This window comes from Buttiauxella sp., from assembly GCF_035271705.1.
Classification (GTDB): domain Bacteria; phylum Pseudomonadota; class Gammaproteobacteria; order Enterobacterales; family Enterobacteriaceae; genus Buttiauxella.
This window is the reverse complement of record NZ_DATERI010000054.1, coordinates 1-50,591: the sequence shown is the minus strand read 5'-3', so window position 1 is coordinate 50,591 and position 50,591 is coordinate 1. Positions and strand designations below refer to the sequence as shown.

The 50,591-nt window shown below is 49.5% G+C and carries 52 protein-coding genes and 2 tRNA genes; 19 read left to right on the top strand and 35 right to left on the bottom strand.

Annotation, left to right across the window (positions count from 1 at the left end):
* The 15 genes from pnp to rlmE form a co-directional block, all read right to left on the bottom strand.
* Positions 1-1,434: polyribonucleotide nucleotidyltransferase (gene pnp / locus VJY99_RS04770; protein ID WP_324116805.1), on the bottom strand; the 1,434-nt coding region annotated here is incomplete at its 3' end.
* Between the two features lie 10 nt (positions 1,435-1,444).
* Positions 1,445-1,612 (bottom strand): hypothetical protein, encoded by a 168-nt coding sequence (locus VJY99_RS04765; protein ID WP_324116803.1) that lies wholly within the window; start codon positions 1,610-1,612, stop codon positions 1,445-1,447.
* A gap of 66 nt (positions 1,613-1,678) precedes the next feature.
* Positions 1,679-1,948: a 30S ribosomal protein S15 gene (rpsO, locus tag VJY99_RS04760; protein WP_008454776.1), complete on the bottom strand. Its 270-nt coding sequence runs from the start codon at positions 1,946-1,948 to the stop codon at positions 1,679-1,681.
* 153 nt (positions 1,949-2,101) lie between these two features.
* Complete coding sequence (gene truB, locus VJY99_RS04755; RefSeq protein ID WP_324116800.1) at positions 2,102-3,046, bottom strand: tRNA pseudouridine(55) synthase TruB; 945 nt, start codon at positions 3,044-3,046, stop codon at positions 2,102-2,104.
* Positions 3,046-3,450 carry a 30S ribosome-binding factor RbfA gene (gene rbfA / locus VJY99_RS04750; RefSeq protein ID WP_324116798.1) on the bottom strand — a complete coding sequence of 135 codons (405 nt, stop codon included), beginning with the start codon at positions 3,448-3,450 and terminating at the stop codon, positions 3,046-3,048. Before rbfA ends, truB begins: the two co-directional genes overlap by 1 nt.
* 68 nt (positions 3,451-3,518) lie before the next feature.
* Positions 3,519-6,200: a translation initiation factor IF-2 gene (infB, locus tag VJY99_RS04745; RefSeq protein ID WP_324116796.1), complete on the bottom strand. Its 2,682-nt coding sequence runs from the start codon at positions 6,198-6,200 to the stop codon at positions 3,519-3,521.
* A 24-nt stretch (positions 6,201-6,224) separates the two neighbouring features.
* The gene (gene nusA, locus VJY99_RS04740; protein ID WP_324116794.1) at positions 6,225-7,712 is read right to left on the bottom strand and encodes a transcription termination factor NusA; all 1,488 of its coding nucleotides are present in this window, start codon (positions 7,710-7,712) and stop codon (positions 6,225-6,227) included.
* Positions 7,713-7,739: 27 nt separating this feature from the next.
* Entirely contained in the window at positions 7,740-8,192 is a 453-nt protein-coding gene (gene rimP / locus VJY99_RS04735; RefSeq protein WP_324116792.1) for a ribosome maturation factor RimP, read from the bottom strand.
* Between the two features lie 210 nt (positions 8,193-8,402).
* Positions 8,403-8,479, bottom strand: a tRNA-Met gene (locus VJY99_RS04730).
* 59 nt (positions 8,480-8,538) lie between these two features.
* Positions 8,539-8,625: transfer RNA gene (locus VJY99_RS04725), tRNA-Leu, on the bottom strand.
* A 47-nt stretch (positions 8,626-8,672) separates the two neighbouring features.
* Entirely contained in the window at positions 8,673-9,002 is a 330-nt protein-coding gene (gene secG, locus VJY99_RS04720; RefSeq protein WP_034459692.1) for a preprotein translocase subunit SecG, read from the bottom strand.
* A 232-nt stretch (positions 9,003-9,234) separates the two neighbouring features.
* Entirely contained in the window at positions 9,235-10,572 is a 1,338-nt protein-coding gene (gene glmM / locus VJY99_RS04715; protein ID WP_324116789.1) for a phosphoglucosamine mutase, read from the bottom strand.
* Positions 10,565-11,413: a dihydropteroate synthase gene (folP, locus tag VJY99_RS04710; RefSeq protein ID WP_324116787.1), complete on the bottom strand. Its 849-nt coding sequence runs from the start codon at positions 11,411-11,413 to the stop codon at positions 10,565-10,567. The genes glmM and folP overlap by 8 nt, the downstream gene beginning before the upstream one ends.
* Positions 11,414-11,632: 219 nt before the next feature.
* The gene (gene ftsH / locus VJY99_RS04705) at positions 11,633-13,576 is read right to left on the bottom strand and encodes an ATP-dependent zinc metalloprotease FtsH (protein WP_324116785.1); all 1,944 of its coding nucleotides are present in this window, start codon (positions 13,574-13,576) and stop codon (positions 11,633-11,635) included.
* A 56-nt stretch (positions 13,577-13,632) separates the two neighbouring features.
* On the bottom strand, positions 13,633-14,262 hold the full coding sequence (gene rlmE / locus VJY99_RS04700; RefSeq protein ID WP_034498825.1) for a 23S rRNA (uridine(2552)-2'-O)-methyltransferase RlmE: 630 nt from the start codon (positions 14,260-14,262) through the stop codon (positions 13,633-13,635).
* Between the two features lie 125 nt (positions 14,263-14,387).
* On the opposite strand from rlmE, the gene yhbY reads away from it, so the two are divergent.
* On the top strand, positions 14,388-14,681 hold the full coding sequence (gene yhbY, locus VJY99_RS04695) for a ribosome assembly RNA-binding protein YhbY (RefSeq protein ID WP_034498826.1): 294 nt from the start codon (positions 14,388-14,390) through the stop codon (positions 14,679-14,681).
* A 106-nt stretch (positions 14,682-14,787) separates the two neighbouring features.
* On the opposite strand, the gene greA is transcribed toward yhbY, so the two are convergent.
* Positions 14,788-15,264, bottom strand: coding sequence for a transcription elongation factor GreA (greA, locus tag VJY99_RS04690; RefSeq protein WP_324116782.1), 477 nt, complete (start codon positions 15,262-15,264; stop codon positions 14,788-14,790).
* Between the two features lie 254 nt (positions 15,265-15,518).
* Here greA and dacB point away from each other — a divergent pair, with 254 nt between their 5' ends.
* Genes dacB through pmrB form a run of 3 tightly spaced genes read left to right on the top strand, consistent with a single transcriptional unit; the run spans position 15,519 to position 18,673 of the window.
* Positions 15,519-16,952, top strand: coding sequence for a serine-type D-Ala-D-Ala carboxypeptidase (gene dacB, locus VJY99_RS04685; RefSeq protein WP_324116780.1), 1,434 nt, complete (start codon positions 15,519-15,521; stop codon positions 16,950-16,952).
* 3 nt (positions 16,953-16,955) lie between these two features.
* Positions 16,956-17,618: a two-component system response regulator PmrA gene (gene pmrA, locus VJY99_RS04680; RefSeq protein ID WP_324116778.1), complete on the top strand. Its 663-nt coding sequence runs from the start codon at positions 16,956-16,958 to the stop codon at positions 17,616-17,618.
* Positions 17,615-18,673: a two-component system sensor histidine kinase PmrB gene (gene pmrB / locus VJY99_RS04675; protein ID WP_324116776.1), complete on the top strand. Its 1,059-nt coding sequence runs from the start codon at positions 17,615-17,617 to the stop codon at positions 18,671-18,673. Before pmrA ends, pmrB begins: the two co-directional genes overlap by 4 nt.
* A 50-nt stretch (positions 18,674-18,723) precedes the next feature.
* Here pmrB and cgtA read toward each other — a convergent pair whose 3' ends face one another.
* The 4 genes from cgtA to rplU form a co-directional block, all read right to left on the bottom strand.
* A complete protein-coding gene (gene cgtA, locus VJY99_RS04670; RefSeq protein WP_324116774.1) occupies positions 18,724-19,899 on the bottom strand; it encodes an Obg family GTPase CgtA in 1,176 nt (391 codons plus the stop codon).
* 16 nt (positions 19,900-19,915) lie between these two features.
* On the bottom strand, positions 19,916-20,881 hold the full coding sequence (locus VJY99_RS04665) for a DMT family transporter (RefSeq protein WP_324116773.1): 966 nt from the start codon (positions 20,879-20,881) through the stop codon (positions 19,916-19,918).
* A 97-nt stretch (positions 20,882-20,978) separates the two neighbouring features.
* On the bottom strand, positions 20,979-21,236 hold the full coding sequence (rpmA, locus tag VJY99_RS04660; RefSeq protein ID WP_024549632.1) for a 50S ribosomal protein L27: 258 nt from the start codon (positions 21,234-21,236) through the stop codon (positions 20,979-20,981).
* 18 nt (positions 21,237-21,254) lie between these two features.
* A complete protein-coding gene (rplU, locus tag VJY99_RS04655) occupies positions 21,255-21,566 on the bottom strand; it encodes a 50S ribosomal protein L21 (RefSeq protein ID WP_034459723.1) in 312 nt (103 codons plus the stop codon).
* 261 nt (positions 21,567-21,827) lie between these two features.
* Here rplU and ispB point away from each other — a divergent pair, with 261 nt between their 5' ends.
* Positions 21,828-22,799 (top strand): octaprenyl diphosphate synthase, encoded by a 972-nt coding sequence (gene ispB, locus VJY99_RS04650; RefSeq protein ID WP_324116768.1) that lies wholly within the window; start codon positions 21,828-21,830, stop codon positions 22,797-22,799.
* Positions 22,800-23,022: 223 nt separating this feature from the next.
* The gene (gene sfsB, locus VJY99_RS04645) at positions 23,023-23,286 is read left to right on the top strand and encodes a DNA-binding transcriptional regulator SfsB (protein WP_324116766.1); all 264 of its coding nucleotides are present in this window, start codon (positions 23,023-23,025) and stop codon (positions 23,284-23,286) included.
* 42 nt (positions 23,287-23,328) lie between these two features.
* On the opposite strand, the gene murA is transcribed toward sfsB, so the two are convergent.
* From murA to mlaF, 7 genes are all read right to left on the bottom strand, one after another.
* A complete protein-coding gene (gene murA / locus VJY99_RS04640; protein ID WP_324116764.1) occupies positions 23,329-24,597 on the bottom strand; it encodes a UDP-N-acetylglucosamine 1-carboxyvinyltransferase in 1,269 nt (422 codons plus the stop codon).
* 53 nt (positions 24,598-24,650) lie between these two features.
* Positions 24,651-24,905, bottom strand: a complete 255-nt coding sequence (gene ibaG, locus VJY99_RS04635; protein ID WP_034459734.1) for a BolA family iron metabolism protein IbaG — start codon at positions 24,903-24,905, stop codon at positions 24,651-24,653.
* 125 nt (positions 24,906-25,030) lie between these two features.
* The gene (gene mlaB, locus VJY99_RS04630; RefSeq protein ID WP_324116760.1) at positions 25,031-25,333 is read right to left on the bottom strand and encodes a lipid asymmetry maintenance protein MlaB; all 303 of its coding nucleotides are present in this window, start codon (positions 25,331-25,333) and stop codon (positions 25,031-25,033) included.
* Positions 25,333-25,962 (bottom strand): phospholipid-binding protein MlaC, encoded by a 630-nt coding sequence (gene mlaC, locus VJY99_RS04625; RefSeq protein WP_324116758.1) that lies wholly within the window; start codon positions 25,960-25,962, stop codon positions 25,333-25,335. The genes mlaB and mlaC overlap by 1 nt, the downstream gene beginning before the upstream one ends.
* A gap of 18 nt (positions 25,963-25,980) precedes the next feature.
* Positions 25,981-26,532 carry an outer membrane lipid asymmetry maintenance protein MlaD gene (gene mlaD / locus VJY99_RS04620; RefSeq protein ID WP_324116757.1) on the bottom strand — a complete coding sequence of 184 codons (552 nt, stop codon included), beginning with the start codon at positions 26,530-26,532 and terminating at the stop codon, positions 25,981-25,983.
* Between the two features lie 4 nt (positions 26,533-26,536).
* The gene (gene mlaE / locus VJY99_RS04615) at positions 26,537-27,319 is read right to left on the bottom strand and encodes a lipid asymmetry maintenance ABC transporter permease subunit MlaE (RefSeq protein WP_324116812.1); all 783 of its coding nucleotides are present in this window, start codon (positions 27,317-27,319) and stop codon (positions 26,537-26,539) included.
* Between the two features lie 7 nt (positions 27,320-27,326).
* Positions 27,327-28,142 carry a phospholipid ABC transporter ATP-binding protein MlaF gene (mlaF, locus tag VJY99_RS04610; RefSeq protein WP_324116756.1) on the bottom strand — a complete coding sequence of 272 codons (816 nt, stop codon included), beginning with the start codon at positions 28,140-28,142 and terminating at the stop codon, positions 27,327-27,329.
* Between the two features lie 231 nt (positions 28,143-28,373).
* On the opposite strand from mlaF, the gene VJY99_RS04605 reads away from it, so the two are divergent.
* The 11 genes from VJY99_RS04605 (at position 28,374) to npr (ending at position 36,523) form a co-directional block, all read left to right on the top strand.
* Complete coding sequence (locus VJY99_RS04605) at positions 28,374-29,351, top strand: calcium/sodium antiporter (protein ID WP_324116755.1); 978 nt, start codon at positions 28,374-28,376, stop codon at positions 29,349-29,351.
* A gap of 15 nt (positions 29,352-29,366) precedes the next feature.
* Positions 29,367-30,353, top strand: coding sequence for an arabinose-5-phosphate isomerase KdsD (gene kdsD, locus VJY99_RS04600; protein WP_324116753.1), 987 nt, complete (start codon positions 29,367-29,369; stop codon positions 30,351-30,353).
* A gap of 16 nt (positions 30,354-30,369) precedes the next feature.
* Positions 30,370-30,936, top strand: a complete 567-nt coding sequence (gene kdsC, locus VJY99_RS04595) for a 3-deoxy-manno-octulosonate-8-phosphatase KdsC (RefSeq protein ID WP_324116751.1) — start codon at positions 30,370-30,372, stop codon at positions 30,934-30,936.
* Entirely contained in the window at positions 30,933-31,508 is a 576-nt protein-coding gene (lptC, locus tag VJY99_RS04590; RefSeq protein WP_324116749.1) for an LPS export ABC transporter periplasmic protein LptC, read from the top strand. The genes kdsC and lptC overlap by 4 nt, the downstream gene beginning before the upstream one ends.
* Entirely contained in the window at positions 31,477-32,040 is a 564-nt protein-coding gene (gene lptA, locus VJY99_RS04585) for a lipopolysaccharide ABC transporter substrate-binding protein LptA (RefSeq protein WP_324116747.1), read from the top strand. The genes lptC and lptA overlap by 32 nt, the downstream gene beginning before the upstream one ends.
* Before the next feature lie 6 nt (positions 32,041-32,046).
* On the top strand, positions 32,047-32,772 hold the full coding sequence (gene lptB, locus VJY99_RS04580) for an LPS export ABC transporter ATP-binding protein (RefSeq protein ID WP_324116746.1): 726 nt from the start codon (positions 32,047-32,049) through the stop codon (positions 32,770-32,772).
* A 131-nt stretch (positions 32,773-32,903) separates the two neighbouring features.
* Positions 32,904-34,337 (top strand): RNA polymerase factor sigma-54, encoded by a 1,434-nt coding sequence (rpoN, locus tag VJY99_RS04575; protein WP_324116744.1) that lies wholly within the window; start codon positions 32,904-32,906, stop codon positions 34,335-34,337.
* Between the two features lie 22 nt (positions 34,338-34,359).
* The gene (hpf, locus tag VJY99_RS04570) at positions 34,360-34,647 is read left to right on the top strand and encodes a ribosome hibernation promoting factor (protein WP_324116742.1); all 288 of its coding nucleotides are present in this window, start codon (positions 34,360-34,362) and stop codon (positions 34,645-34,647) included.
* A 207-nt stretch (positions 34,648-34,854) separates the two neighbouring features.
* Positions 34,855-35,346: a PTS IIA-like nitrogen regulatory protein PtsN gene (gene ptsN, locus VJY99_RS04565; protein WP_324116740.1), complete on the top strand. Its 492-nt coding sequence runs from the start codon at positions 34,855-34,857 to the stop codon at positions 35,344-35,346.
* Between the two features lie 53 nt (positions 35,347-35,399).
* Positions 35,400-36,254 (top strand): RNase adapter RapZ, encoded by an 855-nt coding sequence (gene rapZ / locus VJY99_RS04560; RefSeq protein ID WP_324116738.1) that lies wholly within the window; start codon positions 35,400-35,402, stop codon positions 36,252-36,254.
* Positions 36,251-36,523 (top strand): PTS phosphocarrier protein NPr, encoded by a 273-nt coding sequence (gene npr, locus VJY99_RS04555; RefSeq protein WP_064543100.1) that lies wholly within the window; start codon positions 36,251-36,253, stop codon positions 36,521-36,523. Before rapZ ends, npr begins: the two co-directional genes overlap by 4 nt.
* Position 36,524: 1 nt before the next feature.
* Here npr and mtgA read toward each other — a convergent pair whose 3' ends face one another.
* From mtgA to VJY99_RS04535, 4 genes are all read right to left on the bottom strand, one after another.
* Positions 36,525-37,253, bottom strand: coding sequence for a monofunctional biosynthetic peptidoglycan transglycosylase (mtgA, locus tag VJY99_RS04550; RefSeq protein WP_324116735.1), 729 nt, complete (start codon positions 37,251-37,253; stop codon positions 36,525-36,527).
* The gene (gene elbB / locus VJY99_RS04545) at positions 37,250-37,903 is read right to left on the bottom strand and encodes an isoprenoid biosynthesis glyoxalase ElbB (protein ID WP_324116809.1); all 654 of its coding nucleotides are present in this window, start codon (positions 37,901-37,903) and stop codon (positions 37,250-37,252) included. Before elbB ends, mtgA begins: the two co-directional genes overlap by 4 nt.
* Before the next feature lie 235 nt (positions 37,904-38,138).
* Positions 38,139-40,487, bottom strand: coding sequence for an aerobic respiration two-component sensor histidine kinase ArcB (gene arcB, locus VJY99_RS04540; protein WP_324116733.1), 2,349 nt, complete (start codon positions 40,485-40,487; stop codon positions 38,139-38,141).
* Between the two features lie 50 nt (positions 40,488-40,537).
* The gene (locus VJY99_RS04535; RefSeq protein WP_324116731.1) at positions 40,538-41,470 is read right to left on the bottom strand and encodes a TIGR01212 family radical SAM protein; all 933 of its coding nucleotides are present in this window, start codon (positions 41,468-41,470) and stop codon (positions 40,538-40,540) included.
* Positions 41,471-42,152: 682 nt separating this feature from the next.
* Between VJY99_RS04535 and gltB the strand changes: the two genes are divergently transcribed.
* Positions 42,153-46,610, top strand: a complete 4,458-nt coding sequence (gene gltB, locus VJY99_RS04530) for a glutamate synthase large subunit (RefSeq protein WP_324116730.1) — start codon at positions 42,153-42,155, stop codon at positions 46,608-46,610.
* Positions 46,611-46,619: 9 nt separating this feature from the next.
* Positions 46,620-48,038, top strand: coding sequence for a glutamate synthase small subunit (locus VJY99_RS04525; protein ID WP_324116728.1), 1,419 nt, complete (start codon positions 46,620-46,622; stop codon positions 48,036-48,038).
* A 190-nt stretch (positions 48,039-48,228) separates the two neighbouring features.
* Here the strand turns inward: VJY99_RS04525 and sspB are convergent, their stop codons facing one another.
* From sspB to rplM, 4 genes are all read right to left on the bottom strand, one after another.
* Positions 48,229-48,726 (bottom strand): ClpXP protease specificity-enhancing factor, encoded by a 498-nt coding sequence (gene sspB / locus VJY99_RS04520; protein WP_324116726.1) that lies wholly within the window; start codon positions 48,724-48,726, stop codon positions 48,229-48,231.
* A gap of 3 nt (positions 48,727-48,729) precedes the next feature.
* Positions 48,730-49,371 carry a stringent starvation protein SspA gene (sspA, locus tag VJY99_RS04515; protein ID WP_324116724.1) on the bottom strand — a complete coding sequence of 214 codons (642 nt, stop codon included), beginning with the start codon at positions 49,369-49,371 and terminating at the stop codon, positions 48,730-48,732.
* Between the two features lie 321 nt (positions 49,372-49,692).
* A complete protein-coding gene (gene rpsI, locus VJY99_RS04510; RefSeq protein WP_324116723.1) occupies positions 49,693-50,085 on the bottom strand; it encodes a 30S ribosomal protein S9 in 393 nt (130 codons plus the stop codon).
* Positions 50,086-50,099: 14 nt separating this feature from the next.
* Entirely contained in the window at positions 50,100-50,528 is a 429-nt protein-coding gene (gene rplM, locus VJY99_RS04505; RefSeq protein ID WP_324116807.1) for a 50S ribosomal protein L13, read from the bottom strand.
* Between the last annotated feature and the right edge of the window lie 63 nt (positions 50,529-50,591).

Here is a 50,591-nt window from a genome sequence, read left to right as displayed (position 1 = left end):
CAGAACAACAAAGTTTTCGCCTTCTTTAACCAGACCCATCGCAATACCGGCTACAGCGGCTTTGATTGGCACGCCTGCATCCATCAGTGCCAGAGAAGCACCACATACGGAAGCCATGGAAGAAGAACCGTTAGATTCGGTAATTTCAGACACTACACGCACAGTGTACGGGAAGCGGTCAGCTTCTGGCATAACAGCCAGTACGCCACGCTTAGCCAGACGACCGTGACCAATCTCACGACGCTTCGGTGAACCGACCATGCCGGTTTCGCCTACGGAGTACGGAGGGAAGTTGTAGTGGAACAGGAAGTTGTCGGTACGTTCGCCCATCAACTCATCCAGATTCTGTGCATCACGAGCGGTACCCAGAGTGGCTGTAACCAGCGCCTGAGTTTCACCACGGGTGAACAGTGCAGAACCGTGAGTACGTGGCAGAACACCAGTTCGCACATCCAGACCACGGATCATGTCTTTTTCACGACCATCGATGCGCAGTTCACCCGCCAGGATGCGGCTACGAACAACGTTTTTCTCGATAGCGTGCAAGATGTCGCTGACTTCGCCAGCATCAATGGTGTCGTTTTCAGCTGACAGGGCAGCGTTAACGTCAGATTTGATGATGTCGACTTGTGCGTAACGTTCTTGCTTATCAGTAATACGGTAAGCATCGCTCAGGCGAGATTCAGCAAGTGCTGCAACACGCGCATTCAGCGCTTCGTTCACAGCTTCTGGCTGCCAGTCCCAACGTGGTTTGCCCGCTTCAGCAACCAGGGAGTTGATGTTCTGGATAACAATTTGCTGTTGTTCGTGGCCGAATACTACAGCACCCAGCATCTGGTCTTCGCTCAGCAGTTCAGCTTCGGATTCAACCATCAGCACAGCACCTTCGGTACCTGCAACAACCAGGTCCAGTTTGCTGGTTTTCAGTTCGTCAGCAGTCGGGTTCAGGACATACTGGTCATTGATATAACCAACACGTGCTGCACCAATTGGGCCATTGAATGGCATACCAGACAGGCTCAGAACTGCAGAAGCACCGATCATTGCAACGATATCTGGGTGAACCTGTGGGTTCACAGAAACTACAGTTGCGATAACCTGAACTTCGTTAACGAAGCCTTCCGGGAACAGTGGACGCACTGGGCGGTCAATCAGACGCGCGATCAGTGTTTCGCCTTCACTTGGACGGCCTTCACGACGGAAGAAGCTACCTGGGATACGACCAGCAGCGTAAGTACGCTCCTGATAGTTAACAGTCAGCGGGAAGAAGTCTTGACCTGATTTCGCTTTTTTCTGACCCACTACGGTCACGAATACAGCGGTGTCATCCATGCTTACCATTACTGCTGCGGTAGCCTGGCGAGCCATCATACCGGTCTCAATAGTGACCGTATGCTGACCGTATTGGAATTTACGGACAATCGGATTTAGCAAAATAATATCCTTAATATTCTTGGTAGCAGGTGATTGCACTTGCTCCGTTTAACCCGATCTCAATCGCATCCTCGCGACTAATGACAACCCTGACCCGCCCCTGCGGATAAAGCCTCTCATTAGCCGCGCGAACCTCTGCAATAAAGATCACACCCTGCAACAATACATTAGTTTCCATAGAATTGCTGCCATATGGTTGAAAAAAGGGGCCTTAAAAGGCCCCTTTTTCTGAAACTCGCAAGACTTAGCGACGCAGACCCAGACGCTCGATCAGGCCGGTGTAACGTGCTACATCTTTACGCTTCAGGTAGTCGAGCAGTTTACGACGCTGAGAAACCATACGCAGCAGACCACGACGGCTGTGGTGATCTTTTTTGTGCTCTGCAAAGTGACCTTGCAGGTGGTTAATCTGTGCAGTCAGCAGTGCAACCTGAACTTCGGTAGAACCGCTGTCGTTAGTACCACGACCAAACTCAGAAACGATTTTAGCTTTAGCTTCAACACTTAGAGACATTTTCAACTCCAAAATTATAGATAAAAAGAGAGAGTGCCGATCTCTAATTCAGCAACTCCAGTTCACATTCACACCACTGTAAAACAATGGTGGGAATGCTAAGCCGCGCCATTTTACCTGTAGCAACCTGTTATCGCAAGGCAACTACAAATGTCAGACGGGATACTCTACGACCAGACGACGGGGCGCTACACGTCCATCATCGTCAATTTCGGCCATACCGATAAATTTGCCGTCATCACCTTCGGTGACTCGGACGAGCCCTTCTGCTGGGCAACCAGACACTTGCACCGGTTGCCCATTCTTGAAGTAACCCGCAACAGCAGGTAGCAAATTCACGATTGGGAAATCCGAAGCAGGGCTGTCCATTGGCATCAGCAGTGGATCTAACAGCACAGATGGCTCAATACCTTGCTCTTGTGCTTGCTCAAGCAACGCATTCAATTGCTCAAGCGTCACCATGCGTTCAGCAGGATACTTGCTCACCGCCAGACGGCGCAGGAAAGTCACGTGGGCGCCACATCCGAGTTTCTCACCCAAATCATCGGTGATTGTTCGAATATATGTCCCTTTAGAGCAGTGAATTTCCAGTTCCAGTTCATTCCCTTCGTGGCGAATAAACAACAGTTCGTAGACGGTGATAGATCGTGCTTCACGCGGCACTTCAATACCCTGGCGCGCATACTCATAAAGCGGTTTGCCTTGATATTTCAGTGCGGAGTACATCGATGGGACTTGCTGAGTTTCGCCACGAAAACTCTCTAACGCCATTGCCAGTTCTTGTTCGGTAAAGGTGACCGGACGTTCCTGAACCACGGTGCCATCGGCATCAGAGGTATCAGTACGTTGCCCCAAGCGGGCAATAACACGGTAACGCTTATCTGAATCCAACAAGTAGCGCGAGAACTTCGTCGCTTCGCCGAGACAAATCGGCAGCATTCCCGTTGCAAGCGGGTCAAGCGCTCCGGTATGACCGGCACGGTTAGCGTTATAAATACGCTTAACTTTCTGCAATGCATCGTTAGAAGATAAGCCCTGAGGTTTATCTAACAACAGTACTCCGTGGATATCACGACCACGACGACGAGGACGACTCATTAATCCTCCTTGCTGTCATCCGTATCGTTTACACGGCGCTCATCATCGTTTCTGATGACGTTGGAAACCAAATTAGACATGCGCATGCCTTCAACTAACGAGTTGTCGTAGAAGAAGGTCAGTTCAGGCACGATACGCAGGCGCATTGCTTTACCCAGCAAAGAGCGAATGTAGCCAGATGCATCTTGCAGAACCTTGATGCCTTCTTTCACGGCTTGTTCGTCTTTATCGTTCAGGAACGTAACAAAAACTTTGGCATAAGCCAGATCGCGTGACACTTCGACACCAGAAACGGTCGTCATCATGCCCAGACGCGGGTCTTTAATTTCGCGTTGCAGGATGGTTGCGATCTCTTTCTGCAACTCCTGGGAAACACGCTGTGGGCGACCAAATTCTTTCGCCATAATAAATTCTCCATAAAATCGGGGGGCGCTCGGCCCCCCTAAAGATATTAGCTTTTGTCCGGCTGATATCAGGCGATAGTACGCTGGATTTCGATGATTTCGAAGACTTCGATAACATCACCAACACGTACATCGTTGTAGTTCTTCACGCCAATACCACATTCCATACCGTTACGAACTTCGTTTGCGTCATCTTTAAAGCGGCGCAGGGATTCCAGCTCGCCTTCATAGATAACCACGTTGTCGCGCAGTACACGGATTGGGTTGTGACGTTTGACCACACCTTCGGTAACCATACAACCTGCGATTGCACCAAATTTCGGTGATTTGAACACATCGCGAACTTCGGCCAGGCCGAGGATCTGTTGTTTCAGTTCCGGAGACAGCATACCGCTCATTGCCGCTTTCACTTCGTCGATCAGATGGTAGATGACGGAGTAGTAACGCAGATCCAGGCTTTCGGATTCAATGACGCGACGTGCAGATGCATCGGCACGGACGTTGAAGCCAACCAGGATAGCGTTAGACGCTGCAGCCAGTGTTGCGTCAGTCTCAGTGATACCGCCTACGCCAGAACCGATGATTTTAACTTTAACTTCATCAGTAGACAGTTTCAGCAAGGAATCGCTGATCGCTTCAACAGAACCCTGAACGTCGGCTTTCAGCACGATATTCACTTCGGACACTTCGCCTTCGGTCATGTTGGCGAACATGTTTTCCAGTTTAGATTTCTGCTGGCGAGCCAGTTTAACTTCACGGAATTTACCCTGACGATACAGAGCAACTTCGCGAGCTTTCTTCTCGTCACGAACAACGGTTACTTCGTCGCCCGCTGCCGGCACACCGGACAGACCCAGGATTTCAACAGGAATAGACGGACCTGCTTCTGCAACTTCACGACCCATTTCGTCACGCATTGCACGAACACGGCCATATTCAAAGCCACAAAGAACGATATCGCCTTTGTTCAGAGAACCTTCACGAACCAGAACAGTTGCTACCGGACCACGACCTTTATCCAGGAAGGATTCGATAACCACACCGCTTGCCATGCCTTCACGCATTGCTTTCAGTTCGAGAACTTCAGCTTGCAGCAGGATTGCATCCAGCAGTTCATCGATACCCGTACCTGCTTTAGCAGACACGTGGATGAACTGGCTTTCACCGCCCCACTCTTCTGGCATGATGCCGTACTGAGACAGTTCCTGCTTAACGCGGTCTGGATCAGCTTCTGGCTTATCGATTTTGTTTACCGCTACAACTACCGGCACCTGCGCCGCTTTCGCGTGCTGGATAGCTTCGATAGTTTGTGGCATTACGCCATCGTCTGCGGCAACAACCAGAACAACGATATCCGTCGCCTGAGCACCACGAGCACGCATAGAAGTAAACGCTGCGTGGCCCGGGGTATCCAGGAAGGTAACCATACCGTTATCAGTTTCTACGTGGTATGCACCGATATGCTGGGTAATACCACCCGCTTCGCCGGACGCAACTTTAGTAGAACGAATGTAGTCAAGCAAAGAGGTTTTACCGTGGTCAACGTGACCCATGATGGTAACAACCGGCGCACGTGATTCTGCAACTGCATCAGTATCACGATCGCTCATCAGCGCTTCTTCCAGCTCGTTCTCACGACGCAGGATAACTTTATGGCCCATCTCTTCGGCAACCAGCTGTGCGGTTTCCTGGTCGATGACCTGGTTAATGGTTGCCATAGCACCCAGTTTCATCATCGCTTTGATGACCTGAGAACCTTTAACAGCCATTTTGTTTGCCAGTTCTGCAACAGTAACGGTTTCGCCGATTACGACGTCACGGTTGACTGCCTGAACAGGCTTGTTGAAGCCTTGTTGCAGAGAACTTGGTTTACGCTTGCCTTTACCACCACGAACCGCAGCACGAGCTTCTTCACGGTCAGCTTTAGACTCGCCGTGTTTTCCACCTTTCTTCTGGCGTGGTGCTTTAGCTGTTGCAGTACGAGCACGAGTACGGCCTGCTTCAACTTCGCGGTCGTTTTCGTCTTCAGCCTGGCGCGCATGCTGAGAGGTGGTGACATGGTAATCTGATTTATCGTCTTCCACTTTCTCTTCTTCCGTCCACACACCTGCGTTAGCTTCAGCCATTTTACGGGCCTCTTCAGCTACACGACGGGCGTCTTCTTCTAACTTGCGACGGGCTTCTTCTTCTGCTTTACGCTTAAGCTCTGCAGCTTCGGCTTCACGGCGGGCTTTGTCGGCCTGTGCGCTTTTCGTCATATCGTCTTGGTTGCTCACTTTGTCTTTTTCCGCAGCTTCACGTTTCGCTTTATCAGCGGCTTCACGCTTAGCTTTCTCTTCAGCATCACGTTTAGCTTTTTCTTGCGCCTGACGATCAGCAGCTTCCTGCGCCTCACGTTGGGCTTGCTCTTCCGCTTCACGCAGCGCGAGTTCTTCCGCGGCAAGACGTTCAGTCTCTTGCGGATCACGTTTCACAAAGGTGCGCTTCTTGCGGACTTCGATTTGTACCGATTTACTTTTCCCACCGGTACCTGGAATATTTAAAGTACTGCGCGTTTTACGCTGTAATGTCAACTTATCTGGCGCAGAACCATGTTCACGGTTCAGGTGCGCCAGCAATGTTTGTTTTTCCTGGGCTGAGACAGAATCATCAGCAGCCTTAGGGATCCCTGCATCAGCAAATTGCTGTACCAGGCGGTCCACGGAGGTCTGAATCTCTGCGGCCAGCGCTTTTACGGTTACATCTGTCATGCTGTTCCTTCCTGCTACAGTTTATTACGCTTCGCCGCCAAACCAGCAGATATTGCGAGCAGCCATAATCAACTCACCGGCCTTCTCGTTGGTTAAACCTTCAATATCTGACAGATCGTCGACACCTTGCTCAGCCAGGTCTTCAAGCGAGCTCACACCGCGCGAAGCGAGTTTAAATGCCAGGTTGCGATCCATACCTTCGAGGTTTAGCAGATCCTCTTGAGGTTTGTTCTCGCCCAGGCTTTCTTCCTGCGCCAATGCCAGTGTGGTGAGGGCGTTTTTGGCGCGATCACGTAATGCTTCCACTGTATCTTCATCAAGGCCATCAATTTCCAGCAACTCTTTCAATGGCACGTATGCCAATTCTTCGAGAGTGGAGAAACCTTCTTCTACCAATACAGTGGCGAAATCCTCGTCGATCTCGAGGTATTTGGTAAAGGTATCAATGGCCGCATGTGCTTCAGCCTGATGCTTGGCTTGCAGGTCATCAACAGTCATTACGTTGAGTTCCCAGCCACTCAGTTGTGCAGCCAGGCGTACGTTCTGACCGTTACGACCGATAGCTTGTGCCAGATTGCCTGCCTCTACCGCGATGTCCATTGTATGTTTGTCTTCATCGACAACAATGGAAGCCACGTCAGCCGGAGCCATAGCATTGATAACGAATTGTGCCGGATTATCATCCCACAACACGATATCAATACGCTCACCACCCAGTTCTGTAGAGACTGCTTGAACACGCGCACCACGCATGCCAACACAAGCACCTACTGGGTCGATACGTTTATCATTGGTTTTCACGGCGATTTTTGCGCGAGAACCTGGATCACGAGCAGCGGCTTTGATTTCTATAAGTTCTTCGCCAATTTCCGGCACTTCAATGCGGAACAGTTCGATCAGCATTTCAGGTTTGGAACGGCTAACAAACAGTTGAGCACCACGAGCTTCCGGACGCACAGCATAAAGCACACCACGGATACGGTCACCTGGGCGGAAATTTTCACGCGGAAGCATGTCTTCACGCAGAATCACCGCTTCAGCGTTGCTACCGAGATCCAAAGAGATATTCTCGCGGTTAACTTTCTTCACGACACCGGTGATTATCTCACCTTCATGTTCGCGGAACTGATCAACAACCATCGCACGTTCAGCTTCACGTACTTTTTGTACGATAACCTGTTTTGCAGTCTGGGTGGTAATACGGTCGAAAGTCACCGATTCGATTTGATCTTCAACGTATCCGCCAACATCGAATGTTGGGTCTTCGAATTGTGCTGCATCAAGGGTGATTTCACGCGTTGGTTGGGTCACTTCTTCTACGATGACCCAGCGGCGGAAAGTATCAAAGTCACCACTTTTACGATCGATGCTGACGCGAACATCGATCTCTTGTTCATATTTTTTCTTGGTCGCTGTTGCCAGTGCACTTTCCAGCGCTTCGAAAATCTTCTCACGCGGCAGTGATTTTTCGTTGGAAACTGCTTCTACAACAGCCAAAATTTCTTTGTTCATCCTGGGTTTTCACCTCAATCCAAACTATTAAAAGTGGGGTACCAGGTTCGCTTTCTGGATGTTGCTCAGCGCGAACACTTCATCTTTGCCTTCCACCGTGACCGTGATCATCTCACCTTCTACGGCTTTAATAATACCCTGCCATTTACGACGGTTTTGCACGGCCATGCGCAACACAATGCTCACTTCTTCGCCAGTAAAGCGAACGTAGTGCTCTGCTGAGAACATTGGGCGATCAAGGCCTGGTGAGGAAACTTCCAGGTTGTAAGCCACAGTGATAGGGTCTTCGACATCCAGTACTGCACTTACCTGGTGACTGACATCAGCACAATCATCAACATTGATGCCATCTTCACTATCAATATAGATGCGCAGCGTAGATTGGCGACCTCGAACAAATTCGATACCTACCAACTCATAGCCCAGCGCCTCGACCGGTGCTGAAATCATCTCTGTTAATTTTTGTTCTAATGTGGACAAGCCCACCCCCAAGAAATAAAAAAAGGGCATATAGCCCAGTTATTCTGAAGTCAGATAACAAAAAACCCCGATAAATCGGGGCTTTATATAACTGAACCCTGTATACCGCAAGTGCGGCCCGGACACCGTCCAGGAGAATTTTTTTCTAAATTCTTCGCGAGGCACCAATTGGTGTTCACAGTATATTTGAAAAAGAACTCTCAGGGAAAGTGGTTGCGGGGGCCGGATTTGAACCGACGACCTTCGGGTTATGAGCCCGACGAGCTACCAGGCTGCTCCACCCCGCGTCCGAAAACGTGGCAAATATTACGCCAGAATTGCATTAAATGCAAGAATTGCTGGGATCTGGTACCGAGGACGGGACTTGAACCCGTAAGCCCAATCGGGCACTACCACCTCAAGGTAGCGTGTCTACCAATTCCACCACCTCGGCACTCTGCGTACGGTAATCACTTCTCACCGTACTAAACTTACTACTTCTTACTGCGGGATATCGCTGCTCGGCTTGGTAGGTGCCGCTGGCTGTGACTCAGTTTTTGTTGGCTGAGTTAAATTATCCCACACACTTCCTTTATCGGTTTTGTTGGTATTGAGGTTACCCAGTACCAGGCTGATGATAAAGAACAGCGTTGCTAACACAGCAGTCATGCGGGTCATGAAATTACCAGAACCACTTGAACCAAACAGCGTAGCGGAAGCGCCTGCTCCGAAGGAGGCTCCCATATCAGCGCCTTTACCTTGCTGCAGCATAATAAGACCTACAAGGCCTAAGGCTACAATAAGGAAAACAACTAAAAGAGCTTCGTACATAATCAACCTGTTCCTTGCGGTATTACCGCATACCAAAGCTTCAAACCAGTCAAGCGGATACGTTTAAGTTTACCCACTGAAGCGGGTGAGAATACTAACCAAAGCCAGAGAGAGGCGCAAGGGCAATTTATTCACATTTCACTGACTGCGGAAAAAAACAGCAATACACGGGGTTTTGTTGAGAAAAAAGGCGACAAGCGCCGCCTTTTTACACAATTTATGCGCAAATGTTTTATACCGCTTTTACTGCATCAGCAATGCGATTTGCGTATTCGATGACCGATGCTTCGTCTTCCCCTTCAACCATAACGCGGATTAAAGGTTCGGTCCCTGATTTACGCAGTAACACGCGACCACGATTGCCCAGTGCTTCTTCCACTTCTGCAGTGACTTTCTTCACTGTTTCATGTTCAAGCGGATCACCGCTGCCCGCAGTAAAGCGAACATTAACCAGGATTTGTGGGAATAATTTCATTCCGCTGCACAAATCGTGCAGGCTCATGTGATTGCGCACCATCGCGGTAAGGACTTGCAAACCTGCAACGATGCCATCACCGGTGGTGGTTTTATCCAGCAGGATCACGTGGCCTGAGTTTTCAGCACCGATTCTCCAGCCCTTTTCCTGCAGTTTTTCCAGTACATAACGGTCACCCACTTTTGCACGAGCAAACGGGATACCCAACTGTTTCAGTGCCAGCTCCAGGCCCATATTGCTCATCAGCGTGCCTACCGCACCACCGCGTAATTGACCCTGGCGTAAACCTTCACGAGCGATGATGTACAGGATTTGGTCGCCATCAACTTTATGACCCAGATTATCCACCATGATGACGCGGTCACCATCACCGTCTAGTGCGATACCGATATCCGCTTTCTCAGCCAGCACGCGCTCTTGAAGCATTCGTACGTCAGTAGCACCGCATTTTTCGTTGATGTTAACGCCGTTTGGTTCGCAGCCCACCGCGATAACAGTGGCACCTAACTCGCGCAGCACATTTGGCGCAATGTGGTAGGTCGCACCGTTAGCACAATCGACGACAATTTTAAGGCCATTAAGGCTTAACTCGTTCGGGAAAGTGCCTTTGCAAAATTCGATATAACGACCGGCAGCATCAACGATGCGGCTGGCTTTACCCAACTCAGCTGAATCCACGCAAGTGATTTCTTTTTCCATTTCAGCTTCGATGGCTTCTTCAACCTCATCAGGCAATTTAGTGCCGTCAATCGAGAAAAATTTAATCCCGTTATCATAGAAAGGGTTATGAGAAGCAGAGATAACAATCCCTGCTTCTGCACGGAATGCACGAGTCAGATAAGCAATAGCAGGTGTTGGCATCGGTCCGGTGAATGAGGCAGACAAACCCGCCGCAGCCAGGCCCGCTTCGAGCGCTGATTCCAGCATGTAGCCAGAGATACGGGTATCTTTGCCGATAATAATTTTACGCGAGCCATGGCGCGCTAAGACTTTACCCGCCGCCCAGCCGAGCTTCAGCACAAAGTCAGGAGTAATTGGGGAATCGCCTACACGACCGCGAATGCCATCTGTGCCAAAATATTTACGGTTACTCATAGCGTTTTTTTTCCTTCGCTGAAAGTGTGGCTTCCACCACGCGCATCGCTTCGACTGACTCTTTCACATCGTGAACTCGAATGATATTAGCTCCCTGCATTGCAGCTATCACTGCACACGCAAGACTGCCACTCAGGCGTTGATCAGGCCCGATGTTCAGCAGTTGGCCAACCATTGATTTCCGCGACATCCCCACCAACAGCGGTAAGCCAAAGTGATGGAGTTCGGATAGTCGGGCTAAAAGTTGGTAATTGTGGGTCAGATTTTTACCGAAACCGAAGCCTGGGTCGAGCAACAATTTTTCTTTTGCGATACCAGCGGCTTCGCAGCGGGCTATTTGGTCGATAAAGAAGCGATTCACATCAGCAAAGACATCGTCGTATTGCGGTGCATGCTGCATATTCTTTGGTTCACCCTGCATATGCATCAGGCAAATCGGTAAACCGGTTTGTGCGGCGGCTTCAAGTGCACCGGGTTCCTGCAATGAACGAATATCATTGATGATATGCGCGCCAACTCGCGCCGATTCACGAATGACTTCAGGCTTAGAGGTATCAACCGAAATCCAGATTTCAAAGCGCTGTGCAATAGCTTCCACAACAGGAATCACACGCGACAGCTCTTCATCAACGCTCACGTCAGCCGCGCCTGGGCGCGTCGACTCTCCACCAATATCAATAATCGTCGCCCCAGCGTTAATCATCGCGTTAGCGTGTTTAACAGCTTCCACTAACGAATTGTGCTGTCCACCATCGGAAAAGGAGTCTGGTGTGACGTTCAAAATTCCCATGATATGTGGATGAGAAAGATCAAGCGTGCTGCCCTGAGCTGTGAGTTTCATCGAGATTCCCTTGAATTGATTGAAGCTATACCCAAAATAATTCGAGTTGCAAGAAGGCGGCAAATGCGAGAATCCCGATGAGCTTACTCAGGTAAGTGATTCGGGTGAACGCACGCAGCCAACGCACTTGCGGCTTGAAGTATGACGGGTATAAAACAAAAACCCCGGGACAAGCCCAGGGTTTTATAGATTACTGCATTAACATCCGGCAGAGACGACTTATTTGTCGCCCAACTGCTCTGACATTGTATTACCAGGATTCGGCGTACGTGGTTCATCGACCGGACGCGGTGCACTTGGTGTACCATTATTATCAGAATTAGAATTGTTGTTGCCGTTGTTTGAATCTTCCCAACCTGCTGGCGGACGCACATCGCGACGATTCATCAGATCATCAATCTGTGGCGCATCGATAGTTTCATACTTCATCAATGCGTCTTTCATGGTGTGGAGAATATCCATATTTTCATTCAGCAACTGGCGAGCACGAGCGTAGTTACGCTCGACCAACAGTTTAACTTCCTGATCGATGATACGTGCAGTTTCATCGGACATATGTTTCGCTTTCGCCACTGAACGACCCAGGAACACTTCACCTTCCTCTTCCGCATACAGCAACGGACCGAGTTTCTCAGAGAAGCCCCATTGGGTAACCATGTTACGAGCGATGGATGTGGCTACTTTGATGTCGTTAGACGCACCAGTAGAAACATGCTCAACACCGTAAATAATTTCTTCCGCAAGACGACCACCGTACAACGTAGAGATCTGGCTTTCCAGTTTCTGACGACTTGCACTGATCGCATCACCTTCCGGCAGGAAGAAAGTGACACCCAGCGCACGACCGCGCGGAATGATAGTCACTTTGTGTACCGGATCATGCTCCGGAACCAGGCGACCAATAATGGCGTGGCCTGCTTCATGGTATGCGGTAGATTCTTTTTGCGCTTCCGTCATCACCATAGAGCGGCGTTCCGCACCCATCATGATTTTGTCTTTCGCTTTTTCGAATTCAACCATCGAAACTACACGCTTGTTGCCACGGGCAGCAAACAGAGCAGCTTCGTTGACCAGGTTTGCGAGGTCAGCACCTGAGAAGCCTGGAGTACCACGCGAAATAATTGCCGGGTCGACATCAGGAGACAACGGCACACGGCGCATATGCACTTTCAGAATTTGTTCGCGGCCACGCACATCTGGCAGACCAACCACAACTTGACGGTCAAATCGGCCTGGACGCAGCAATGCTGGGTCAAGTACATCAGGACGGTTCGTTGCGGCGATAACGATAATACCTTCGTTACCTTCGAAACCATCCATTTCAACCAGCATCTGGTTCAGTGTTTGTTCACGTTCGTCGTGACCACCGCCCAGACCTGCACCGCGCTGACGGCCAACGGCGTCGATTTCATCGATGAAGATGATGCAAGGTGCCGCTTTCTTCGCTTGTTCAAACATGTCACGAACACGGGATGCACCCACGCCCACGAACATTTCAACAAAGTCAGAACCGGAAATAGTAAAGAATGGTACTTTCGCTTCACCCGCAATGGCTTTCGCCAGCAAGGTTTTACCGGTACCCGGAGGACCGACCATCAGTACGCCTTTCGGAATTTTACCGCCCAGTTTCTGGAAACGGCTTGGCTCACGAAGGTACTCAACCAGTTCAGCAACCTCTTCTTTTGCCTCATCACAACCTGCGACGTCAGCAAAAGTAGTCTTAATTTGGTCTTCAGTGAGCATACGCGCCTTGCTCTTACCGAACGACATGGCACCTTTGCCACCGCCACCCTGCATTTGACGCATAAAGAAGATCCAGACCCCAATGAGCAATAGCATTGGGAACCAAGATATGAAAATAGAAGCCAGCAAGCTTGGCTCTTCAGGCGGTTCGCCTACTACTTTCACATTTTTGGTCAGCAGGTTATCAAGCAGTTTAGGATCGTTAACGGGGATGTAAGTCGTGTATCGGTTACTATCTTTCTTGGTAACGTTGATTTCACGTCCGTTAATACGCGCTTCGCGTACCTGGTCCTGATTTACTTCAGACAGGAAAGTGGAGTAATCCACCCTACGGCCATTTGACTCGCTGGGCCCAAAGCTCTGGAACACAGACATCAGCACAACTGCGATGACCAGCCAGAGTATTAGGTTTTTCGCCATGTCACTCAAGGGATTAACCTCATATTACAACTGTGTTAACAAACAGCGTCAGGGTACTATAGTTTTCGCCCAGTCGCTACAATGTACACTTCACGTGAGCGGGCACGAGAAGAGTCCGGTTTACGAACTTTAACTGTCGTAAACAGGGAGCGAATTTCTCGCAGGTATTCATCGAAACCTTCGCCCTGAAACACTTTCACTAAAAAACTACCGCCCGGTGCCAGAACATCACGGCACATTTCCAGTGCCAGTTCTACTAAATACATAGACCGAGGAATATCTACTGCCGGTGTCCCGCTCATATTTGGAGCCATATCTGACATGACAACCTGAACTTTACTGTCACCAACACGATCCAACAGAGCTTTCACGACGAGTTCATCACGAAAATCTCCCTGAAGGAAATCAACACCAACGATAGGATCCATTGGTAAAAGATCGCAAGCAATGATTCGCCCCTGATTCCCGATCTGAGTCACAACATATTGTGACCAACCTCCGGGAGCAGCACCAAGATCGACAATTGTCATTCCTGGCTTAAAAAGTTTGTCACTTTGCTGTATTTCATCAAGTTTAAACCAGGCACGGGAACGTAACCCTTTTTTATGCGCCTGAATTACATATTTATCGCTAAAGTGTTCCTGCAGCCAGCGACCAGAGCTGGCAGAACGCTTTTTACCTGTCATCTCATTTTCCAACTTTGTTCATCGTGAGTAGCAGGCTGTAGAGTTATCAGCACAGCCGATTGGCGATACGAGGGATATGGCGGTAGAATGAACCGTTTTCAATCCCAACGTAAGCAAAAAATACGATGAATCTGAGTACTAAACAAAAACAGCACCTGAAAGGTCTTGCACATCCGCTCAAGCCTGTAGTCATGCTTGGCAATAACGGTTTGACCGAAGGGGTACTGGCCGAGATTGAACAAGCGATCGAACATCATGAGTTAATCAAGGTGAAAATCGCAACTGAAGATCGCGAAACTAAAACCTTGATTGTAGATGCCATTGTGCGTGAAACCGGCGCCTGTAATGTACAGGTTATCGGTAAAACGCTGGTGCTCTATCGCCCGTCTAAAGAGCGCAAGATTTCTCTGCCAAAATAAGCAGAGAGTGTGCAAAATGCCACGCTCTGTTAGTTGATAAAAGGCCGCGATGCGGCCTTTTTCCTTTCTTTACAATACGCCACGTTATAAAAAAGCGTAGCAGATATTATAAATATTCCACTTTTACAATTTCGAACTCTACATCGCCACCCGGTGTGCGGATAACCACAACATCATCCTGCTCTTTACCGACAAGGCCACGAGCAATCGGCGAGTTCACAGAAATAAGATTCTGTTTAAAATCAGCTTCATCATCGCCAACAATGCGATAAGTCTGCTCTTCGTCGTTATCCAGATTCAAAACAGTCACACTCGCGCCAAAAATGACACGGCCGTTATTAGGTATTTTTGTGATATCGATTACCTGAGCATTGGACAGCTTAGCTTCGATATCCTGGATACGACCTTCACAAAAACCCTGTTGCTCACGCGCAGCATGATATTCAGCATTTTCTTTTAAATCGCCGTGTTCGCGGGCATCAGCAATCGCGGCAATAATTTCTGGGCGGCGCACAGACTTCAGGAAATCCAGCTCTTCACGTAATCTTTCTGCGCCACGTAGGGTCATCGGAATAGGTTGCATTGTTATACCTCTTCAAAACTTTCCTGTTCAGAACTGCCCTGCGGCACCTCTGAATCCAGGGCCAGGTTTACATAAAAAAAAGCAAACCCCTGGCACTGAGCAAAATAAAACTGACCCGGCGCAAAGCACCAGGTCAGGAACGGTTTCCAAATTGACCTGTATTTTACCCTGGAGTTCACTGAGGGTCATCGTTTACTTTGCACCACGATGCACCGTAGTATGACGGCATGTTTTCAGGTTGTTACCACGAGATTATGCGATTTTTTAGATTTGTCATTGGATTGACCAGTGCAGTGGTGTTTAGCGTCCAGGCTGCCAACATAGAAGACTATACATCCCAATTACCTGCTGGCGCGAATCTGGCTTTGATGGTGCAAAAAGTCGGTGCGACCGCTCCCTCTATTGACTATCACAGTCAACAAATGGCGCTGCCTGCGAGTACTCAAAAAGTCATCACGGCTCTGGCGGCCCTACTACAATTAGGCCCAGACTTCAGGTTTACGACCGCCCTTGAAAGCCATGCTCAAGTCAGTAATGGCGTCTTACAAGGGGATCTTATTGCGCGATTTGGTGGCGATCCAACGTTAAAACGCCAGGATATTCGCAATATGGTGGCCGTCCTGAAAAAATCAGGTGTGCAACAAATTCAGGGCAATGTGCTGGTCGACACCTCGGTTTTCGCCAGCCATGACGAAGCACCGGGTTGGCCGTGGAATGATATGACGCAGTGTTTTAGCGCTCCGCCAGCCGCCGCCATTGTCGACCGAAACTGTTTCTCAATTTCACTCTACAGCGCACCAAAAGCTGATGATTTAGCGTTTATTCGCATCGCTTCTTACTACCCGGTCGTGATGTTCAGCCAGGTTCGCACGCTGGCAAAAGGTTCCCCGGATGCACAATATTGTGAGCTGGATGTCGTTCCAGGCGATTTAAATCGCTTTACGCTAACAGGTTGTATGACACAGCGAGCAGATCCTCTACCGCTGGCATTCGCGATACAAGATGGCGCAAGTTACGCCGGTGCGATTTTGAAAGCTGAGCTAAAAGAAGCAGGCATCAGTTATAGCGGAACACTGTTACGTCAAACACAAACTAATACTCCAGGAACGGTTATTGCCAGTAAGCAATCGGCTCCACTGCACGACTTGTTAAAGGTGATGCTTAAGAAATCGGACAACATGATTGCCGATACCGTTTTTCGTACCATCGGTCATAACCGTTTTGGTGTGCCGGGAACCTGGCGTTCCGGATCGGATGCCGTTCGACAGATCCTTCGGCAAAAAGCAGGTGTTGATTTAGGCAATAGCATCGTAGTCGATGGTTCGGGATTGTCGCGTCACAATCTCATCTCCCCCGCCACCATGATGCAGGTTTTGCAATATATCGCCCAGAATGACAACGAACTGAACTTTATTTCAATGTTACCGTTAGCGGGTTATGACGGCTCATTACAATATCGTGCGGGCCTTCATCAGGCCGGTGTTGATGGCAAAGTTTCTGCAAAAACCGGTTCACTACAAGGTGTTTATAACCTTGCTGGATTTATTACCACTGCCAGCGGTCAAAGAATGGCCTTTGTGCAATATTTGTCAGGTTATGCTGTAGAGCCTGCCGATCAACGTAACCGCCGTATCCCATTAGTGCGCTTTGAAAGCCGTCTCTATAAGGATATCTACCAGAATAATTGAGTTATGAAACTGCTGATTGTTGAAGACGATTTACTGTTGCGGGAAGGCCTGGTGCTGGCACTGAGCGGCGAGGGATATGCGCTTGATTGTGCAACAACCGCCGCTGAAGCAGATGCGCTTATCGAAAGTGGCGAATACGGCATGATCATTCTTGATCTTGGCCTGCCAGATAAAGATGGCGCCACACTATTAAGACAATGGCGACGTCGCAGTATCAGCACCCCGGTGCTGATACTGACGGCTCGCGATGCGCTGGAAGACAGGGTCAATGGACTGGATTCAGGTGCCGATGATTATCTGGTCAAACCCTTTGCTCTCGCTGAGTTGCAAGCCCGCACCCGCGCCCTGATCCGCCGTTATCAAGGGCATAGCGATAATCTTCTTCAGCATGATGATCTGACACTCAACCTGCAAACTCAGCAGGTCATGTTGCAAGAAAATCCCGTCGAAATCACTCCAAAAGAGTTCGCTTTACTCACACGTTTGATGATGCGTATCGGGCAGACCGTACATCGTGAAACTTTGCAGCAGGATATCTACAGCTGGCAGGACGATCCTGGTTCAAATACGCTTGAAGTGCATATCCACAACCTAAGGCGTAAATTAGGTAAAGACAGGATCAAAACCGTCCGTGGCGTGGGTTATCGACTGGACAGCCGAACATGAATAGTATGCGTCGGCGTTTGATGATTCTCCTCGCACTTATTCTTTTGTTTTTCCAGCTAATTAGCGTTATTTGGTTGTGGCATGAAAGCCGCGAGCAAATCAGTTTTCTGGTCAGCGAAACACTATCAGCTAAATCACGAAATCAACATGTAGAGAAGGAGATCCGCGAAGCCATTGCATCGTTACTGGTTCCTTCTCTGGTTATGGTCGGCTTCACGCTGTTCTTCTCATTCTGGGCGATTACCTGGATTACCCGTCCATTGAATCGCCTACGCACAAGCCTGGCTAATCGGTCTGCTGACAACCTGTCACCGCTGTCGATATATTCAGGTATGGAAGAGGTGGTGGCCGTGACCAACTCACTGAACCAACTCCTGGCGCGACTGAACCATACTATTCAGCAAGAACGCTTATTTACCGCAGATGCCGCACATGAACTACGGACACCTCTTGCTGGGATTCGGCTACACCTCGAGTTAATGGCAAACTCAGGCATTCAGCAGGCTCCTATGCTGTTGGAGCGTATCGACCAGCTGATGCACACCATTGAGCAATTGCTGATGCTGTCACGCGCTGGACAAGCGCTGGCGAGTGGTCATTACGATACACTTAACTGGTATCGTGACATCATTTTGCCACTCAAGATGGAAATGGAAGAAATAGTGGCCTTGCGCCAGCAGACCATTATCTGGCCACAAGAAAGCCAAAATATCGTTCAGGGCGATGCTGTGCTGCTCCGCCTGATGTTACGTAACTTGATGGAAAATGCATCTCGCTATAGTCCGACTGATAGTACCATCCAGGTATCATTAGCCGCCCAGGACAACGGAGCGAAGCTAACGGTATCAGACCAGGGGCCTGGTATTGACGAAAAACATCGCCAGACAATTATCGATCCCTTCCGTCGAATGGATGAACGTTATGGTGGGAGTGGGCTTGGGCTGAATATTGTTCAACGAATCGTCCAGCTTCATCATGGCAATCTAACATTAGATAACGGTACTGATGGTGTTGGTCTTCAAGCAAGCTGCTGGATCCCGTCGCTAAGCCAATAAAACAGAAATAAAAAAGGCCGGAAATTTCCGGCCTTTCATAAGATAACGTGTTATTTCTGATAGATGATTTCGACACCTTCGTCGTCATCTTCATCCCAGTCGTCATCCCAGTCTTCGTCTTCTTCTGCTGCTTCTACCGCATCGAGTTGCTGCTGATGATAATCATCCCACATAAACTCGACTTTCTCTGGAGCGACAGGTTGAAGCTCGGCAACTTTCGGGTTAGCAATGATGAAGTCCATTACATCCCAGCACAGAGCATTCACGCCTTCGCGATTAACCGCAGAGATCAGATAGTACTTCTCTTCCCAGCCCATTGCGGTCGCGATTTCTTTGGCACGCGCTTCGGCATCTTCTTTGCTCATCAAATCGCATTTGTTGAAGACCAACCAGCGTGGCTTCTCAGCAAGTTTCTCGCTGTATTTTTCCAACTCACCAATGATGACTCGGCCATTTTCAACCGGATCTGACTCATCAATTGGCGCGATATCGATGAGGTGCAACAGCACACGACAACGCTCCAGGTGCTTCAGGAAGCGGATACCGAGGCCTGCGCCTTCAGCGGCACCTTCAATCAACCCTGGGATATCAGCAACCACAAAGCTCTTCTCGTTATCCATACGAACAACGCCAAGGCTTGGAATCAATGTGGTAAACGGATAGTCCGCAACTTTTGGTTTTGCCGCTGATACAGAGCGAATAAACGTAGATTTACCCGCATTCGGTAAACCAAGCATGCCCACGTCAGCCAACAGCAGTAGCTCAAGCTGGATATCACGTTTCTCACCTGGCGTACCCATGGTCTTTTGACGCGGTGTACGGTTTACAGATGATTTGAAACGGGTGTTACCCAGACCGTGCCAACCGCCCTTAGCCACCATCAGCCTCTGGCCATGCTGGGTCATATCACCCATGGTTTCGCCAGTACCCTGATCGATAACACGCGTCCCTACAGGCACTTTAACACTGCTGTCTTTACCACGTTTACCGGTGCAGTCACGGCTCTGACCATTTTGACCACGTTCAGCGCGGAAAGATTTCTCGAAGCGATAATCGATCAATGTGTTGAGGTTTTCATCGGCTTCAAGCCAGACATCACCACCATCACCACCATCACCACCGTCCGGGCCACCTCTGGGAATATATTTTTCACGACGGAAGCTAACGCAGCCGTTACCGCCATCACCTGCTACGACCAGGATCGTTGCTTCATCAACAAACTTCATTTCACTTCTCCGTAAATCATTCGCCCGAACGTTGTACTGGAAGAACAGCTTCGGTTTTGCGCCAACGTCCCCAAAGACGGTGACCAATGGCTGAATACATTGCACCTGCAACCACGATGAACGCGCCGGTATAACCCACGAGGTTAAGTAACGGCATAGCGAAGAAATCGGGCCAGGCTAACGCTAATAAATCTGAAAATAGCAAAGTAAACAGCGGGGTCAGCGTAATAATGGCGCTAACCTGTGCCGCCTGCCACCGTGCCATGGCTTCTGCCAGTGCCCCATACCCAACCAGTGTATTCAGGCCACAGAAAACTAAACATGCCAATTGCCAATGACTGAGTTGGAAAACTTTATCCAACTGAGCCAACGGCAAAAGCGCAAGAGTACATAAAGTGTACAGCAAAAAGAGGATCTGTTGCGAGGCCAGGCGGCGTAATAATACCTTCTGCGCCACACCATAGGTGACCCACACTATCGCCGCCAGAACACCGAATATCACCCCAAGGGTGTAATCTGTCAGGCGGGTGAAAATTTCTATCAGGCTGGTGTTAAAGAACATCACCAACCCGCAAAGTAACATTATGGCTCCGATGACTTGTGTGCCGCGCATCTTCTCTTTGAGCACAACCACACTTGCCACCATCATTCCCACAGGGGAAAGCTGGCCAATTACCTGAGATGCCGTTGGACTCAGGTACTGCAACGATGAACTAAACAGCAAAAAGTTTCCGAACAATCCACCTGTAGCAATCGCGAGCAAAGCCAACCAACGTGGTTTTCGGAACAGGTGTAAAGGCGGTAATTTTCCACGTATCGCGAGAATACTACCGAGCCCTAAGCTTGCCATCAGAAAGCGATAAAAGACCACTGTAGGGGGTTCCATTACCGTCAGCACTTGTTTCATCGCTATTGGCAGTGCTCCCCAGCAAATTGCTGTAGTAAGCGCCAACAGAATGCCAATGCCTGCCTGCTGTTTCATTGCTAAATCCCTGCGACTACTAATTTACCGGTCGCAGAATGTAAAAAGCCCCGCAACGTATTGCGGGGCTTCTATCCGTTACCGGGACGCGAAAAACTTATTCAGCAACGATGCTGATAAACTTACGGTTTTTCGGACCTTTAACTTCGAACTTAACTTTACCGTCAGTCAAAGCGAACAGAGTATGATCTTTGCCGCAACCTACGTTAGTACCCGCGTGGAATTTAGTACCACGTTGACGAACGATAATGCTGCCTGCCAGAACTGCTTCACCGCCAAAACGTTTTACGCCCAGACGTTTAGCTTCGGAATCGCGACCGTTACGAGTAGAGCCGCCAGCCTTTTTATGTGCCATTTAATATGCTCCCCTGTATTAAGCGCTGATGCCGGTGATTTTCACATCAGTGAACCACTGACGATGACCCTGCTGCTTACGGTAGTGTTTACGACGACGAAACTTAACAATCTTAATTTTCTCGCCACGACCATGAGCAACAACTTCAGCTTTGATTACGCCGCCATCGACGAAAGGAACGCCGATTTTGATTTCTTCACCATTAGCGATCATCAGAACTTCTGCGAACTCAACTGCTTCGCCAGTTGCGATGTCCAGCTTTTCCAGGCGAATGGTTTGACCTTCGCTTACTCGGTGTTGTTTACCACCACTTTGGAAAACCGCGTACATATAAAACTCCGCTTTCCGCACGCACCCTACGTATGTTTCAGGTGGCGCTATAAATATTCACAATAGGGCGCGAATATTACGCAAAACGAGAGCCTTTGACAAGCCCTGTCATGAAACAGAGTAGAAAAAAAACGCAACATCACACCAGCCGTTTATCTGCCTCGTTTTTTCAGTACAATCTGTACTACATTATTACTCCTCTACCCTCACGTGATTTCGTATAGACATGTGGTAAACAGGACTTTATGCCAGAATTTTGCGATGAATTTAGAAAAAATTAATGAGTTAACCGCGCAAGATATGGCGGGTGTCAATGCGGTCATCCTTGAACAGTTGAATTCAGATGTCCAATTGATCAATCAGTTAGGGTATTACATCGTCAGTGGCGGTGGTAAGCGTATCCGCCCAATGATTGCTGTCCTTGCTGCTCGTACGCTAGGTTATCAGGGTAATGCGCATGTCCATATTGCAGCTCTCATCGAGTTTATTCATACGGCGACGTTATTACATGATGACGTAGTCGATGAGTCAGATATGCGCCGTGGGAAGGCCACAGCCAACGCAGCCTTCGGCAATGCAGCCAGTGTTCTGGTCGGTGATTTTATTTACACCCGCGCCTTCCAGATGATGACCCAACTCGGTTCACTCAAGGTGCTTGAGGTCATGTCCGAAGCGGTCAATGTGATTGCAGAAGGTGAAGTCCTGCAATTGATGAACTGTAATGACCCAGATATCACCGAAGAAAGCTACATGCGGGTAATCTACAGCAAGACAGCACGCTTGTTTGAAGCGGCGGCCCAATGTTCCGGCATTTTGGCTGATGCGACTGTAGAGCAGGAGAAAGCGCTTCAGGATTATGGCCGCTATCTGGGGACCGCATTCCAGCTCATTGATGACCTGCTGGATTACAGCGCTGATGGGCAAACCCTGGGCAAAAATGTCGGTGATGACCTTAACGAAGGCAAGCCTACTCTCCCGCTCCTACACGCCATGCGTAACGGCAGTGCGGAGCAAGAAAAAATGATTCGTGAAGCCATTGAACAAGGTAACGGGCGTCATTTGCTGCAACCGGTTCTGGATGCGATGGCGGACTGCGGCTCCCTGGAATGGACTCAATTACGAGCAGAACAGGAAGCTGACAAAGCGATTACTGCCTTGGCTATTTTGCCAGAAAGCGAACACAAACAGGCGTTAATTGCCTTGGCTCATATGGCTGTTCAGCGCGACCGCTAAACTCTTTAGCGCGCCATCAAAAGGCGCGCTAAGTTTCCAATAAATATTTCACCCTCTTTCTTCCCCCCTCTCCACACCATGCTGTTTTCATTGGTTTTCATTTACTTTGTGTGGATTAACACAGATTTGGTTTTTCACGCAATTATTGGAATCATTTGAATGATCATCATGCTATAACTTCCCATGATTAAACCGGTAAAATGAAGCGATTACAGGGAGAAACATGGAAAGTAAAAATTCTGACTGGCACCCAGCAGATATCATCGCAGGGCTACATAAACGGGGAACATCGCTGGCGGCGGAATCACGAAAGGCGGGACTGAGTTCATCGACTCTTGCTAACGCGTTGTCACGTCCGTGGCCAAAAGGTGAATTGATTATTGCGCAGGCACTGGATATTTCACCGTGGATGATTTGGCCCTCTCGCTACTATGACCCACAAACTAATCAGTTTATAAATCGTGCGAAATTGATACGTAAGCGATAAAAAAAACCGGGCATGCCCGGTTTTCTCTTTTAACAACGGAAATTATTCGCCGCCACTGCCTTTCACACGCTCAATCTGCGCGCCCAACGCCTGAAGTTTATCTTCAATGCGCTCGTAGCCACGATCAATGTGGTAAATACGGTCAACTACAGTGGTCCCTTCAGCAATACAACCTGCCAGCACGAGGCTTGCCGATGCACGCAGGTCGGTAGCCATCACTTGCGCACCAGACAGTTTTTCAACGCCGTGGCAAATCACTGTATTACTTTCAATCTCTGCATGTGCGCCCATACGAATCAGTTCAGGGACGTGCATGAATCGATTTTCAAAGATGGTTTCGGTGATAATCCCCGTGCCTTCAGCCACCAGGTTCAACAAAGTGAACTGTGCTTGCATATCAGTCGGGAAACCAGGGTGCGGAGCAGTACGCACTGTCACACCTTTAGGGCGCTTGCCGTGCATATCCAGGCTAACCCAGTCGGCACCCACTTCGATATCTGCACCTGCTTCACGCAGTTTCGCCAGCACGGCATCAAGCGTGTCTGGTTGAGCATTGCGGCAAACAATTTTGCCACCTGAAATCGCCGCTGCAACCAGGAAAGTACCCGTTTCGATACGGTCAGGTAATACACGGTAAACGCCGCCACCCAAACGCTCAACGCCTTCAATGGTGATGCGATCGCTGCCTGCGCCAGTGATTTTTGCACCCAACGTATTCAGGAAGTTCGCTGTATCAACGATTTCCGGCTCACGGGCTGCGTTTTCAATGATGGTGGTGCCTACAGCAAGCGTTGCAGCACTCATGATAGTGACAGTGGCGCCAACGCTCACTTTATCCATCACGATGTGCGCGCCTTTCAGACGCCCCTGTACAGAAGCTTTAACGTAGCCTTCTTCCAGTTTGATCTCAGCACCCAGTTGCTCAAGACCTGTAATATGCAGATCCACTGGACGCGCGCCAATTGCACAACCGCCCGGCAACGAAACCTGACCCTGGCCAAAACGTGCAACCAATGGTCCCAGTGCCCAGATAGATGCACGCATGGTTTTCACCAAATCATACGGCGCACAGAAAATGTTAACGTCGCTGGCATCAATCCACACAGAACCATTACGTTCGACCTTAGTACCCAGCTGGCTTAACAGCTTCATGGTGGTATCAATGTCTTTCAGTTTTGGAACGTTCTGAATCTCAACTGGCTCTTCAGCCAGCAAGGCAGCGAAAAGGATCGGCAGGGCAGCATTCTTCGCCCCGGAGATCGTCACTTCACCACTCAGTCGGGTTGGCCCCTGAACACGAAATTTATCCATTACAACTGCTCTCTTTTAAATTCAAGTCGTTACAACCCGCCGTGGCGAATTGCTCAAAAACCATTAAGTTTACGATCGCGATCCCACTCTTGTGGAGTATAAGTCTTGATGGAAACCGCATGAATGCGGTTATCAGCAATCAGCTCCATCAGTGGCGCATAAACTGTCTGTTGCTTCTTCACGCGACTTAATTCGGCGAATAACTCACCCACCGCAATCACCTGAAAATGGCTGCCATCGCCTGAGACGTGGACTTCCTGTAGGGGCAGTGCGTTCATCAGCACTGTCTGGATTTCATGATTTTCCATGGGATATAATTCGTCGATTAATGAAACAAGCCACACATCTTAGAGGAAAGTGGCGCTAGCTTAAATAAGCAAAAAGCCCCTGATCTCAATAGATCAAGGGCAATGATAGTAACGCTATGAAAACACTAGCCTGCAAAAGCAGGAAGGATGTCTTCTGGTAGGTTATAAAGTTTAGTCAGTGTCTGTAAGTTTTCACTGGCCCCCTGGAGCTCCACTTCAACGTTTTGTCGTCTGGCGAAAGCCACAAGATGAATCAGCAGCGCTAAACCTGAGGTATCAACCCGCGATAAACCCGAAAGGTTAAACACCTTGATACCTGCCATGATTTGCTCACGTTGGCGCCATAAAGGCCCCACGGTGTCGCTATCCAGCTCACCCACAAGGTGCAAGGTTGCTGCTTCACGCTGCCAGTTAAGCTCACCTGCCATTACTTTTTCGCTTCCAGGGTAATTGGCATGCGAGAGATAGTTTGCAGTTGCGCCGTCAAACCATCGATACCTTTGGTACGCAGAATATCACTCCACTCATTTTGCTTAGTGGTTATCATACTGACACCTTCAGCAATCATGTCGTATGCCTGCCAGTTACCGGTCTGGGTGTTTTTACGCCACTGGAAATCAAGACGTACCGGTGGACGACCGTTTGGATCGACGATGGTGACACGAATCGCAATGATAGTGGCATCACCTAGCGGCTGCTCAGGGGCGATTTGGTAGGATTGCCCGTTATACATAGCAAGAGCCTGGCCGTAAGCTTGCCTCAGATACTCTTCGAATGCTTTGAAGTAAGCATCACGCTGAGCAGGTGTCGCATCTTTATAATAACGGCCCAGAACCAGAGCCCCGGCGTATTTAACTTGCACATAAGGTAGCAGTTCCTGACCAACGACCTGGCGCAAGTGGTCAGGGTTTTGGCGAATTTGAGGCTGCTCATTTTTAAGACGATCAAAAGTCTTTTGCGCAGCTTCACCCATCTGCTTGTAAGGATTACTTTGGTCCGCAGCATTCGCCAGCGGCGCGATGACCAGCATAGCAATCATAATAAGTCGTTTGAACATAACACTTTTCCTCTTAGATTAGTGCGTGGTACCAGGCTGTGGCGCTGCACTATTATTCTCTGAATCCTGCGATGGGGAATCTCCTGATTTCTGATTGTCACCATTTCCGCTCTTATACAGGAATTGGCCAATCAGGTCCTCCAGCACCAGCGCTGATTTCGTGTCCTGAATCGTCCCGCCTTCTTTAAGGATAGATGAACCGAGTTCTGGGTCATCAAAACCGAGGTTCAACGCCAGATATTGCTCACCCAGCAAACCTGAAGTGCGGATGGCCAGTGAACTGGTATCCGGAATATGGTCATAGCGTTTTTCGATATCCAGGGTAACACGAGGTAAGTAAGTTTTTGGATCCAGAGCAATATCGTCAACACGTCCAATCACCACACCACCAAGGCGCAGTGGGGAGCCTGTTTTCAGACTGCCGATGTTATCAAAAGTCGCATAAACCCGGTAAGTGGGATCATTGCGCAACGAAGTGACGTTCGCCACTTTCAGACACAAGAATACGATGGCGGCCAACGCAATAATTAAAAAAGCGCCAACCCCAGTTTCAAATTTCTTAGTTTGCATGACCTTAATTCCCAAACATCAGTGCTGTGAGCACAAAATCCAGACCTAAAACAGCCAATGAAGCATGCACAACGGTTCGTGTTGTTGCCCGACTAATCCCTGCAGACGTCGGAATAGCATCGTAGCCATTGAATAATGCAATCCAGGTCACTGTTATCGCAAACACCACACTTTTGATGACACAGTAAACCAAATCAGTACGCCAGTTGACGGCGTTTTGCATTGCAGACCAGAAGAAGCCAGCATCGATTCCCTTCCAGTTCACACCCACCAACGCCCCACCCCAAATACCGACCGCGACAAAGATAAGTGTCAGCAAAGGTAATGAAATCACACCGGCCCAAAAACGAGGTGAAACGACCCGGCGCAGAGGATCAACTGCCATCATTTCCATACTGGAGAGTTGTTCTGTTGCCTTCATTAAGCCGATTTCTGCAGTCAGCGCTGAACCGGCACGCCCGGCGAATAGCAGTGCGGCGACGACGGGGCCAAGCTCTCGTAGTAATGACAAAGCAACCAACATACCGAGGCTTGATTCCGCAGTGTAAGTCGTCAGAACCAGGTAGCCTTGCAGGCCAAGCACCATGCCGATAAACAAGCCGGAAACAATGATGATAATCAGCGACAACACGCCGACGTTATACAGTTGGCGAACAAGCAAAGGCGCGTGTTTGCGGAATTCCGGTTTCCCCACCACCGCATTGAAAAGCATTATCCCAGCCCGGCCAAATGACGCGCAGGTTTTCAATCCCCGCCGCCCGAATGATGCCAGTGCATTAAAGAACATGAGCAACTTAACTCCCTGTTTTTGATAATAAGTCATTCCGATAATCCATCGCCGGATAGCGGAACGGTACTGGCCCATCGGCAATACCATCGAGGAACTGACGCACTCGCGGATCGCAATTTTCACGTAGGGCCGCAGGGGTACCTTCAGCCACAATGTGCTGATCCGCTGCAATATAGGCGTAATCGGCAATACTCAACACTTCAGGAACGTCATGAGAAACCACAATACAGGTGACACCCAGGGCGCTATTCAATTCTGAAATCAGTTTGACCAACACCCCCATAGTAATAGGGTCCTGACCAACAAATGGCTCATCAAACATGATCATATCGGGTTCGAGTGCGATGGCACGAGCGAGCGCTGCACGTCGGGCCATGCCGCCTGAAAGTTCGTTAGGCATCAGTTTTGCCGCACCACGTAATCCCACGGCCTCAAGCTTCATCATCACGGTGCTATGCAGCAACTCTTCGGGCAAGCGGCGGTGTTCACGCAGTGGGTATGCCACATTTTCAAAAACATTGAGGTCGGTAAACAGTGCGCCAGATTGGAACAGCATACTCATGCGTTTACGAACATTGTATAAACGTGAGCGCGACATAGCGGGCACGTTTTCACCGTCAAACAGGATTTCACCACTGTCGGGTTGAATTTGACCACCGATCAACCGCAATAAAGTTGTCTTACCAATACCTGAAGGCCCCATTATGGCGGTAATTTTACCCCGTGGCACGTTCAGTGAGATATTGTCAAAGATGCGCCGACTACCGCGCGTAAAACTTACACCGCGAATTTCGACCAGATTCGTCTGTGTCTGGCTCATCGTCTTTCCTTTTTTATCAAGTTCACGGACGAAGCATTATTTGGAAACTCAGTTCCAACCAATATCCTTACAGAATATTACGCGTCCTGATTAGCGAAAACTGGCATTTGTTTTACTTTTCTGCCACATAAAGTCAGAATTAAGAATCTTGCCCGGCCCTACAGATCTGTATGCTCTGCCGGTACTTTCACAGCACAAGACCGGCGATTATACCTGAATTAAGGATTTTGCATGCTGTTTGCTACAGCTCTGTTAATTATTGGTTTGCTTTTGGTCGTCTATGGCGCTGATCGCCTGGTGTTTGCCGCATCAATACTTTGCCGCAGTTTTGGGGTTCCACCCCTGCTGATTGGTTTGACCGTAGTGAGCATCGGCACTTCGTTACCAGAGCTCCTCGTCGCCAGTTCGGCAGCCCTTCATGGCCAGTTGGATTTAGCGGTAGGGACAGCTTTAGGCTCAAATATCACCAATATTTTGCTTATTCTTGGCTTAGCGGCGCTTTTGCATCCATTTACCGTGAATTCCGATATTCTACGGCGTGAATTGCCCCTAATGTTAGTCGTCAGCGCCATTATTGGCTGGCTGCTTTTTGACAACATGTTAAGCGTTGTTGATGGTGTGATGTTGATTGCTGTAGCGGTGGTGTATCTACTGTTTACGATTAAAATAGCGCACCTTGCCGGAAATGAAGGCAGCGATAATCTCACGCGTGAGCAGTTGGCAGAACTTCCTCGAGAAGGGAGTCGCCCTGTCGCATTTTTATGGCTCGCCGTTGCCCTAATTATTATGCCAATGGCCACGCGTATGGTTATCGATAACGCCAGCGTGCTAGCGCACTATTTTGGCGTCAGCGAGTTAGTGATTGGCCTGACGATTATTTCGGTTGGCACTAGCCTGCCTGAGCTTGCAACAACCATAGCCGGTGCACGTAAAGGCGAAGATGATATTGCGATTGGTAATATCATTGGTTCGAATATTTTCAATATAGCGCTGGTACTGGGTATTCCTGCGTTAATCGCACCAGGTGAAATCAACCCTTTTGCCTTTGCACGAGACTATTGGGTGATGTTGCTAGTCAGTGCCATTTTCGCCATCCTTTGCTGGCGTAAGCCACGCTCTATCGGCAAGACGGCAGGCGCTCTGTTAACATGTAGCTTCTTCGTATGGATTGTGATGCTGTGGTTTGTTGCATCACCGGTCGTTGGGTAAAACGGAACGGAAATTATGTCACAGATAGATTTACAACCGGGTTTTGACTTTCAGCAAGCAGGCAAAGAAGTCCTGAAGATCGAACGTGAAGGCCTGGATCAACTCGAGCAATACATCAACGCCGACTTTTCTGCCGCCTGTGAGAAAATGTTTTATTGCCAGGGTAAAGTTGTCGTTATGGGCATGGGTAAGTCTGGTCACATCGGTAAAAAGATGGCGGCGACATTTGCCAGCACCGGCACACCTTCATTCTTCGTTCATCCTGGTGAAGCAAGCCACGGTGATCTCGGGATGGTAAGCGCAAAAGATATTGTTATCGCGATTTCAAATTCCGGTGAGTCAAACGAAATTCTGGCACTGATTCCGGTTCTCAAGCGCTTGCAGGTCCCGCTCATTTGCATCACCAGTCGCCCGGAAAGCTCCATGGGTAAAGCGGCAGATGTCCATTTGTGTGTCAAAGTGCCGCAAGAGGCCTGCCCGCTTGGCCTGGCCCCAACCTCCAGTACCACAGCAACGTTGGTTATGGGTGACGCCCTTGCCGTTGCGCTGCTAAAAGCTCGCGGCTTTACTGCAGAAGATTTTGCGCTTTCTCACCCAGGCGGCGCATTGGGTCGTAAACTGTTACTACGCGTCAGCGATATTATGCATAGCGGTGATGAGATCCCTCATGTCAGTAAAGAGGCGTCGTTGCGCGATGCATTACTGGAAATTACACGTAAAAATATGGGAATGACCGTAATCTGTGACTCTTTGATGAAAATCGAAGGGATCTTCACGGATGGCGATTTACGCCGCGTCTTTGATATGGGCGTTGACCTCCACTCCTTGAATATTGCAGATGTTATGACTCCAGGTGGAATTCGAGTTCGTCCGTCACTACTGGCGGTGGATGCGCTCAATTTAATGCAGTCTCGCCACATTACTTCGGTATTGGTTGCAGATGGCGACCAACTACTCGGTGTGGTACATATGCATGACATGCTACGCGCAGGCGTGGTTTAACAAAGGATTAGCCTTAATGAGTAACCATGAAGCGTCACTTGCCACCTGTTATGGCCCGGTAAGCACGCGCGTGATGGAGCGGGCAGCAAACGTGCGTCTGCTCATTTTAGATGTTGACGGTGTGATGTCTGATGGCCTGATTTACATGGGTAATAGCGGTGAAGAGCTGAAAGCATTCAACGTCCGTGACGGCTATGGGATTCGTTGCGCGCTGACTTCTGATATTGAAGTCGCGATTATTACTGGCCGCAAAGCAAAGCTTCTTGAAGACCGATGTGAAACGCTGGGAATTACCCATCTTTATCAAGGGCAATCTGACAAGCTTGTGGCTTTTGAGGATCTATTAGATAAGCTCGCGATTCCTGCGGAACATGTCGCTTATGTTGGTGATGACTTAATCGACTGGCCGGTTATGGCTAAAGTGGGTTTGAGCGTTGCGGTTTGCGATGCTCATCCTTTGCTTCTTCCTCGTGCCGATTACGTAACACGTATTGCTGGCGGGCGTGGGGCGGTTCGCGAAGTTTGTGATCTACTGTTAATGGCACAAGGAAAGCTTGATGAGGCCAAAGGGCTATCTATATGAGTAATACCAGACGTTGGGTTATCATCCTGCTTTCATTGCTGGCATTGATATTGATTGGCCTAAATCTGGTCGATAAAGATAACGTTGTTCAACCGACGGTGAGCAGCAACGAACCAACCTATAAAAGTGAACATTCCACGACCCTCGCCTACAGTCCTGAAGGGGCGCTGAATTATCGGCTGGTCTCGGAACACGTTGAATATTTTTCCGATACCGCCATTTCGTGGTTCACCAATCCAGTGATGACGCAGTATGACGAAAACAAAGTTGCAACCTGGTCATTACGAGCAGATCGCGCCAAACTGACTAATGATCGGATGCTGTATTTATATGGGAATGTGGTGCTGACCGCTCTAACGCCAGATTCGCAGCTACGCAAAATTACCACGGACAATGCGCAGGTTAATTTAGTCACTCAGGATGTTTCCTCCGATGACCAGGTAACCTTGTATGGAACCAGCTTTAACTCTACCGGCCACAAAATGCGTGGAAACTTACGCAGCAAAAATGCCGAGCTGATTGAAAAGGTTAGAACATCCTATGAAATCCAAAATAAACAAACTCAGCCTTAATTTAGTACTAACCAGTACGCTTTTAGCCGCCAGTTTTTCGGCATTTGCGCTGACCGGTGATACCGATCAGCCGATTCACATTGAATCTGACCAACAGTCGCTGGATATGCAAGGCAACGTCGTCACCTTCACTGGCAATGTTATCGTGACGCAAGGCAGTATCAAAATTAACGCCGATAAAGTGGTTGTGACCCGTCCTGGTGGTGAAGAAGGGAAGGAAATCATTGATGGCTTTGGTAACCCCTCCACTTTCTATCAAATGCAGGATAGCGGTAAGCCGGTTAAAGGCCACGCGTCTACCATGCATTATGAGCTGCAAAATGATTTCGTCGTGCTGACGGGTAATGCCTATCTGGAACAGTTGGATAGCAATATCAAAGGCGACAAAATTACTTACCTGGTTAAAGAACAAAAGATGCAGGCCTTTAGCGAAAAAGGTAAACGTGTTACGACCGTTCTGGTCCCTTCTCAGTTGCAGAAAAAAGACGGCCAGGCTCCGGCAACAACCCCTGCGCAGAAAAAGAGTAACTAATTCGTTATGGCTACTTTAATTGCAAAAAATCTCGCCAAAGCCTACAAAGGCCGCCGCGTTGTTGAAGATGTCAGCCTGGCTGTTAAGTCCGGTGAAATTGTGGGATTACTTGGCCCGAACGGTGCAGGCAAAACCACAACCTTTTACATGGTGGTTGGCATTGTTGCGCGTGATGCAGGCAACATCATTATTGATGATGAAGACATCAGCCTTCTACCGCTTCATGCTCGTGCTCGTCGAGGTATCGGATATTTACCGCAGGAAGCGTCTATTTTCCGCCGTTTAAGTGTGTTCGATAACTTAATGGCAGTGTTGCAAATCCGTGACGACCTTTCCGATGAACAGCGTGTAGACCGCGCCAATGAGTTGATGGAAGAGTTCCATATAGAACATTTGCGCAATAACCTTGGGCAGTCATTGTCTGGGGGTGAGCGTCGTCGTGTCGAAATTGCCCGCGCATTAGCTGCAAATCCAAAATTTATTCTTCTGGATGAACCTTTTGCCGGTGTTGACCCAATATCCGTCATCGACATCAAGCGAATAATTGAGCACCTGCGCGACAGCGGGCTCGGGGTGTTGATTACTGACCATAACGTACGCGAAACGCTGGCTGTTTGTGAACGTGCCTACATCGTAAGCCAGGGCCATTTAATCGCCCATGGCACTCCAGCCGAAATACTGGAAGACGAACATGTTAAGCGCGTGTATCTGGGCGAAGAGTTCAGACTCTGATAGGGTAGTAAAAATTATAATATTTATACTCAAAATAATTCGAGTGGCAGTGACTGGGGTGAAGGAGTACAGCCAACGCCCTTGCAATTCGAATTATGACGAGTATTTACCTGAGGAAGCTCTCTCTGAATATGAAGCAAGGTTTGCAATTACGGCTTAGCCAACAACTTGCTATGACTCCCCAGCTACAACAGGCGATACGTCTGTTGCAACTGTCGACGTTAGAGCTACAGCAAGAACTTCAGCAAGCACTGGAAAATAACCCACTGCTTGAGCAAACCGATGTGCATGAAGAAATTGAGACTCAGGAAGTTCGAGAGAATGAAGCGTTAGATACTCGTGAGGCACTTGAACAAAAAGAGATGCCAGACGAGTTGCCGTTGGATACCAGCTGGGATGAAATTTACACCGCCGGTACATCATCAGCAACCGGAACAGATTACATCGACGATGAATTGCCGGTTTATCAGGGTGAAACGACACAGTCACTGCAAGATTATTTAATGTGGCAGGTCGACCTCACTCCTTTTTCAGAAACCGACACGGCGATAGCGACCTCTATAGTCGATGCCGTTGACGAAATGGGTTACCTCACCGTTTCCCTGGAAGAAATTCTGGAAAGCATGGGCGATGACGAAATCACCCTCGACGAAGTGGAAGCCGTACTCAAACGCGTACAACGTTTCGATCCCGTGGGTGTCGCGGCACGCGATCTGCGCGATTGCCTGCTGATCCAGCTTTCACAATTCGCCCGCGAAACACCGTGGCTAACAGAAGCCCGCTTAATTGTCAGCGATCACCTGGATTTGCTCGCTAACCATGACTTCCGCAGCCTGATGCGCGTCACTCGTCTGAAAGAAGAAGTGCTGAAAGAAGCAATGTGCCTGATTCAGTCTCTTGACCCACGTCCTGGGCAATCCATTCAGACCGGTGAACCGGAATATGTCATCCCAGATGTTCTGGTGAAAAAAGTACAGGATCGCTGGACAGTAGAACTGAATGCCGACAGCCTTCCACGCCTGAAAATAAACCAACAGTACGCTGCGATGGGCACCAACGCCCGCAACGACAGCGACTCGCAATTTATTCGTACTAACCTGCAAGAAGCAAAATGGCTGATTAAGAGTCTGGAAAGCCGGAATGACACGCTGCTGCGCGTTAGCCGCTGTATTGTAGAACAACAGCAGGGCTTTTTTGAGCATGGCGAAGAACACATGAAACCGATGGTTCTTGCTGATATCGCCCAAGTGGTCGAAATGCATGAGTCGACCATTTCCCGTGTGACCACGCAGAAATATCTGCACAGCCCACGCGGCATTTTTGAATTGAAGTATTTCTTCTCAAGCCACGTCAATACTGAAGGTGGGGGTGAAGCCTCCTCGACGGCAATTCGTGCGTTGGTGAAGAAATTAATTGCTGCGGAAAACCCTGTGAAACCCCTGAGTGATAGCAAGTTAACGACTATGCTATCCGATCAGGGGATCATGGTGGCACGCCGCACCGTTGCGAAGTACCGAGAGTCTTTATCCATACCACCGTCGAACCAACGTAAGCAGTTGGTTTGACTTAACCGATAAGGAAGACACTATGCAGCTCAACATTACAGGACATAACGTCGAAATCACTGACGCACTACGCGATTTTGTGAGTACGAAGTTTGCCAAACTGGAGCAGTACTTCGATAGAATTAACCAAGTCTATATTGTGTTAAAAGTGGAAAAAGTCACGCATATTGCCGATGCAACGCTGCATATAAATGGTGGTGAGATACATGCCAGTGCGGAAGGCCAGGATATGTATGCGGCGATTGATGGTCTGATTGATAAACTGGCACGCCAGTTAACCAAACATAAAGATAAACTAAAACAACACTGATAATCCGGGCAACTGTTTAAGCAGTTACCCAAAATAATTCGAGTTGCACAAAGGCGGCTACACAGTCAATCCCCATGAGCTTACTCTGGTAAGTGACTGGGGTGAGCGAGGAAGCCAACGCACATGCAACTTGAAGTATGAAGGGTAAAGACGGCTCGTTGCGTGGAGTAGCGGGCCGTTAGCATAACAGGGTGCTTAGGTGAACTTATGATGAACAACGATTCTGCTCTACAACTTAGTCATGTCCTGAACAAGGAATGTACCCGTACCAATGTACATTGCCAGAGTAAAAAACGTGCACTGGAAATCATCAGTGAACTGGCAGCAAAACAGCTCGGCTTACCATCACAAGTGGTGTTTGAAGCCGTGTTGACGCGCGAACGCATGGGCAGTACTGGTATCGGTAATGGTATCGCCATTCCCCATGGGAAACTGGAAGAAGATACGACTCGTGCCGTTGGGGTCTTTATTAAACTGGAAACCCCTATCGCCTTTGACGCCATCGATAATCAGCCGGTTGACCTGATGTTTGCGCTACTTGTCCCTGCGGATCAAACAAAAACGCACTTACATACTTTATCTTTGGTAGCAAAACGTCTGGCTGACAAAACGATTTGCCGACGCCTGCGTGCTGCTCAGAGTGATGAAGAACTTTATCAGATCATTACCGACACAGAACAAGGTAGTGAAAGTGAATAATCTGGCTGCGGGACCAAATGTGTCACAGCAAGAGATGTTGGGGGAGTGATAACATGGTGCTGATGATTGTCAGCGGCCGCTCTGGTTCAGGGAAGTCTGTAGCCTTGCGTGCACTAGAAGATATGGGATTCTACTGTGTAGATAACCTGCCAGTAGTGTTGTTGCCTGATCTTGCCAAAACTCTCGCAGAACGCCAAATTTCTGCGGCAGTCAGCATTGATGTGCGTAACATGCCGGAAAACCCGGAAATTTTTGAACAAGCAATGTCTAACCTGCCTGACACATTTTCGCCACAGTTGCTGTTCCTTGATGCCGATCGCAACACGCTGATTCGTCGTTATAGTGACACACGCCGCTTGCATCCGCTTTCAAGTAAGAACCTATCGCTGGAAAGTGCGATAGATGAAGAAAGTGATTTGCTGGAGCCATTGAAATCCAGGGCCGATCTGATCATCGATACCTCTGAGATGTCGGTGCATGAGCTCGCAGAAATGCTGCGTACCCGTTTGCTCGGCAAACGTGAGCGCGAGCTGACCATGGTGTTCGAGTCATTTGGCTTTAAACATGGTATTCCGATCGATGCGGATTACGTTTTCGATGTGCGTTTCCTGCCAAACCCGCACTGGGATCCAAAGTTGCGCCCGATGACGGGTCTCGACAGGCCTGTTGCTGCGTTCCTCGACCGTCATACCGAAGTCCACAATTTTATCTACCAGACGCGCAGCTATCTTGAGCTATGGTTGCCTATGCTGGAAACCAACAACCGCAGTTACCTGACTGTGGCGATTGGTTGTACCGGTGGTAAACACCGCTCAGTTTATATCGCTGAACAGTTGGCAGATTATTTCCGCTCACGCGGCAAGAACGTGCAATCCCGTCACCGTACGCTGGAAAAACGCAAAACATGACCGTAAAACAGACCGTTGAGATAACCAACAAACTGGGTATGCATGCACGCCCAGCAATGAAGCTGTTCGAACTGGTACAAAGCTTTGATGCCGAAGTCATGCTGCGCAACGAGGCAGGTACAGAAGCTGAAGCCAATAGCGTTATTGCGCTACTGATGCTGGATTCTGCCAAAGGCGGCCACATTGAAATTGAAGTCACAGGCCCAGAAGAAGAACAAGCATTGAATGCGGTTATCGCGCTGTTCAATGCGGGTTTTGATGAAGACTAACTCACTTCAACTCATGCTGCGCCATAAATGACTCGCCGCCTAACTGGCGCATCTGGCGCAAAATCCATTGCTGGCGTTGATGCACATAACCTGACGGGGCATTCGCTTTAAAGCGGATAGGATTGGGTAAAACAGCAGCCAGCAATGCAGCTTCAGACATGGTCAGGCGGCTTGCTGGTTTATGAAAATAGCGCTGCGAAGCGGCTTCCACACCAAAAACCCCTTCGCCAAACTCGGCAATGTTCAGGTAAACGGTCAGGATACGACGTTTCGTCCAGACCACTTCCATGCCCAGTGTTAACCCCGCTTCCAGGCCCTTGCGTACATAGCTACGCCCATCCCAAAGGAACAGATTCTTAGCCGTTTGTTGGGACAGTGTCGAGGCCCCACGAACACGATTTTCATGGCGCTCGTTATGAGCAAAAGCTTTTTCAATCGCAACAATATCGAATCCCCAGTGATCCGGGAATTTCTGATCTTCTGCAGCGATGACCGCAAGCCCCATCCACGGCGAAATCTCATCCATGCTCACCCAATCCGAGTGTGCAACATAACTGAAATCACCGCTGAACCAGGCGCTGAACTGCCGCTCTACCATCACCGCTGAAAACGGCACCGGTATAAAGCTAAACAGGATGATTCCCGCGAACCAAATCCCCACCAGTGCCAACAAGCCACGCAACAGCCAGCGCTTGAAGAAACTCAAGAGCGCAATACGCCCTTTCTTCATGCAGTCATGTCCACAATGCGAGCCACTAGTTTTTCGATGCCTAAAGCGGCCTCATCAATGCGTGTCGCTAACATGTAAGCCGGTGTCGTCACTACTTTGTGCTCTTCATCGACCACAATATCATCGACCGGGCACGGAACATGTTCGGCCCCCATCTCTTCGACGATCTCGGCGGTGTCGATATCTGTACCAATGGTCAAACGCACCGGCACATCAAGAATCTTTGGCAGCATCACAGGGGCAATGCAGATGAACCCGAGAGGTTTCCCTTGGGCATGGCAATCTCTGGCCAGCCGAAGCAAATCACTATCAATCTGGCACTCGCTGCCAAGACTTGCAAAGTTGCACAGATTTTTAGCCGCGCCGAATCCGCCAGGGACTATCAAAGCATCGAGTTCGTTGGCATCGGCCTGATCCAATGGCCGTACAGCACCACGGGTGATTCGTGCGGCTTCGGCAAGCACATTACGATGCTCAACAGACTCATTATTAGTCAGATGATTGATGACATCTGATTGAGGTTTGTCGGGTGCAAAACAGACCGCCTCAGCACCTGAACGAGCAATAGCAAGCAAGGTAATGACAGCTTCCTGAATCTCGCTTCCGTCGTAGACCCCGCAGCCACTGAGCACCACACCAATCTTCTTCATTCGGCCATTCCTTTTCATCATGCAATTATTCTCATCAGTTATGACGATTTGATCGCTATGCTTCACACATTTTACTGATTCACGTAACAAAGCATTTAAGATTTGCTATCTTAATGCCTCAATAGCGCATGAGATTATCGGCTGCGCCATTTGGATAATGACTTATAACTTAATGGCGCAACCTACTATTTCCCTGGTGTTGGCGCAGAATTAGCGCACCCCGGTTTATCCGGGGTCATTTTTTAGGAGCGTTCGCCACCCAAGCTTTCAGGACATCCACATCGTGTTGCCATTCCAGTTTCAACTCTTCAATCCACTCACCCACATTTTCTGACCATGCAGGCAAGTCCGGCGATTGAATTTGCTGAGCGACTTGTTGTAAGTGACGTAGCCCAACAGAACCCGCAGCCCCTTTAATTTTATGACCTTCTTCCACGATCCCTTTTTGGTCGCGGGCAGTCATATTGGAGTCCAGCACGCTCAGGTAACCTGGCATCATTTTTTCAAACATCGCCAGCCCATCGGTAATCAGTTTTGGCCCGACGAGGTCCATATACTGCTCAAGCATCGGAATATCGAGCAATGCTTGCTGCTTTTCACTATTAACTTGAGGCACTTGAGACTCCTTCTTAGACTCTGACTGTTGGTTGTCCCAGAATTTTTGGATCATCGCCATTAACGCCGGAACCGATAGGGGTTTGCTCAGCACATCGTCCATGCCAGCATCCAGATACTCTTTTTTATCTTTCAATACGTTAGCAGTCAATGCCACCAGCGGTGGCAAATCCGCGCGCGCGTAACGCGTTGTCAGCTGCCGGGAAATATCCAGGCCCGTCATATCAGGCAACTGGATGTCCAACAGCACCAGGTCATATTCCCCTGGGGTGAATTTTTCTAGCGCTTCTTTACCCGTCATAGCGACATCTACGCTGTTACCGAGTTTCTCAAGCACCGAACGTGCAACAATGACATTGAGCTCAATATCTTCCACCAGCAACACGTGCAACGCAGGCAGCGGCATTTCGTCATTGTTAAGCGTATCTTCGACTTCATCCGCGACGCGAGGAGCCTGAATCGTCAAGGTAAACAGCGAGCCTTCACCCGGCTTACTGCTAACAGTGATATCGCCGCCCATACTTTTAGCCAGACGGCGCGATACCGCCAACCCAATCCCCGTACCGGTCGCGGGTTTACCACCATGACTGTCTTTCACCTGGTAATACATGGCGAAGATCTTATCCTGTTCGTCCTGCGGAATACCAATGCCGGAATCCTGAACTTCGAAGCGCAGCGTGTTTTCTTCCTCATAACACACCCGAACGGCAACGAGGCCACCTTTAGGGGTGAACTTCACGGCATTGCTGATGAGATTCCACAGTATTTGACGCAAGCGCGTTCCATCCGTCACCACTTTATGCGGCAGTGGCAACGTAGGATTCATTTCCAGTTTCAGCCCTTTTTGCTGTGCCTGCAAACCGGAGAGATTTTCTAAATCGGCGAGGAAACTGGTGAAATCAATGGGCTGGTTATCAAGCTGAACTTTACGGCGTTCCAGTTTATCCATATCGATAATATCGTTAAAAATATTACCAAGCGTAATGGCCGAAATATGGATGGTTTTGAGGTAATTGGTTTGTTCAGGATTCAGTTCGGTATCCAGCAGAATACGACTCAACCCAACAATACCATTAAGCGGTGTGCGCAACTCATGGCTGATGGTTGAAATGAAAGTGGTTTTATCCCGACTGGCACGTTCAAGCGCATCCTGATAACGCTTACGTTCGGTAATATCGCGACCAAACCCCATTAAACCATGGCGTTTCCCAACGCGGTCATAGTACGGCACTTTACGAATTTCAAAGCAGGCTTTGCGGCCATCAGGATAATCCAGCCATTGCTCGTAGGTCAGGGACACGTTATGACGAAACACTTTTTCGTCGGTTTCAATCACCTTCTGTGCCGCTTCTGGCGAATACACATCCTCAGGCTTCAGGCTGATTAATTGCTTCTCACTTTTGCCTGTCAGCAATTCCATGGCACGGTTACACCCTGAAAACTCTTTGTCTTCATTGCGATAAAAAACCAGATCCGGCGACGCATCGAGGAAAGAACGGAGAAATGACGATTGCTGCTCCAGCTGGATTTGCGTCTCTTCGCGCTCTTGCATCTCAACCTTTAACTGCTCAAGCATGGTCTGACGCTCGTCCTCTGCTTTAACGCGATCGGCAATCTCCTGATTTAATTGCGCAATGTTGTCTTTAAGCTGCACATTGAGTTTCAGGTCACGTTCGCGCATCTCTTCAAGTTTTTGCACCAGCTTTGACAACCGCTGGCGCGACTCTTCGAGTTGTTCAACCACCACAGAAAGGAAATAGACGGCCCAGGGGGTAATTAACAGGCCAAAAAAGATAGAACGAACGACATCAATACTTTCAACCTGGCCGCGCAACAGCATCGTCACGGCCATTTGCACCACAATAGCCAGCACCACTAATGCGGAAGCCAGCAACAAAGAGAAGCGCACTAACCCGAGCTTCACCATCAAATCAACGTAATACTGCGCCAGTAACCGGATTTGCTTCATGGAACGTTTCCCTCGTCTTCAATCAGCTAAATATACCGCACGCTTAGGGATTACAACAGAATTGCTGGGACCCAGGGCGTTCCGAGCGCCGAACCTTGAGTACCACGTTCAGTCAGATACTTATCGATTGCCCCCATTCCAGTCCAACGATTTTCACACCACAACGGTGCCAGCAGGGTTGGACGACGAGCGTTTGCAGAAATGCGATGATAAACAACATCAAGCGGGGTATGACGAATCATCTCGCCTGCGATGGTCGCATACTCATCCAATTCGATGCCTTGCAGACGGCCAGCCTGCCAACTTTTAGCCATCGTGCTGCCGCTGACGATATGTAGAGGGTGAAGTTTGATGCCATCGACGCCAGTCTCAACCACGTTTTCCAGCGTTTGCAGGCAATGTTCCTGACCCTCGCCTGGCAGGCCAACAATCAGGTGGCTGCACACTTTCAAACCGCGCGCACGGGCACGACGCGTGGTTTCCTGATAACAGGCAAAATCATGCCCACGATTAATTCGATGCAGCGTTTTGTCATGTGCTGTCTGCAAGCCCAGCTCTAACCAGACTTCATAGCCCTTGTCATGATATTCACTTAACAAATCAAGCACGCTATCCGGCACGCAATCTGGCCGCGTGCCGACACATAAGCCGACGATACTGGCCTGGGCCACGGCTTGCTGGTACATCGAGCGCAACACCTGCACTTCTGCCCATGTACTGGTGTAGGCCTGGAAATATGCGAGATAGTGTTTCGCACGGTTAACCAACAGTGACTGGCGCTCGAGTTGCTCGGCGATAGAGTGATGTTGTTGAGTCTCATCAGCAAAAGACGCCACGTTGCAGAAAGTACAGCCACCTCGCCCGATGGTACCGTCACGGTTGGGGCAACTGAAACCGCCGTGCAGCGTGAGTTTATGGACCTTATGGCCATAACGACGCTGAAGATCCCCACCAAACATATTGACTAATTTTTGTAACTGCATAATCTGATGGGCCGCCCTGTAAAAGGGATGTAGCCTGCCATTTTCTGCCCATTTTAGCGATGACCTGGATCAATCGCTCTGGCGCAGCTTTACCTAGTGCATAGAAATGCAAAATTATTGCGATTTTACGCACCCATCAGATGATTACTTTTCCTTATATTGCCCGTCTATTTTTAAAGAATATGCTCCCCTGCGAAAAACAGTGTCATACAACACGCCAGACCCCGTTTGCAGCACAAGATCCTGCCAATCCAAGCATTGCCAGCATGGTCTGGAATTTTGCAGCCCCGCAGATAGTGAGAGAGATCACATAAGCCAGGGGATTTCCCTGCCGCTTAAATACGATAAAATTGATAATAAAATGTTTATTTTCATGATGTTAATAGGTGTTTAGCACATATTCGTATAAATAAGAATGCCATTTGACCTGTGTGCGCTTTCCCGATAACTTGGAAATCCGCTGGAAGCTTTCTGGATGGGTTCTGTGCCCATCATATTTATGCAGTAATTAAGATTCCCTCTAAAGCAAGTCCTCAACACTTGTGAAACCGGATGCGTTAGACATCAAGAGGGCGACACGCGAGGTTAGCGTAGATGCGCAAACCCCGTCGCCATGCCCTTGTTACGTCTGGACGCAAACGGTTGGTGAGGAGTCACGTAGAGCCTGGGGAGGTTCACTGATATGTTGTACGATAAATCCCTTGAGAAGGATAACTGTGGTTTCGGCCTGATCGCCCACATAGAAGGCGAACCTAGCCACAAGGTAGTGCGTACTGCTATTCACGCACTGGCCCGAATGCAACACCGTGGAGCAATACTCGCCGATGGTAAAACCGGTGATGGTTGTGGTCTGCTGTTGCAAAAACCTGACCGTTTCTTCCGAATTGTTGCGGAAGAGCGTGGTTGGCGTTTGGCTAAAAATTATGCCGTCGGCATGATTTTCTTAAATAAAGATGATGCGCTGGCCAGTGCTAGCCGCCGCATTGTTGAAGAAGAGTTGCAAAACGAGACCCTGTCGATTGTTGGCTGGCGCGAAGTGCCAACTAATGAAGACGTACTCGGTGAAATCGCCCTCTCCTCAAAGCCTCGCATCGAACAAATTTTTGTTAATGCTCCGGCTGGCTGGCGTCCACGCGATATGGAACGTCGCCTGTTTATCGCCCGTCGCCGCATTGAGAAGCGCATTCAGGACAAAGAATTCTACGTATGTAGTCTCTCAAACCTGGTCAACATCTATAAAGGTCTGTGTATGCCGGCAGATTTGCCGCGCTTTTACCTGGACCTGGCGGACTTACGCCTGGAATCTGCAATTTGCCTGTTCCACCAGCGTTTCTCCACCAACACCGTTCCACGCTGGCCGCTGGCTCAGCCGTTCCGCTACCTGGCGCACAATGGTGAAATCAATACCATCACCGGTAACCGTCAATGGGCGCGGGCACGTACCTACAAATTCCAGACCCCGCTGATCCCGGACTTGCATGACGCTGCACCATTCGTCAACGAAACCGGTTCCGATTCAAGCTCAATGGATAACATGCTAGAACTGCTGTTAGCCGGCGGGATGGATATCGTTCGTGCCATGCGATTACTGGTGCCACCAGCCTGGCAGAACAACCCGAACATGGATCCGGAGCTGCGTGCCTTCTTCGACTTTAACTCCATGCACATGGAGCCGTGGGATGGTCCAGCCGGTATCGTTATGTCTGATGGGCGCTATGCTGCCTGTAACCTGGACCGTAACGGCCTGCGTCCAGCACGCTACGTCATCACCAAAGATAAGCTGATCACGTGTGCGTCCGAAGTTGGGATCTGGGATTACCAGCCTGACGAAGTGATAGAAAAAGGACGCGTCGGCCCTGGCGAGTTGATGGTTATCGACACGCGTATTGGCCGCATTCTGCATTCAGCTGAAACCGATGCCGACCTGAAAAGCCGCCACCCGTATAAAGAGTGGATGGAAAATAACGTTCGCCGTTTAGTCCCGTTTGAAGATTTGCCAGACGAAGAAGTCGGCACTCGCGAAATGGATGACGATAGCCTTGCAAGCTTCCAGAAACAGTTTAACTACAGTGTTGAAGAACTGGATTCTGTGCTTCGTGTGTTAGGTGAAAATGGCCAGGAAGCTGTAGGTTCAATGGGTGATGATACTCCATTTGCCGTACTTTCCAGCCAGCCACGCATTATTTACGATTACTTCCGCCAGCAGTTTGCGCAGGTGACAAACCCGCCAATCGATCCGCTGCGTGAAGCACACGTGATGTCTCTGGCGACCAGTATTGGCCGTGAAATGAACGTCTTCTGTGAAGCAGAAGGCCAAGCGCACCGCTTGAGCTTCAAATCACCCATTCTGTTGTGGTCTGATTTCCAGCAGCTCACCTCACTTGAAGAGCAGCACTATCGTGCCGATACGCTGGACATCACTTACGATGTTTCCGCTCAATCGCTGCACGAAACCGTGAATGCACTGTGTGACGAAGCTGAACGCATGGTTCGCAACGGTACTGTTTTGCTGGTGCTTTCTGACCGTAACATCGCTAATAATCGTTTGCCGGTTCCGGCTCCGATGGCGGTGGGTGCTATCCAGACTCGCCTGGTTGAAAAGAACCTGCGTTGCGATGCGAACATTATTGTTGAAACCGCAAGTGCGCGTGACCCGCACCACTTCGCTGTACTGCTTGGTTTTGGCGCCACTGCAATCTATCCATACCTCGCTTACGAAACACTGGCGAAGTTGGTCGACAACGGTGCGATTGAAAAATCTTACCGTGGAGTGATGCAAAACTACCGCAACGGCATCAACAAAGGGCTGTACAAGATCATGTCCAAAATGGGCATCTCGACTATCGCCTCTTATCGTTGCTCGAAGCTGTTTGAAGCGGTTGGCCTGCACAAAGAAGTTTCTGAACTGTGCTTCCAGGGCGTTGTGAGCCGTATTGGCGGTGCTGGTTTCAACGACTTCCAGCAAGATTTGTTGAATCTGTCCAAGCGTGCCTGGTTAGCGCGTAAGCCACTGGATCAAGGTGGTCAGCTAAAATACGTCCACGGTGGCGAGTATCACGCTTACAACCCTGATGTGGTGCAAACACTGCAAAAAGCGGTGAACAGTGGCGATTACAAAGATTACCAGGAATACGCGAAGCTGGTTAACGAGCGCCCAGTGGCAACACTGCGCGATATGCTTGCCCTGGATCCACAAGGTGAAACGGTCAAAATTGAAGATGTTGAACCAGCGACTGAGCTGTACAAACGCTTCGATACTGCCGCAATGTCTATCGGTGCATTAAGCCCGGAAGCGCATGAATCCCTGGCTGAAGCGATGAACAGCATTGGCGGTAACTCCAACTCAGGCGAAGGTGGTGAAGACCCTGCGCGTTACGGCACCAATAAAGTGTCCCGTATCAAACAGGTGGCTTCTGGTCGCTTCGGTGTGACCCCGGCCTACCTGGTCAATGCTGATGTTATCCAGATTAAAGTCGCTCAGGGTGCTAAGCCTGGTGAAGGCGGTCAGTTGCCGGGCGATAAAGTCACGCCATATATCGCAAAACTGCGTTATTCCGTACCAGGTGTGACACTGATTTCTCCTCCGCCACACCACGATATTTACTCTATCGAAGATTTGGCGCAGCTGATTTTCGACCTCAAGCAGGTCAACCCGAAAGCGTTGATTTCGGTCAAACTGGTTTCCGAACCGGGTGTTGGCACCATCGCAACCGGTGTGGCGAAAGCCTACGCAGACTTGATTACTATTGCCGGTTACGACGGTGGTACTGGCGCAAGCCCACTGTCTTCAGTGAAATATGCGGGCTGCCCGTGGGAACTGGGTCTGGTGGAAACACAACAGGCACTGGTGGCTAACGGCCTGCGTCACAAAATCCGCCTGCAAGTTGATGGCGGCCTGAAAACGGGTCTCGACATCATCAAAGCCGCGATTCTTGGCGCAGAAAGCTTTGGTTTCGGTACCGGCCCAATGGTTGCGCTGGGTTGTAAATACTTGCGTATTTGCCACCTGAACAACTGCGCAACCGGTGTTGCAACTCAGGATGAAAAACTGCGTAAAAACCACTATCACGGCTTGCCATTTAAAGTGACTAACTACTTTGAATTCATTGCGCGTGAAACACGTGAGTTGATGGCGCAGTTAGGCGTTAAGCGCCTGGTAGACTTGATTGGCCGGACTGACCTGCTCAAAGAGTTGGACGGTTTCACGGCTAAACAACAAAACCTGGATCTGTCTAACCTGCTCAAAACTGCCGAACCAATGCCGGGCAAAGCGGTGTACTGCACCGAAAATAACCCGCCATTTGATAAAGGTGACCTGAATGCTCAGTTGCTGAGCCAGGCGAAGCAGTATGTGGACGACAAACAGAGCAAAACGTTCTGGTTTGATATCCGCAACACTGACCGTTCTGTTGGTGCCATGCTGTCGGGTTATATCGCCCAGCACAATGGCGACCAGGGTCTGGCAGCTGATCCTATTAAAGCGCATTTCAGTGGCACTGCTGGGCAGAGCTTCGGTGTGTGGAACGCCGGTGGCGTTGAACTGCACTTGACTGGCGATGCTAACGACTATGTTGGTAAAGGTATGGCCGGTGGTTTGATCTCTTTGCGTCCTCCGGTGGGTTCCGCCTTCCGCAGCCACGAAGCGACCATTATCGGTAATACCTGTTTGTACGGTGCAACGGGCGGCAAACTTTATGCTGCTGGCCGTGCGGGCGAGCGTTTCGCGGTGCGTAACTCCGGTGCAATTACCGTTGTTGAAGGCATTGGCGATAACGGTTGTGAATACATGACTGGCGGTATTGTCTGCGTCATCGGCAAGACAGGCGTGAACTTCGGTGCAGGTATGACGGGTGGTTTCGCTTACGTTCTTGATGAAGACGGTGATTTCCGTAAACGTGTTAACCCTGAACTGGTTGAGCTTATCAACGTTGAAGAGCTGGCCATTCATGAAGAACACCTGCGCGGAATGATTACCGAGCATGTGCAATTGACGGGTTCCCAGCGTGGCGAAGAGATTCTGGCAAACTGGCCAGCATTTGCTTCTAAATTCACGTTGGTTAAACCGAAGTCCAGTGATGTCAAAGCATTGTTGGGTCACCGTAGTCGAAGCGCCGCCGAGCTGCGGGTGCAGGCGCAGTAAGAGGTCACGATGAGTCAAAACGTTTATCAATTTATCGACTTACAGCGCGTTGATCCGCCAAAGAAACCGCTCAAGATCCGTAAAATTGAATTTGTGGAAATTTACGAGCCGTTCTCAGAAGGCCAGGCCAAAGCACAGGCAGACCGCTGCCTGTCTTGTGGTAACCCGTACTGTGAATGGAAATGCCCGGTTCATAACTACATTCCAAACTGGCTGAAGCTGGCCAATGAAGGGCGCATCATTGAAGCTGCTGAACTGTCTCACCAGACAAACAGCCTGCCGGAAGTGTGTGGCCGTGTTTGCCCGCAAGACCGTCTGTGTGAAGGTTCTTGTACGCTCAATGACGAGTTTGGTGCCGTCACCATCGGTAATATCGAGCGCTATATCAACGATAAAGCGCTTGAGATGGGTTGGAAACCAGACCTGACTGGCGTGAAGCAAACCGGCAAACGTGTCGCCATTATCGGCGCAGGCCCTGCGGGGCTGGCGTGTGCTGATGTGCTGGCGCGTAACGGCGTGAAAGCGGTAGTTTATGACCGTCACCCAGAAATCGGTGGCCTGCTGACCTTCGGTATTCCGGCGTTCAAGCTGGAAAAAGAAGTGATGACTAAGCGCCGTGAAATCTTCAGCGGGATGGGTATTGAGTTCAAACTGAACACTGAAGTGGGTCGTGATGTACAGATTGACGACCTGCTGAGTGAATTTGATTCCGTATTCCTGGGTGTGGGTACTTATCAGTCGATGCGTGGTGGTTTAGAAAATGAAGATGCGACGGGCGTTTATGATGCCCTGCCGTTCCTCATCGCTAATACCAAACAGATCATGGGTTTCACTGACTCACCAGAAGAGCCGTATGTGAATATGGCAGGCAAACGTGTTGTGGTACTTGGCGGTGGTGATACTGCGATGGACTGCGTGCGTTCTGCTATTCGCCAGGGTGCAACGCACGTCATCTGTGCTTATCGTCGTGATGAAGAGAACATGCCAGGTTCTAAGCGCGAAGTGAAAAATGCGCGTGAAGAAGGTGTGGAATTCCAGTTCAACGTACAACCACTGGGTGTAGAAGTTAACGCTAGCGGTCGCGTATCGGGTGTGAAAGTTGCCCGTACCGAACTGAGTGCGCCAGATGCACATGGCCGTCGTCGTCCAGAAATCGTTGCCGGATCAGAGCACGTAGTGCCTGCCGATGCGGTGATTATGGCGTTTGGTTTCCGTCCACATGCTATGCAGTGGCTGGAAAAACACAGCGTTGAACTCGACAGCCAGGGCCGTATTCTGGCACCAGAAGGCAGCGACAATCCATTCCAGACCAGTAACCCGAAAATCTTTGCAGGCGGCGACGCTGTTCGTGGTTCTGACCTGGTGGTTACAGCAATCGCTGAAGGCCGCAAAGCGGCTGACGGGATCCTGAACTTCCTCGAAGTGTAATGTAGTTCGGGCAGCGTTTCGCATACCCAAACGACAGAAGAAAAAAAGCCCGGAGATATTCGTATCTCCGGGCTTTTTTATGCTCATCACGCGCGATAGTGCTCGCAATATTCATCAACGCTGAATGGATAGTAAAAAGCCAGTCATTAGACTGGCTTCGATTTGCATTTTAATTGCATGAATTCGCGAGTTACTTCACCACACGCAGTGCCGGACGGCCACCTCGTGGAGGAGGATCATCATCTGGGCTGTTGTCATCTTCGTCATGATCAGGGCGTGAGCCATCGATCACTTGCATCACCATTTCTGAATCAGATGGCAACGGCTCAATATCGTTATGACTTTCACCGGCTTCGTCATAATTGGATTCAGGCTCGAACATGGTACCAGCACCATTTTCCCGCGCGTAGATAGCCAGAACTGCAGCCATAGGAACAAATACCTGGCGCGGCATACCGCCGAAGCGCGCATTAAAACGCACTTCGTTGTTGGCCAGTTCCAGGTTTCCTACTGCACGCGGTGCAATATTCAGGACAATTTGCCCGTCACGTGCATATTCCATCGGGACATGTACGCCAGGCAATGTCACATCCACCACCAGATGCGGAGTGAGCTGGTTATCCAGTAGCCATTCGTAGAACGCACGAAGTAGATACGGACGACGTGGTGACAATTGTGACATATCCATCAATTAGCCCCGAGTTTGCAGGCGCATTTCACGCTCAGGTTCGGTCAGAGAAGCGAGGAATGAATCACGCTCAAATACGCGAGTCATGTAGCCTTTCATCTCTTTAGAACCTGCGCCTGCTAGTTCAATACCCATTTGTGGCAAACGCCACAGCAATGGCGCCAGGTAGCAATCTACCAGGCTGAACTCATCACTCAGGAAGAAAGGTTTCTGAGTAAATACAGGTGCGATAGCCAGCAATTCTTCACGTAATTGCTTGCGAGCAGCATCAGCTTCTTGAGCAGAACCGTTCATCACGAGGTGCATCAGGGTGTACCAGTCTTTCTGGATACGATGCATGTACAGGCGACTTTCACCACGAGCAACCGGGTAAACCGGCATTAATGGTGGATGCGGGAAACGCTCATCAAGATATTCCATGATGATGCGGGATTCCCACAGAGTAAGTTCGCGGTCAACCAGGGTCGGTACGCTGTGATTTGGGTTGAGGTCAATCAGATCCTGAGGCAGGTTATCCGTTTCCACATGCTCAATTTCAACGCTAACACCTTTTTCGGCCAGTACGATACGTACCTGATGGCTATAGATGTCAGTAGGACCGGAAAACAGCGTCATCACCGAACGTTTGTTGGCAGCGACAGCCATGAAAACCTCCAAGTTTATTCAGAATAATTACTGCTAATAGCCGCAAGCGGCAACTAACCTGACCGTTCGATACCCATTGCGCCGGAATACCATCAGTCGCCAGAAAACGAGGCGAAAACAAACTGATGTTGACCTTTGGGCAGAAAATTGGTTGATAGTTTACCAGATTTTACGGGTTTTGTGGGGAGTGGATCTACAATTTGACTGAAAAGTAATTACTATCATGACGTTAGCAACAGTAAATATAATTTTTAGGCATAAAAAAACCCGGTACAAGACCGGGCTTTTCGCAAATTGTATTCTGCAAATAGCAGATGACAATTAACGCTTGGAGAACTGAGGACGACGACGTGCTTTACGCAGACCGACTTTCTTACGTTCAACTTCACGAGCATCACGAGTAACGAAACCAGCTTTACGCAGTTCGCCACGCAGGGACTCGTCGTACTCCATCAGAGCGCGGGTGATACCGTGACGGATCGCACCAGCCTGACCAGAAGTACCACCACCTTTAACAGTGATATACAGATCGAATTTCTCAACCATATCAACCAGTTCCAGCGGCTGACGAACTACCATGCGGGCAGTTTCACGACCGAAGTACTGTTCCAAAGAACGTTGGTTGATAATGATTTTGCCACTGCCCGGTTTGAGAAAAACGCGAGCTGCGGAACTTTTGCGGCGACCAGTGCCGTAGTATTGATTTTCAGCCATTGCCATAATCCCGATTAAATGTCCAGAACTTGCGGTTGCTGTGCCGCGTGGTTGTGCTCGGTGCCCGCGTAAACTTTCAGTTTACGGAACATAGCACGGCCCAGCGGGCCCTTTGGCAGCATGCCTTTAACCGCGATTTCAATCACACGCTCAGGACGGCGGGCAATCATCTCTTCAAAGGTCGCTTGTTTGATACCACCGATGTGACCGGTGTGATGGTAATACACTTTGTCAGTACGCTTGTTGCCGGTTACAGCAACTTTATCAGCGTTCAGAACGATGATGTAATCACCGGTATCAACGTGCGGAGTGTATTCCGCTTTATGCTTGCCGCGCAGGCGCAGAGCCAGTTCGGAAGCCAGACGGCCCAGAGTTTTACCGGTCGCGTCAACAACATACCAGTCGCGCTGTACGGTTTCTGGTTTAGCTGTAAAAGTTTTCATTAAAAGCTTACCCAAATAATAAGTTACACGTTGGTGAACACCCAAACGTTTAGTCAGTTGAGG

What these genes read in the sequence shown, in the direction of transcription:
- mlaD (WP_324116757.1), bottom strand. Translation starts at nt 26,532, where the DNA reads ATGCAAACTAAGAAATTTGAAACTGGGGTTGGCGCTTTTTTAATTATT.
- ptsN (WP_324116740.1), top strand. Translation starts at nt 34,855, where the DNA reads ATGATGAACAACGATTCTGCTCTACAACTTAGTCATGTCCTGAACAAG.
- ftsH (WP_324116785.1), bottom strand. Translation starts at nt 13,576, where the DNA reads ATGGCGAAAAACCTAATACTCTGGCTGGTCATCGCAGTTGTGCTGATG.
- hpf (WP_324116742.1), top strand. Translation starts at nt 34,360, where the DNA reads ATGCAGCTCAACATTACAGGACATAACGTCGAAATCACTGACGCACTA.
- sspA (WP_324116724.1), bottom strand. Translation starts at nt 49,371, where the DNA reads ATGGCTGTCGCTGCCAACAAACGTTCGGTGATGACGCTGTTTTCCGGT.
- rpoN (WP_324116744.1), top strand. Translation starts at nt 32,904, where the DNA reads ATGAAGCAAGGTTTGCAATTACGGCTTAGCCAACAACTTGCTATGACT.
- rpmA (WP_024549632.1), bottom strand. Translation starts at nt 21,236, where the DNA reads ATGGCACATAAAAAGGCTGGCGGCTCTACTCGTAACGGTCGCGATTCC.
- kdsC (WP_324116751.1), top strand. Translation starts at nt 30,370, where the DNA reads ATGAGTAACCATGAAGCGTCACTTGCCACCTGTTATGGCCCGGTAAGC.
- pmrB (WP_324116776.1), top strand. Translation starts at nt 17,615, where the DNA reads ATGAATAGTATGCGTCGGCGTTTGATGATTCTCCTCGCACTTATTCTT.
- rpsO (WP_008454776.1), bottom strand. Translation starts at nt 1,948, where the DNA reads ATGTCTCTAAGTGTTGAAGCTAAAGCTAAAATCGTTTCTGAGTTTGGT.
- folP (WP_324116787.1), bottom strand. Translation starts at nt 11,413, where the DNA reads ATGAAACTCACAGCTCAGGGCAGCACGCTTGATCTTTCTCATCCACAT.
- mlaB (WP_324116760.1), bottom strand. Translation starts at nt 25,333, where the DNA reads ATGGCAGGTGAGCTTAACTGGCAGCGTGAAGCAGCAACCTTGCACCTT.
- glmM (WP_324116789.1), bottom strand. Translation starts at nt 10,572, where the DNA reads ATGAGTAACCGTAAATATTTTGGCACAGATGGCATTCGCGGTCGTGTA.
- elbB (WP_324116809.1), bottom strand. Translation starts at nt 37,903, where the DNA reads ATGAAGAAGATTGGTGTGGTGCTCAGTGGCTGCGGGGTCTACGACGGA.
- ibaG (WP_034459734.1), bottom strand. Translation starts at nt 24,905, where the DNA reads ATGGAAAATCATGAAATCCAGACAGTGCTGATGAACGCACTGCCCCTA.
- sspB (WP_324116726.1), bottom strand. Translation starts at nt 48,726, where the DNA reads ATGGATATGTCACAATTGTCACCACGTCGTCCGTATCTACTTCGTGCG.
- gltB (WP_324116730.1), top strand. Translation starts at nt 42,153, where the DNA reads ATGTTGTACGATAAATCCCTTGAGAAGGATAACTGTGGTTTCGGCCTG.
- yhbY (WP_034498826.1), top strand. Translation starts at nt 14,388, where the DNA reads ATGAATCTGAGTACTAAACAAAAACAGCACCTGAAAGGTCTTGCACAT.
- murA (WP_324116764.1), bottom strand. Translation starts at nt 24,597, where the DNA reads ATGGATAAATTTCGTGTTCAGGGGCCAACCCGACTGAGTGGTGAAGTG.
- ispB (WP_324116768.1), top strand. Translation starts at nt 21,828, where the DNA reads ATGAATTTAGAAAAAATTAATGAGTTAACCGCGCAAGATATGGCGGGT.
- rpsI (WP_324116723.1), bottom strand. Translation starts at nt 50,085, where the DNA reads ATGGCTGAAAATCAATACTACGGCACTGGTCGCCGCAAAAGTTCCGCA.
- rlmE (WP_034498825.1), bottom strand. Translation starts at nt 14,262, where the DNA reads ATGACAGGTAAAAAGCGTTCTGCCAGCTCTGGTCGCTGGCTGCAGGAA.
- dacB (WP_324116780.1), top strand. Translation starts at nt 15,519, where the DNA reads ATGCGATTTTTTAGATTTGTCATTGGATTGACCAGTGCAGTGGTGTTT.
- VJY99_RS04525 (WP_324116728.1), top strand. Translation starts at nt 46,620, where the DNA reads ATGAGTCAAAACGTTTATCAATTTATCGACTTACAGCGCGTTGATCCG.
- secG (WP_034459692.1), bottom strand. Translation starts at nt 9,002, where the DNA reads ATGTACGAAGCTCTTTTAGTTGTTTTCCTTATTGTAGCCTTAGGCCTT.
- mlaE (WP_324116812.1), bottom strand. Translation starts at nt 27,319, where the DNA reads ATGTTCTTTAATGCACTGGCATCATTCGGGCGGCGGGGATTGAAAACC.
- rplM (WP_324116807.1), bottom strand. Translation starts at nt 50,528, where the DNA reads ATGAAAACTTTTACAGCTAAACCAGAAACCGTACAGCGCGACTGGTAT.
- rbfA (WP_324116798.1), bottom strand. Translation starts at nt 3,450, where the DNA reads ATGGCGAAAGAATTTGGTCGCCCACAGCGTGTTTCCCAGGAGTTGCAG.
- cgtA (WP_324116774.1), bottom strand. Translation starts at nt 19,899, where the DNA reads ATGAAGTTTGTTGATGAAGCAACGATCCTGGTCGTAGCAGGTGATGGC.
- mtgA (WP_324116735.1), bottom strand. Translation starts at nt 37,253, where the DNA reads ATGAAGAAAGGGCGTATTGCGCTCTTGAGTTTCTTCAAGCGCTGGCTG.
- lptB (WP_324116746.1), top strand. Translation starts at nt 32,047, where the DNA reads ATGGCTACTTTAATTGCAAAAAATCTCGCCAAAGCCTACAAAGGCCGC.
- npr (WP_064543100.1), top strand. Translation starts at nt 36,251, where the DNA reads ATGACCGTAAAACAGACCGTTGAGATAACCAACAAACTGGGTATGCAT.
- pmrA (WP_324116778.1), top strand. Translation starts at nt 16,956, where the DNA reads ATGAAACTGCTGATTGTTGAAGACGATTTACTGTTGCGGGAAGGCCTG.
- sfsB (WP_324116766.1), top strand. Translation starts at nt 23,023, where the DNA reads ATGGAAAGTAAAAATTCTGACTGGCACCCAGCAGATATCATCGCAGGG.
- VJY99_RS04665 (WP_324116773.1), bottom strand. Translation starts at nt 20,881, where the DNA reads ATGAAACAGCAGGCAGGCATTGGCATTCTGTTGGCGCTTACTACAGCA.
- kdsD (WP_324116753.1), top strand. Translation starts at nt 29,367, where the DNA reads ATGTCACAGATAGATTTACAACCGGGTTTTGACTTTCAGCAAGCAGGC.
- VJY99_RS04765 (WP_324116803.1), bottom strand. Translation starts at nt 1,612, where the DNA reads ATGGAAACTAATGTATTGTTGCAGGGTGTGATCTTTATTGCAGAGGTT.
- lptC (WP_324116749.1), top strand. Translation starts at nt 30,933, where the DNA reads ATGAGTAATACCAGACGTTGGGTTATCATCCTGCTTTCATTGCTGGCA.
- rplU (WP_034459723.1), bottom strand. Translation starts at nt 21,566, where the DNA reads ATGTACGCGGTTTTCCAAAGTGGTGGTAAACAACACCGAGTAAGCGAA.
- lptA (WP_324116747.1), top strand. Translation starts at nt 31,477, where the DNA reads ATGAAATCCAAAATAAACAAACTCAGCCTTAATTTAGTACTAACCAGT.
- VJY99_RS04605 (WP_324116755.1), top strand. Translation starts at nt 28,374, where the DNA reads ATGCTGTTTGCTACAGCTCTGTTAATTATTGGTTTGCTTTTGGTCGTC.
- infB (WP_324116796.1), bottom strand. Translation starts at nt 6,200, where the DNA reads ATGACAGATGTAACCGTAAAAGCGCTGGCCGCAGAGATTCAGACCTCC.
- greA (WP_324116782.1), bottom strand. Translation starts at nt 15,264, where the DNA reads ATGCAACCTATTCCGATGACCCTACGTGGCGCAGAAAGATTACGTGAA.
- VJY99_RS04535 (WP_324116731.1), bottom strand. Translation starts at nt 41,470, where the DNA reads ATGCAGTTACAAAAATTAGTCAATATGTTTGGTGGGGATCTTCAGCGT.
- nusA (WP_324116794.1), bottom strand. Translation starts at nt 7,712, where the DNA reads ATGAACAAAGAAATTTTGGCTGTTGTAGAAGCAGTTTCCAACGAAAAA.
- rapZ (WP_324116738.1), top strand. Translation starts at nt 35,400, where the DNA reads ATGGTGCTGATGATTGTCAGCGGCCGCTCTGGTTCAGGGAAGTCTGTA.
- mlaC (WP_324116758.1), bottom strand. Translation starts at nt 25,962, where the DNA reads ATGTTCAAACGACTTATTATGATTGCTATGCTGGTCATCGCGCCGCTG.
- truB (WP_324116800.1), bottom strand. Translation starts at nt 3,046, where the DNA reads ATGAGTCGTCCTCGTCGTCGTGGTCGTGATATCCACGGAGTACTGTTG.
- mlaF (WP_324116756.1), bottom strand. Translation starts at nt 28,142, where the DNA reads ATGAGCCAGACACAGACGAATCTGGTCGAAATTCGCGGTGTAAGTTTT.
- arcB (WP_324116733.1), bottom strand. Translation starts at nt 40,487, where the DNA reads ATGAAGCAAATCCGGTTACTGGCGCAGTATTACGTTGATTTGATGGTG.